This window comes from Nocardia stercoris (assembly GCF_003696265.1).
In the GTDB taxonomy this organism is placed as follows: Bacteria; Actinomycetota; Actinomycetes; order Mycobacteriales; family Mycobacteriaceae; genus Nocardia; species Nocardia stercoris.
Genome location: NZ_RFFH01000001.1, coordinates 57,672 through 114,096, shown reverse-complemented (window position 1 = coordinate 114,096; position 56,425 = coordinate 57,672). Strand labels below are relative to the sequence as shown.

The window sequence follows — 56,425 nt, the reverse complement described above, 5'->3', positions numbered from 1 at the left end:
ATGCGGAAGCATTCACGACACTGGCCCGAATCCGTTTGTCGAATCGGGCCAATAGTGAATAACGGTCAATCGCAAGGTCCGGCGCGGAATTGTGCGCAACATACTGCGACTTCGGGCCGATACCGGAGGTGTATCCACCGTTTCCCGATTTTCAGGAGCGTCCCATGTACGGCATCGCAGTCGCGGCCACTTGCCTCACTTCCTTCCTGATCGGCGCCGTGCTGAGCATGCGCGACGCCCGCGCCGACCTGTTCGTCCACCGGCCCGTGATCCTCGCGTCCCGGCCGGACGAGCCGCCGCTGCGACGCCGGTAGCGAACAGACGTGCCGGATGGAACCATCCGGTGCTGTACTGCTGAGGACCGAGCCGCGATGTCGCGGCTGAGATCGCCCGCACGCTTCGCCGCGCGGCGCAGACTCCGAAAGCAGGACGCGATGGTCGTCGAATACCTCCGCTACCGCATACCCACCGAACGGTCCGCCGCGTTCGAGGCGGCATATTCCCGTGCGGCACAACAGCTATCGGCCGCACCCGAGTGCGTGGACTACGAACTGCACCGCTCGGTGAAAGAACCCGAGAACTACATTCTCCGCATCACCTGGACCTCGGCCGAAGACCACCCGAAGAAGTTCCGCGGCGGGCCGCACTTCCCCGCCTTCCTCGCCGAGATCGAGCCCTACATCCCGAATCTCGTCGAGATGGACCACTACGACCCGACCCCGGTCCACGGATCCGGCGGAGCGGTTCCCACGCTCTACGACTGGGCCGGCGGACACGCGGCGTTCGACAAGCTGACCGACGCCTTCTACCGCGAGGTCCGCAAGGACGAGCTGATCGGCCCACTCTTCGCGCACATGGACCCCGACCACCCGCACTTCGTGGCCATGTGGCTGGGCGAGGTGTTCGGCGGACCGGCCGCCTACAGCAGCGAGCGCGGCGACTACCGGCACATGGTCAGCGCCCACCTGGGCAAACACATCAGCGAGGCACAGCGCCGGCGGTGGGTGAATCTGCTCATGGATGCCGCCGACGAGGTGGGGCTGCCGAGCGACCCGGAGTTCCGGGCCGCGTTCGCCTCCTATATCGAGTGGGGTACGCGTTTGGCGGAGATCAACTCCCAGCCGGGGCGCGAGGCCTACGACGGGGAGATCCCGCACTGGGGTTGGGGCGTGAAGCTGCCCTACCGCGGCTGAACCTCGGCGGGTGTGGCCGCCTAGGGGCGTGGATCGGGCCAGTAGGCGCGCCAGTCGGCGGGCGCGAGCGCGGCCCGCTCGCCGCGTGCGGCTTCGGCGGCGTCCTCGGCGGCCCGGATATCGGTGGCGAAGGACAGTGCGGCCTGGCGCAGACGTTCTTCGGCACTGCCCGGACCACCCAGCCGGACGATCGAAAGCGCTTCGGGGACAAGGTCTTCCGGCAGACCTGCGGCCTCGCTGCGGCTGCGGATCTTCTCGGCCAGGGCCAGCGCGGGCTGCGCCATGGCGATACCGTCCAGGCAGGAGCGCCGCGCCTTCTCGGTGGATTTGCGTGCGGCCCAGGCCTTCTCCTGCGCCGCGATCTTCTCGGCGACCGGCAGCCCGGCGTCCAACGGCTCGTCGTGCAGGTGCGGGCTGCGGTGGACCAGCTTCGCCACCAATGTGGCGGCCACGTCGTCGACGGTGAATTCGCCTGCGGCCTCGGCGATCCGGGAATGGAACAGCACCTGCAGCAGCAGATCGCCGAGCTCTTCCTTGATCGTCTCGGCATCCTCGGCCTGGATCGCGTCGAGCAGCTCGTAGGTCTCCTCCAGCAGGTACGGGCGCAACGAATCGTGGGTCTGGGTGATCTCCCAGCCACCGAACCGCCACAACCGGTCCATGATCGCGACCGCGTCGCCCAGGGTCGGGGAACGGTCTGCGCCCGAGGATGATTCGCCGGTCATCGAGCCTCGGTGACCGGCGAGCTCACGTCGACCATGCCCTGCGGCTTACCGTCGAGCGCCAGCAGGAAGTCGGCCACGAACTGCACCACCGCGACGTCGCGGACCCGGGCCGCACCGACACTGTCCTCCACGCGCGGCAGCGGCACCTGCACCACGCCGGTGGTGGGCCGGTAGTTCGCCGCCGGATACAACCGCTTGAGCCGCAACTGTTTCGAGTCCGGCAGCTGCATGGGCGAGATCTTCAGCGAGGTGCCGGTGACCGCCACCTCGGCCAGCCCGTACTCGCGGCACAGCAACCGCAGCTTGGCCACCGCGACCAGCCGGCCGACCTCCACCGGCAGCGGGCCGTACCGGTCGGTGAGCTCGTCGACCACGGAGTCCAGACCCGAATTATCCACCGCTGCAGCGAGTTTGCGGTACGCCTCCAGGCGCAGCCGCTCGCTGGAGATGTAGTCCGGCGGGATGTGCGCGTCGACCGGAAGATCGATCCGCACCTCCCGCACCTCTTCGTCGGTGACGATCGGGCGGCCGTCGGCGGCGGCGCGATAGGCCTCCACCGCCTCGCCCACCAGGCGCACGTAGAGATCGAAGCCGACCCCGGCGACGTGCCCGGACTGCTCGGCGCCCAGCACGTTTCCCGCACCGCGGATCTCGAGGTCCTTCATGGCCACCGCCATCCCGGCACCGAGATCGGAGTTCTGCGCGATGGTGGCCAGGCGGTCGTAGGCGGTCTCGGTGAGCGGCTTCTCCGCCGGATACAGGAAGTAGGCGTAGCCGCGCTCGCGGCTACGCCCGACCCGCCCGCGCAGCTGGTGCAACTGCGAAAGACCCAGGGCGTCGGCACGTTCCACGATCAGGGTGTTGGCATTGGAGATGTCGAGGCCGGTCTCGATGATGGTGGTACACATCAGCACGTCGTACTCGCGCTCCCAGAAGCCCTGCACGGTCTTCTCCAGCAGGTCCTCGTTCATCTGGCCGTGCGCCACCGCCACCCGCGCTTCGGGCACCAGATCGCGAATCTTCTTGGCCGCCTTGTCGATCGAGGACACCCGGTTGTGCACATAGAACACCTGGCCGTCGCGCAGCAGCTCGCGACGGATGGCGGCGGCCACCTGCTTGTCCTGATAGCCACCGACATAGGTGAGGATCGGGTGCCGTTCCTCGGGCGGGGTGAGGATGGTCGACATCTCGCGGATCCCGGCCAGGCTCATCTCCAGGGTGCGCGGGATCGGGGTGGCCGACATGGTCAGCATGTCGACGTGGGTGCGCAGCGCCTTGATGTGCTCCTTGTGCTCGACACCGAAGCGCTGCTCCTCGTCGATGATCACCAGGCCGAGGTCCTTCCAGCGGACGCCGGTCTGCAGCAGCCGGTGGGTGCCGACCACGATGTCGACGTCGCCGGTTGCCATGCCCTCCATGGTTTCCCGCGATTCGGCGGCATCGGTGAAGCGGGACAGGCCCTTGATCGTCACCGGGAAACCGGCCATTCGCTCCACGAACGTCTGCAGATGCTGTTGGGCCAGCAGCGTGGTGGGCACCAGCACCGCGACCTGCTTGCCGTCCTGCACCGCCTTGAACGCGGCACGCACCGCGATCTCGGTCTTGCCGTAGCCGACGTCACCGCAGATGACCCGGTCCATCGGGACCGCCTTCTGCATGTCGGCCTTGACCTCGGCGATGGCGGTGAGCTGGTCGGCGGTCTCGGTGAACGCGAACGCGTCCTCCATCTCCTGCTGCCAGGGGGTGTCGGGTCCGAACGCGTGCCCCGGCGCCGCCTGGCGGGCCGCGTACAGCTGCACCAGCTCGGTGGCGATCTCGCGAACGGCCTTGCGCGCCTTGCGTTTCGTGTTCGCCCAGTCGGAGCCGCCGAGCTTGGACAGACTCGGAAGTTCGCCACCTACGTAGCGCGACAACAAGTCCAGCGCGTCCATCGGCACGAACAGTCGGTCGCCGGGCTGGCCGCGCTTGCCGGGGGCGTACTCGATGACCAGGTATTCGCGCCGGGCGCCGCCCACGGTGCGCTCGATCATCTCCACGAACTTGCCGATGCCGTGCTGGTCGTGCACGACCAGGTCGCCGGCCTGCAGGGCCAGCGGGTCGACCTGGTTGCGGCGCCGCGCCGGGAGCTTCTTGCCCTCGCCGGGGGCGGTGACCCGGTTACCGGTGAGATCGGATTCGGCGATCACCACCAGTTTCGCGTCGTCGAACACCAGGCCGTCGTGCAGTGAACCGCACAGCACCCCGACCGTGCCCGGCTGCGGCTCGGCGCCCGGTTCCAGCGCGGCGGCCGGTACCTCGGCGTCGGCCAGACGCTCCAGGAAACGTTGCGCCGTACCGTGTCCCGCGACCACGATGACCGCCCGGCCACCGGTGGTGACCTGCGCGCGCAGCGACGCGAAGATCGTGGCGATCAGTTCCTCGGAACCGCGGGCGGCGGGCGCCGCCAGCACCGGCAGCACCACCTCGTCGGGATCACCGGATGCCAAGGGGCTCAACGTCCACCAGGGCAGGTCGTGGGCGTTCGCGTCGGCGTGCACCACGTCCAGACCACGGTAGGACGATGCGGCCAGGTCGAGGCCGTGCGCACCCAGCGGGGCGGTGGCGCCGAACGAGGCGGCGGTCCACGACGCCTCCAGGAACTCCTGCCCGGTGCGAACCAGATCCGCGGCGCGAGTGCGGACCTTCTCCGGATCACACAGCAGCACATGGGTTCCCGCGGGCAGCACCTCGGTGAGCAGTTGCAGTCCACCCGGCCGCAGCACCGGCAGCAGGGCTTCCATGCCGACCACCGGCACACCCGCGGCGAGCTTGTCCAGCATCTCGACCAGGGCCGCGTCGGCGGCATTGTCGGCGGCCACCGCGGCGGCGCGCTCCCGCAGCTCGTCGGTGAGCAGCAGCTCCCGGCAGGGTTGTGCCACAACAACATCCACGGTCACCTCGGACAGCGAACGCTGGTCGGCCACCGAGAACGGGCGGATCGAGGAGACCTCGTCGCCCCAGAACTCCACGCGCACCGGATGATCCGCCGTCGGCGGGAACAGGTCGAGAATGCCGCCGCGCACCGCGAATTCGCCGCGCTTGCCCACCATGTCGACTCGCTCGTAGGCGAATTCGACCAGCCGGGCAGCCAATTCGTCGAAATCCAGCTCGGTGCCGGGCCGCAGCACGATCGGCTCGATATCGCCGAGACCGGCGGCCATGGGCTGCATCAGTGAGCGAACGGTGGTGACCACCACCCGCAACGGCTCGGCGTGCAACGGATGATCGGGGTGGGCCAGGCGGCGCAACACCTCGAGCCGGCGGCCCACCGTGTCGGCGCTGGGCGAGAGCCGCTCGTGCGGGAGCGTCTCCCAGGACGGGAACAGCGCGACCCGGTCGCCCAGGATCTCGGTGAGCTCGGTGGTCAGATCGTCGGCCTCGCGGCCGCTGGCGGTGACCACTACCAGCGGACGCCCGCCCGCCACCGTGGCGGCGACGAACGGACGCACCGCCGACGGCGCCACCAGGCGCACGTCGGTCTTGTCGAGCAGGGTGCGCACCCGCTCCAGCGCGGCATCGGTACCGGCCACCGCGGCCAGACCCGCCAACGGCGGGCGAAGCGTGGACATCAGCAGACTCCCGGTCCGGATCGGCGACAACAGGGCCAGTCGAGTCTAGACGCGGGTACCGACAAGCCCCGCGACCGGCCGAAACCGCCCGCTACCGGACCCGGGGTCGATCAGGGCACGTAGCGGCGCAGCCGCCGGGCAGCGAACTCGCGGAAATACCCGACCTTCTCCGGGGGCACGATCGAGGGCAGCAGGAAGTACCACATGCGTTCCATGCGGACCGCCATCTGATCGATGCTGTCGGTGCCGACCGCGGTGATGTGCACACCGGCCACGATCTCCTGCAGCAGCATGCCGATGACGTCGGAGTCGAGGTCGGGATTCAGGTCGCCCTGGGCGATGGCCCGCTCGGAGAGCAGATGGTAGGTCTCACCCCAGGTCTTGGCGATATTGTCGCCGCCCGCGCCCTTGTAGTCGCCGATCTGGTGGGTCAGCTTGAGCATGGCGCCGACCATCGGGTCGTTCATGGTGAGGTCGGCGACCACGTAGGTGATGCCGATACACGCCTCGAGCGCGGGCACGCGGGGGTCGAAGAAACCCTGGCACGCGCTGACCAGTCGCTCCTGTCCCTGGTCGACCACCGCCCGGGCCAGCTCCTCCTTGGAGCCGAAGTGAAAGTACAAGGCCCCCTTGGTCACATTGGACTGCGCGATGATCTCGCTCAGGCTCGCATTTGCGTAGCCGAGACGCAGAAACACGTCAGCCGCGCCCGCGAGAACGGAATCGCGGGTGATCTCCGCACGCGCTTGCCTAGCCATCAGTTCCGCCTGTCATCAAACCAGCCATCCTGAAGTAGACCGACATTCCGAACCAGACCGATATCGCGGCTCGAACAGCACTCGAAGGTTGGGAGAACCGTACCATCCGACAGGGCGCCGCCCGCGAATTCGAGCATTCCGACCGGCCTCCCTCGCAATTAGTCGGTTAACTGTTCGCTTCCATCCCCTATCGCCCACCGGAGAGCAGGGCGAGAACGCCTAACTGTCGGCAGCACTGGACCATTCGGACGCCAGTTGCGGATCGGACTCCAGGTTCTGCAGCCCGTTCCAGCACAGGTTCACCAGGTGCGCGGCTACCACTTCCTTACTCGGCTGCCGCACGTCGAGCCACCACGCCGCCGCCGTCGCCACCATGCCGACCAGCGCCTGCGCGTACAGGGTCGCGAGCTCGGTATCGAGGCCGCGCCGATCGAAATCACCGGCCAGGATATGGGCCACCTGATTCACGGCCTCGTTGAGCAGACTCGAGTAGGTGCCCTCGGCGGCCGCCACCGGCTGGTCGCGCATCAGGATCCGGAACCCGTCGGTGCGCTCCTCCATATAGGTGAGCAGCGCGAGCGCCACCTGCTCCACCCGGACCCGTGAACGGTTGGTGGTGAGCGAGGAGTTGATCATGTCCAGCAGCGCGGACATCTCGCGGTCGACGACCACCGCGTAGAGCCCCTCCTTACCGCCGAAGTGCTCGTACACCACGGGCTTGGACACCTGGGCGCGGGCGGCGATCTCCTCGATCGACGTCGCCTCGTATCCCTTCTCGGCGAACAACGTTCGGCCGATCTCGATCAATTGCCGCCGCCGCTGGGTACCGGTCATCCGTAGCCGAGGGGGTCGTCCCGTCTCGCCCGCCGTCATCGCTGTGCCTCCCGGGAATCGTCGTCGATCGGATACAACTGTGGCAGACAACCCGGATCCCGGCGCATCCACGCCACCGGCAGGCACACGCAACCTCTGGTGGGGGACACTCCGTGGGCCGGATCGGCAAAGCAGTTCGACGTACGGGCCGCGGCATGCAAGGATCTGGGTGGGCATTGCCGAGACCGGCCGGTGATTCACGGAACCACCGGTAACACGATCCGCCGTAGTGTAATGGCAGCACCACTGATTTTGGTTCAGTTAGTTCAGGTTCGAGTCCTGGCGGCGGAGCTCCGGAGCAGGAGCGTTTAAGGTAGGCGGCGCAAGCAACCGCGTCGAGTAGAACGCGTGAAGGCAGAGCCGAGGAGACCCATGCCGCAGCAGACCGCCGTCGTCGTTCTCGCCGCAGGAGCCGGAACCAGGATGCGGTCGAAGACCCCGAAGGTGCTGCACGCGCTGGCGGGTCGCACGATGCTCGAGCACGCACTGCACGCGGCCAACGAGATCGACCCGACCCACCTGATCACCGTGGTCGGCCACGACCGCGCCGCAGTCGGTTCCGCGGCGGAAGCCGTTGCGGCGGAACTGGGCCGGACGGTCACCCTCGCGGTCCAGGACCAGCAGCTCGGCACCGGCCACGCCGTCCAGTGCGCGCTCACCGCCCTGCCCGCGGACTTCACCGGAGACCTGCTGGTCACCTCCGCCGACGTGCCGCTGCTCGACGGCCACACCCTCTCGGCCCTGCTGGACGAGCACCGCAGCTACCTGGAACGGTCCGCCGTCACCGTGCTGACCTTCGTGCCCGCCGACGCCAACGGCTACGGCCGCATCGTGCGCGACGCGGAGGGCAACGTCCTCGAGATCGTCGAGCACGCCGACGCCACACCCGAGCAGGCGGCGATCACCGAGGTCAACTCCGGTGTGTACGTCTTCGACGCCGCCGTGCTGCGGACCATGATCGGCCGCCTGACCACCGCCAACGCCCAGCACGAGCTATACCTGACCGACGTGCTCAAGCTGGCCCGCGAGGCCGGCCATCCGGTGCACGGCGCCCGCCTGATCGACGCCAACAAGGTGACCGGCGTCAACGACCGGGTGCAGATGGCGCAGGCCGCGCACACCCTCAACCGCTACATCCTGGAACGCCATATGCGCGCGGGCGTGACGGTCGTCGACCCGGCCAGCACCTGGATCGACGCCGGTGTGCAGATCGGGCGCGACGCGGTACTGCGGCCGGGCGTACAGCTGCTCGGGCAGACCGTGATCGGCGAGGACGCCGAGGTCGGCCCGGACAGCACCCTGACCGACGTCACCGTCGGCGACGGCGCGAAAGTGGTACGCACGCACGCCGACCGCGCCACCATCGGGGCGCGTGCCTCGATCGGGCCGTTCGCGTATCTGCGCCCCGGGAGCGTCGTCGGCGAGTCGGGCAAGGTCGGCACCTTCGTCGAAACCAAGAACGCCACGATCGGCGCCCACTCCAAAGTGCCGCACCTCACCTATGTGGGTGACGCCACCATCGGCGAACACAGCAACATCGGCGCTTCCAGCGTGTTCGTGAACTACGACGGCGTGACCAAGCACCACACGACGGTGGGTTCACACGTGCGGACCGGCAGTGACACCATGTTCATCGCACCGGTGACCGTGGGTGACGGCGCCTATACCGGTGCGGGTACTGTGCTGCGAAGAAGCGTTCCGGCCGGGGCACTGGCCTACACCGCCGGGGCGCAGCGAATCATCGAGGACTGGGTCGTCGCGAAGCGGCCCGGATCCGCGGCGGCAGCGGCGGCGATCGCAGCCGGTGAACGGGCGAGTCAGGCAACAGAGCAAAAGGATGGCGACCAAGAGTGACCGCGTTCTCCACCGATAACCAGAAGAACCTGATGCTGTTCTCGGGGCGCGCTCACCCCGAGCTGGCCGAGCAGGTCGCCAAAGAGCTGGATGTGAAGATCACACCCCAGACGGCGCGCGACTTCGCCAACGGCGAGATCTTCGTGCGGTTCGAGGAATCGGTCCGTGGCTCGGATGCCTTTGTGCTGCAAAGCTTTCCGGCGCCGCTGAACCAGTGGCTGATGGAACAGCTGATCATGATCGACGCGCTCAAGCGCGGATCGGCCAAGCGCATCACCGCCGTCCTGCCGTTCTACCCCTACGCCCGCCAGGACAAGAAGCACCGTGGCCGCGAGCCGATCTCGGCCCGCCTGGTCGCCGACATGCTCAAGACGGCCGGCGCCGACCGGATCATCACCGTCGACCTGCACACCGACCAGATCCAGGGCTTCTTCGACGGCCCGGTGGACCACATGCACGCGCTGGTCCAGCTGTCGGAGTACGTGCGCAACCACTACTCGACCGAGAACGTCACCGTCGTCTCCCCCGACGCCGGCCGCGTGAAGGTGGCGGAGAAGTGGGCGGACTCGCTGGGTGGCGCGCCGGTCGCGTTCATCCACAAGACCCGTGACCCGCTGGTCCCCAACCAGGTCAAGTCGCACCGCCCGGTCGGTGAGGTCGAGGGCCGCACCTGCATCCTGATCGACGACATGATCGACACCGGTGGCACCATCGCCGAGGCCGTGCGCGTGCTGCGCGAAGCCGGCGCCGGTGACGTCCTGATCGCCGCCACCCACGGCGTGCTCTCGGCCCCCGCGGCCGAGCGGCTGGCCGCCTGCGGCGCCAAGGAGGTCATCGTCACCAATACGCTGCCGATCACCGAGGACAAGAAGTTCCCGACGCTGACCGTGCTGTCGATCGCCCCGCTGCTGGCCCGCACCATCCGCGAGGTCTTCGAGAACGGCTCGGTGACCGGCCTGTTCAACGGTTCCGCCTAGCCGACCGTCGCCCCTACTCGCGTGGCCGTCCGCGCGCTCGCCCGACCAGCTCGGGTGGCGCGGGCGGCCACTGTGGTTTGCGGCTGTGACCCGGGCCCGGTTTCCCCTCCTTACGTAGGGCAGGTCAGGGCGGTAGCGTGAGAAGTGGTTCTCGACTGTTTGCCAACCGGCACGCGCAGAGAGGTGGACTGCCATGGCCGAGCGCTATGACGAAGCTGATCCTGCACCCGGCGGGATCTTGCCGGACGGGCAGGAACAGCTGATCGATGAGGTCTTCGACCTCGATGACGTCGATGCCGACCTCGACCTGGACCTCGGCGACGACGAACAGGCCGACGAGGTCCGCGCGTACGAGCGCTACATCCTGGACCCGCCCGCCGACCTGGTGATCCGCGACTACGAGAGCGAGGACAACGGCCCGCTCATGATCGACCGCGAACTCGATCAGGAGTGGACGCGGCGGCGCGGCCGGACCGAACTCGCGCACGAGGACGACCGCCCGGCCGAGGTGGCCGCCATGGAGATCACCGAGGGACCCGGCGATTGAGATCCCGACGATTCGAGATGTGCGGTTTCGCCGGTTATCTGGCGACGATCGCCCGGTCGTGCTAACCATTAGGGGCCTTCGGAAGCCCGCAGACCGATACCGATCGGAAAGGATGTGCCGTGGTTCCACACGCCGCCGATGACCCCGGCGCGAGTTGGAAATATCCCGGCCCGGCCGCTCCGGCCGGTACCGCCGTGGCCGACCGCCGCGACGAGGTCTGCTGGCGGCATCCGGGCCCGGACCCGCTGCCCAGCGAACCCCAGCCTGTCGCCCATCCCACCCCCGCCGTGGCCGCCGCCGTCGGCTCGGGCGTGTTCTCCGTGCTCGCGTTCGTATGCGCCGCGGTCACCGCGATCTCCTGCATCGTGCTGATCGGCCCGGTCGGCATCGTTCTGGGCATCGTCGGGCACGTCCGCGGTGAGCGACTGGGGAAATGGTCGGCCTTCGCGGCGACCGCCGCCACCGTGATCGCCGGTGCCGTCCTGTATTTCGTCGTGCCGGATCGGCGCGGCCATTCGGTAGCGCTGAGCTGACCTGTCCGAAGGACACGCCATGACTGGATTCACCGGTTTCCCGCTGGCCGGTCCGGATTTCTACGAGGACCTCGAGGCCGACAATTCGAAATCGTTCTGGACTGCGCACAAGTCGGTGTACGACGAGGCGGTGAAGGCGCCGATGCTGGCCCTGTGCGCGGAACTGGAAGCCGATTTCGGGCCGGCCAAACTGTTCCGGCCCTATCGTGATGTGCGCTTCTCGGCGGACAAGTCGCCGTACAAGAACCATCAGGGCGCGGTGGTCGCCACCGGTGCCGGCGCCGGATGGTACGTGCAGATCGGCGCGCCCGGCCTGTTCGTGGCGGGCGGGCTGTACGCGCCGGGACCGGCCCAGCTGGCGCGGCTACGCGACACCATCGCCGACGACGTCCGTGGGCCGGAGCTGGAGAACATCCTGGCCGCGGCCACCAAGGCCGGATTCACCCTGGGTGGCGAGCAGCTCAAGACCAGGCCCAAGGGCTACGACGCCGACCACCCACGGATCGAGCTGCTCCGGCACAAGGCGATCGTGCTGAGCAAGGAATTCGGCACCCCGGCCTGGCTGCCGACTCCCAAGGCGGCCAAGGAGATTCGGGCCGCCTGGGAGCAGCTGCGGCCGGCCGTGGACTGGCTGTCGGCCGTCGCCGGCGCCTGACCGGCGGCGGTTTCCCGGCCACCGGTCAACGGAACACGCTGCGCCGGAAGGAAACCCGGACTCAGCGACGAGCGGCCAAGAACAAGGCGAACCGGTTGTCCGGGTCCGTCCACACCCGTTCGACCGGGAATCCGGCGGCCTGCAGCTCGGCCGACAGTCCGTCGGTGCGGAATTTGGCCGAGATCTCGGTGCGCATCTCCTCGCCGGCCGCGAAGTCGACGGTCAGATCCAGGTCGGCGACCCGCACCGTCATGGCCCGGGTGGCGCGCAGGCGCATCTCGATCCACTCGTCGGCCGAATCCCACACGGCCACATGGTCGAACGCGGCCGGGTCGAAGTCGGCGCCCAGGCGCGAGTTCAGCACGTGCAGCACGTTGCGGTTGAATTCGGCGGTGACGCCGGCCGCGTCGTCGTAGGCGGGGACCAGGATCGCGGGATCGATCACCAGACCGGCACCCAGCAGCAGCTGCTCGCCCGGATCCAGGACCGAGTGCAGGTCGGCCAGGAATTCGGCGCGCTCGGCGGGGACCAGGTTGCCGATGGTGCCGCCCAGGAAGGCGACCAGCCGACGGCCACCCCGGGGCAGCGTGTGCAGGGTGTCGGTGAAGTCGCTGACCACGCCGTGCACGGCCAGCGCGGGATATTCGGCGGCCACGCGGTCGGCGGTCTCGCGCAGGAACGAGTCGGAGACATCCTGCGGGACATAGGTTTTCAACGGGCCCTCGGCGGTGAGCGCGTCCAGTAGCAGCCGGGTCTTGGTGGCCGAACCGGCGCCGAGCTCGATCAGCACCTCGGCCTGCGCGATCCGGGCGATCTCGCCGACCACCCGCTGCAGCAACGCCCGCTCGGTGCGGGTCGGGTAGTACTCGGGGAGTTCGGTGATCGCCTCGAACAGCTCGCTGCCGCGGGCATCGTAGAACCACTTGGGCGGCAAGCACTTCGGGTCCGCGGTCAGGCCCCGGCGGGCGTCCCCGCGCAGCGCCGCGGTCAGATCGGCCTCGGTGAGGTGGATGTCCAGTGTCGCTGCGGTCATGGGCGCGGCCTTTCGCGGTCTGCGGATACGTCGAGGTCGGAAACGGACAGGTCGGTGAGCGAGGCGGTGACCAGGCACCGGTCCCGGATCGGCTGCCAGCGGGGGTCGTCGTCGTAGGGCTCGGAGGATACGACCACGAACTCCTCGTCGACGAGCACGGACAGCGAGTGGTACCAGGCGGTCGCCCAGATCGTGTTGCCGTCGGACAGGAGGAAATTCAGCCGCGCGTCCGGGGCGTGCGCGAGCACCGCGCGCACCACATCCCGCAGCACCGTTGCGGGCGTGGCGGTTTCGCCGGACTGCGGCGCGGCCGACGCGGGCGCCTCCTGCCGCTGCTCGACACCGTCCGGCGCCGCCCACGACGGCGTAGGCGTAGCGACTCCCGTCGGGGACGGGCTCACCACCGCACCGGACAGATCGGTATCCGCCGGCGGCGGTAGGCTGTCCAACAACCCGCGAACGATCACCCACAGGGCGGCCGAATCCGTATGCGACTCGGCCTCGACCAGTGGCGGGGAACCGAATTCGGCGGCGACCGCCGGGAGCACCGTGGTCCAGCCCGGAACCGTGCCGTTGTGGCTGAAGGCCCAGCGGCCGTGCGTGAATGGGGCACACGCCGAACGCTCCACCGGCATCCCGGCCGTGGCGGACCGCACCGCCGCCAGTACCGCGGTCGACCACAGCTGCGGAAGTACCTCCGTGACAGCGGGATCGGACCAGATCGGCGACACATTGCGATACCGGCTCGCGACCAGCGGCACCGATCCGTGGCCGTCTTCCGCGGGCGCGTGGTGCTGGGCCCCGAGGGTGCGGGACTCCACCGCATCGACGTCCGCGGCGACCTGGCCGCGGATCCACCACGCGACACCGAAACCGTCGGCGTTCACCGTTCCGCCGCGCCGCATGTCGCGCGGCTCCCAGGACTGGTTGAACAGCGAGTGGTCACCGCGAGTGAGCAACTCCCCCACCGGTTCCGGGAGCCCCACGTACGCCAGGTGACGGCACATCAGTGTTCGTCCGCGCGCAGATCGCGGGCCAGCCGGAAACCGGCGAAGATCTGCCGCCGGATCGGGTGGTCCCAGTTGCGGAAGGTGCCCCGGCAGGCCACCTCGTCGGTGCCGAAGGAACCGCCGCGCAGCACCCGGTAGTCGCCGCCGAAGAAGACCTCGGAGTATTCGCGGTACGGGAAGGCCCGGAACCCCGGGTACGGGTCGAATCCCGAGGCCGTCCACTCCCAGACGTCACCGATCAGCTGGTGCACTCCCGCCGGGGACGCGCCCGCCGGGTAGGCGCCCACCTCGGCCGGTTCCAGATGGCGCTGACCGAGATTCGCGTGCCGCTCGTCCGGTGTGGTGTCGCCCCACGGGTAGCGCCGCGAGGTTCCGGTGGCCGGATCGAAGCGGGCGGCCTTCTCCCATTCGGCCTCGGTGGGCAGGCGCTTGCCCGCCCACCGAGCGAAGGCCTCCGCCTCGAACCAGCACACGTGCACCACCGGCTGCTGCGGGCGTACCGGCGTCATCACGCCGAAAACCCGCCGCCACCATTGGTTTCCGCTGTCGCGCTCCCAGAACTGCGGTGCCACCAGCCCGGCCTCGACGCGGTGCGCCCAGCCGCGCTCGGACCACAGTTCGGGGCGGTCGTAGCCGCCGTCGGCGATGAACTGCTGGTACCGGGCGTTGGTCACCGGGGTGGCCTCGATCGCGAAGCCGGGCACGTGCACCGGATGCGCCGGCCGCTCGTTGTCCAGGGCCCACGGATCGGTATCGGTGCCCATGACGAATTCGCCTGCGGGAACGACGATCTCGTCTGCGGTCGGGCCGCCCGGTGGCGGAGTCGTTGCGGTCAGCACGGCGGGGCCGGTGCGCAGCTGGTGGGTGGCCAGCATGGTCTCGTCGTGCTGCTGTTCGTGCTGGGCGATCATCCCGAACGCGAATCCGTCGGCGACCAGCGGCCGCCCGGTGAGCGGACTGGCGTCGAGCACGTCGAGGACCTTGTCGCGCACGGTGCCCACATAACCGCGCGCCTGCGCCGGATCCAGCAGCGGCAGCGTCGGCCGGTCCGCGCGGGCGTGTTTGAACGCGTCGTAGAGCTGGTCGATATCGGCCCGAACCGGTTCGCGCCCACCCACATCACGAACCAGCCACAACTCCTCTTGGTTACCGATATGGGCCAGATCCCAGACCAGCGGACTCATCAACCGCGAATGTTGAGCAACCAGTTCCGCCTCGTCCAGACAATCGGTCAGCACCGCGGTACGCGCGCGGGAACGGGCAAGTACCGTGGCGATCCGGTCACGCAACAATTCGGTTTCGTGGCGGTCGGCGGCATTCGGGGAAAGGGGCATCAGCAAACTCCGAAATCGGTGCGGGAAACAGCTGCGGATTCAGATGGCTCGGGAATATCCCGCAGCGGCGGCCGGCATCTGCCCGGCCCGGCAGCGCAGGGCAGCCCGGAGGATCTCGGCGCGCGCCGCCGGTGCGGTGGTGTGCGCGGCCGCCAGCTGCAACAGGCTCACCGCGGCCGACCGGATCTGCGGATCGGCCAGGCCGTCGCGGGCGGCGCCCCACCAGTCGGTGGCCGTCGGCGCGGCCAGCGCGGTCGCCTCGGCGACCACCGCCGGCGCCGACAGCAGTGCCGCCACCGTGTGCACCGGCGTCGTCCAGCCGTCGCCGGGTTGGGCGTCGATATAGCGCACCTCGAGGTGCCCGGTAGCCCGGACCGGCGGGAACAGCGTGGTGAGGTGGTAGTCCAGATCGGCCGCGGCCGGGCGGCGGCCGATCTCCTCGTCCAGCGCGCCGTCGATCCAGTCGGCGAATGTGGCCCCGGGCGGGGCGGCCCAGTCGCAACCCGGGCCCGGCGTGCGCCGCACGCACAACAGCGGTACGTCCAGCGCCCACCGGGCGTAGCCCGCGATCGGATCCGCCCACTGGGACACGGGCGGCCGGGCGCGCGCGTTGTCGAGCCGCAGCCAGGTGCGCATCCGCTGCGAGGCCCACGAACCGGGCGGCACACCGTAGAGGTCGGGAGAACAGGCGAAGGCGGCGAGCAGGGCCGGGCCCACCGCGTACAGGGCGGTCCAGCGGGCCGCGATCTCGGCGGGGTCGGCACCGGCGTCCACACTGACCTGGGTGGCCGCGGTATTGCACATCATCAGCGTGCCGAACGGGCCGATGCCGGCGAACCTCTCCTCCATCGCCCGGTATCGGGGCAGGTCGAGTATCCGGCGGGGCGGACGGTGCGGATCGGCGGCCGCGGCGTGCAGCCGGATGGATCCGGTGGCGAGCAGGTCGCGCAGCGCGGCGGTATCGGCTCGCAGGCGGGTGCAGAGTTCACCCGCACTGGCGAAGGGGGCGCTGGACAGTTCGACCTGTCCGCCGGGCTCGAGGGTGACCCGGCTGCCACCCGGTAACGGCAGGCCCGGGGAGCCGGGAGCGATGTTCTGCGGCGCGTACGGGCCCAGGGCGTCCACGAGTGCCGCGAGCTCGGGACGGTGACCCGGCGCCGACCACTCACCCTGGCTGGTGAGCCACTCCAGTTCGGCGCCGACCAGCGCGGGCGGGCCCTGTTTGAAGCAGACGCCGCCGACATAGGCCTCGGCCGCGGCCCGGGACGAGAACTCCACCCCCGCCTCGAGCCGGGAACGCTCCGTCGTGACTGCCATGACCACCTCCACTCCGCCGCGCCGCGCGAGGTCGCCCGCGGGCTCGAGGCCGGGCGCACCTGGTGGGGCCCGGCGTGGAAGCGATCGGGTCGCTTCCGTCATCTGAATCCAGAGTAGCCGGGCATACCGACAGAAAAACTGACCGAAAAGTGACCGATGCGAGCCGGGGGCGGCCGCATCGTTATATCCGCGCAGGTAGACGCGCCGAGCGAGCCGACCGGCCGGTTCGTGGACCTTCCCAGTGGTGGAAGGCCTACACCCGGCTGTCGATCGGGTAGCGATCCCCCAGGCCGGAGCGGTCGTCGTGGAAGCAGGCCGCGACGAGGTCGTCGGCGAGCGTGATCAGATCGGCCCGGCCCTCCACCGCGGCGGCCCAGTCCGGCGGCAGCGCGGACAGTCCGTGCCGAGCGCCCAGCAGGTTGCCGGTCACCGCGCCGGTCGAGTCCGAATCACCGGAATGGTTGACGGACAACAACAGTGCACCCCGGACATCGCCGGTGTGTTCGGCGTGCAACGCGCAGAAGACCGCCACCGCCAGGCATTCCTCGGCGACCCAGCCGGCGCCGACCTGCTCGACCCAGGCCGCGGTGGCGGTCCCGGCGGCGTCGGCCGACTCGACCGCCCAGCGCAACGCCGCACCGACCTCACCACTGCCGGGCACGCAGTCGATTCGGGTGATGGTGTCGCGCACGGCATCTCGCAGCGGGCGACCGGACACGCTCTCGTCGATCAAGGCGGCGAACGCCCCCGCCGCCACGTATCCGGTGGGATGCCCGTGCGTCAGCTGCGCCGCCCGGGCCGCCAGCCCGAACGCCACCTCCGGACCGGCGCCGACCAGGCCGAACGGCGCGGACCGCATCACGGTCCCGCACCCCTTGGAGTCGGAGTTCACCGCGCCGTGCTCGCCGAGCGGCCGCGGCGGCTGGTACTCACGTGCCTGGCGGCGCAGCCCGGTGATGCAGGCGTTCCCCGGGGACCGCATCGCGTACAGGTAGTCCAGGCCGGCGAGCCACCCGTCGGGATGTGTTGCGGGACCGTCGTTCTGCTGGGTGTCGAGCCAGCGCAGGTACGCGCGCCGCAGCACCGGGACCGGGTCCGCGCCGACCGGTGTCCGCAGCAGGCCCTCGGCGGTGAACATGGTCATCTGGGTGTCGTCGGTGATGTGCTGGGGTCCCGGATCATGTTGCGGCAGTAGGTCGGTCACCCCGGCGAATCCGTATCGGGCCCGAATCTGTTCCAGCTGAAGGAATTCGATCGGCCACCCCAGCGCATCACCGATCGCGCCCCCGACGAGTGCGCCCCGAATCCGGTCGGACAGTGTTTCGTTCGCCTGCATATCCAGATACTTCCATCGAATCCCCGCCACGGGGTGTCCGTTCGCGCCGACGCCGGTGAGCCCCGGCAGCTCCCGACGAGGTCTACACTCCCCGATGTCGCACGAATCGTCGAACCCTTTCCCCGAACGAGGACATCTGATGACCGATTCGAGTTCTTTCGTCGTCGAACGCTCGGTGACGATCGCCGCCCCGGAATCCCGGATTCGCCCGCTGGTCGAGAACTTTCATTCCTGGCGCGACTGGTCGCCGTGGGAGGACCTGGATCCGGCGATGCAACGCACCTATTCGGGCCCGGATTCGGGTGTGGGTGCCCGGTATGCGTGGGAGGGCAATCGTAAGGCCGGCGCCGGCGCGATGACGATCACCGGGACCGAGCCCGGCCGGGTCGACATCGACCTGAATTTCCGTAAGCCGTTCAAGGCCGACAACAAGGTGGAATTCCGTTTCACCCCAGCGGATTCGGGCACCACGGTCAGCTGGAGCATGTCGGGCCGCAAGAACCTGCTGATGCGGGTCCTCGCGCCGATCTTCGACACGGACAAGGTCGTCGGAAAGGACTACGAGCGCGGGCTGGCCGGCCTGAAAAGGCTGGCCGAGCAGGTGAACTGACCGGGTTCAGTGCAGCTGGTTCTGCGCGGCTTCCAGACCGACGCGCAGCAGCAGTTCGACGGCGTCGGCGGTCTGCTCGACGATCACCGGCACTTCCTTGCGCTCGGGTGCGGCGAAGGGCTTCAGCACGAAGTCCGCGGGGTCCTGGCGGCCGGGCGGCCGGCCGATCCCGAACCGCACCCGCAGGTAGTCCTTGGTGGTCAGCGCGCTGGAGATGGAACGCAGACCGTTGTGCCCGCCCTCGCCGCCGCCCTGCTTGAGGCGGACGGCACCGAAGGGCAGATCGAGTTCGTCGTGGACGACGATGACCTCGGTGGCCGGGATCGAGAAGAACTTGGCCAGGGCCGCGACCGGGCGCCCGGACAGATTCATGTAGGTGCGCGGCTTGGCCAGCAGCACCTTGCGGCCGTCGAGCCGGGCTTCCAGCAGATCGGCGCCCGACTTCTTGTGCACGGTGAACCGGCCGCCGACGCGCTCGGCGAGCGCGTCGGCGACCAGGAAACCGACGTTGTGCCGGGTGCGCTCGTATTCGGGGCCGGGATTACCCAGTCCCACCACGAGCGCCGGCCCGGCCTCCGATGAGGTCATCGAAAACCGTTGGGAGCGGCTCTTACTCGGCGCTCTCGGCGGCGGCCTCTTCGGCCTCGCCCTCGGCGGCCTCCGGCTCGGCCTCGGCGGCCGGCGCGGCGATGATGTTCACGATCAGCTGCTCCGGGTCGCCGGCCAGGGTGACACCCTTGGGCAGGGCGATGGCGCCGGCGGTGATCTGGGTGCCGGCCTCGGCGCCCTCGATCGAGATCTCGATGGACTCGGGCAGGTGCAGCGCCTCGGCCTCGATGGACAGGGTGGTGGACTCCTGGGTGACCAGGGTGCCGGCCGCGGCGTCGCCGACCAGGGCGACCACGACGTCGGCGGTGACGCGCTCGCCGCGCTTCACGATCAGCAGGTCGGCGTGCTCGATGTAGCGGCGGATCGGGTGCACGACCACGGACTTGGTCAGCGCCAGCTGCTGCTGACCCTCGATGTTCAGGCTCAGCACGGCGTTGGTGCCGTGCTCACGCAGGATGGCGGCGAAGGCCTGCGCGTTCACCGACAGGTGCTTGGGGGCCTCGCCGTGGCCGTACAGCACGGCGGGAACGTTGCCCGAACGGCGGGTACGACGCGCCGCGCCCTTGCCGAATTCGGTACGGACGGTGGCTTCGAGAAGGCTGGCGTCGGACATGAAGGAACTCCTACGGCTGCGGTCGGCTGCTTACTGGCCGGAATCGCGCGGGCGGCTCGAAGCTGCTCGCGACCCCGGCAATGGGTCAACTCGTCGGGCGAGAAACCGAACGAGGACGGCCGGAAGCCGAGCCGCGTCGATTACGGTGAGCACTTTCGTGCCTCACCCTCGCCGAGACAACCCGAAAACAATAGCACGCTCACGAACATGCCCTGCACAGGGTTGTTCGCGGCGATATTTCCGCGTCGTCAGGCGGCGCGGAACGATGCGGAACGATTTCGAGTAGCTGTGAACATACGCCTGCCCGGACCGGGCCGCGATACCGGCCATCAGGTCGTCGGTCGCCTGGCGTACCGCGGCGCGATCGGCGGCCGGGAACCGGCGCGGGCGGCCGATGACGATCCGGACGCGGGCGAATCGGAGTCCGCGACGCCCGCGCGGGTTCACCCGGTCGGTGCCGGACAGCACCACGGGCAGCACGGGGGCGCCGGTTTCCATCGCGACCCGGATCACGCCGGTGCGGCCGCGATAGAGCCGGCCGTCCGGGGAGCGGGTGCCTTCGGGATAGATGGCCCAGGCGCCGCCGCCTTCCAGGATGCGGACGGCGGCGTCCAGGGCGTCACCGGCGGCCGCGCCACCGGTTCGGTCGACGGCGACCTGGCCGGTCGCGGTCATCACCCAGCGCTCGATCCGGCCGCGCAGGCCCGAGCCCGCGAAGTATTCGCCCTTGGCCAGGAAGGTGAGGCGGCGCGGGAAGACCAGGCAGAGGTAGAGGGAGTCGATTTCGGAGAGGTGGTTGGCGGCGACGATGACCGGCCCGGTCGCCGGTACATGCTCGAGCCCTTCGACCCGTGGGCGGCCCAAGAGCCGCAGGATCGGGCCCACCAGAACGTATTTCAACAGCCAGTACCACATGAGACCCTCCCGATCCGGTTGCGTAGACATTGTCTACACGAGGGCGTAGACAATGTCTACCCGTTCGCGCGGCGCCGACCGCGCCCACGGGTCACGCGATCGACCGGCCACAATGGGCGCCATGACCGATGACGGGCCGCTGCAGGAGCGACTGGTGGACGCGGGCGTCGCACTGCTCGAACAGGCCGGGGCGGGTCAGCTCGGCCTGCGCGCGATCGCCCGCGAGGCCGGCGTCTCGCACGGCGCGCCACGCCGCTGGTTCCCCACCCACCGCTCACTGCTCGCCGCGATCGCCGCCCGCGGAATCGCCGATCTCACAACACGATTCGCGGCACATACCGAATCCGACCCGCACGCCCGGCTGCTCGCCACCGCGGCCGACTACGTCGCCTTCGCGACCGAACGGCCGGAGATGTTCGCGCTCATGTTCCGCCACGACCTGCTCGAGGGCTCCGGCCGCAACCTGCGCGAGAACGCCCGGCCGCTGTACCGCACCTGGGCCGCGCTCGTCGCCGCCTGCGTGCCCGACCCCACCGGCAGCCGCGCGGTCGGCCTCTGGGCCAACCTGCACGGCATCGCCACCCTGGTCGCGAACCGCACGTTCGAGCCGATCGTGCCCGAAACCGACACCGAAACCCTGGTCGCCGCAGCGGTTTCCCGGTACCTGTCCGAAACGACCGCATAACCCGCGGCACCCGCGGCGACTATCGGCCGATCGATCGCCACCGCGCCGCGCCGGCACCACTCACGCCGGTCCGTCCCGGTCGGCGGCCGCCCAGCGGGCAGCCGCACGGCGCAGCGAACGTGCGTCGCCGTACCCGAGCCGGGAGGCGAGCTGCTGCGTGTTCGCCGTCGAGCGGCGGGCACCCTCGTGCAGCTCGCGGCGGGCCCGCGCGAGCTCCTCGCGCCAGGTCGTGCCCTCCTCGGCGAGGCGGCGCTGCAGGCTGCGGCCGCTCAGGTGCATACGGCGCGCGACCTCGTCGATCCCGACCGATTCCCGGCCCAGCATCGGGACCAGTACGTCGTGCAGCCGTGCGGTCCAGGTGGTGACCACCGGCCGGGTGGGCAGGCTCGCCGCGTAACCGGCGAGAATCTCGGCCAGCGCCGAATCGGCTGTGCGCATGGGTAATTCGAGATCGGCGTTGCGGAAGGTCACCCGATCGGTCGCGGTACCGAAGTCGACGTCGCGGGTGCCGACCAGTTCGGCGAAATCGTCGTGCCGGCGCGGGGCCCGCTGCCGAAAACCCACCCGGACCGGATGCACCGGCCGGCCGGTGGCGTGCTGGGCGCGCGTGAACAACCGGGTGACCGCCGACTGGATCGCCAGCTCCCGGCTGCGACCCTCCCCGGACAGCAGCACCACGTCGAAGCTGCACTCCTGCTCGGTCTGTTCGGCGGGCACGAAACGGAAGTTCGTGGTCAGCGCGCCGATGTGGCGCCCGAGCTGGCGGAAACCGTCACCGATGGTGGGTGCCGTGGTGAACAGATAGTCGTGCAGGCCCAACTGGCCCGGGTAATAGGTGTGGGCGGCGCGCAGCGCCAGCAGCGGATCACCGCACTCGTGCTCGACCAGTTCCCACAACTTCAGGTAGCCGTCACTGGGGACCATGGCGGTCGGGTCGGTGATCGGCAGGTCGGCGAGCCCGGCCTGCCGGGCCAGCTCCCGGCGCCGCTCCTCGGTGAGCGGCGCGGCGGCCAGCACGTACCTGGGCAACATCACCACATCCACCGCGTCCACGCCGGACATTGTGCCTGCGAACCGACCGGCCGGCAGCGTTGCGGGAAATCGGCCCGCGTACCTCAGGGACGTGGGTGCCGGGCCGCTCACGTACCCTGGACCGGTTGACGAGCTGCGAAGAGGAGCCCTTCCCGTGAATTCCCCCGTTGCCGGTGCGGCCACATCCGCGCGGTTGGCCGAAGAAGTGGCGCGGCGGCGGACGTTCGCGGTGATCTCCCACCCCGACGCCGGTAAATCGACGCTCACCGAGGCGCTCGCGCTGCACGCGAAGATGATCTCCGAGGCCGGCGCCATCCATGGCAAGGCCGGGCGCAAGTCCACCGTCTCGGACTGGATGGAGATGGAGAAGGCACGCGGTATCTCCGTCAGCTCCACCGCGCTGCAGTTCGAATACGGCGAGTGCGTGATCAACCTGGTCGACACCCCCGGTCACTCCGACTTCTCCGAGGACACCTATCGGGTGCTGACCGCCGTCGACGCGGCCGTCATGCTCATCGACGCCGCCAAGGGCCTGGAACCGCAGACGCTCAAGCTGTTCCAGGTCGCCCGCGACCGCGGCATCCCGGTCATCACCGTGATCAACAAGTGGGACCGGCCGGGCCGCGCGCCGCTCGAACTGCTCGACGAGATCCTCGACCGGATCGGCCTCACCCCCACCCCGCTGTTCCTGCCGGTCGGCATCGCGGGCGACTTCCGCGGTCTGCTGCGCCGCGGCGAAGAGGGCGCGGCCACCGAATACATCCACTTCACCCGCACCGCCGGTGGCGCCACCATCGCGCCCGAGGAGCATTACACCGCCGAGCAGGCGCTCGAGCGGGAAGGCGAGGCGTGGGAGACCGCGGCCGAGGAGAGCGAACTGCTCTCCGCCGCCGGTCAGGACCACGACCAGGAGATGTTCCTGGCCGGCCAGACCTCACCGGTCATCTACGCCTCGGCGATGCTGAACTTCGGCGTGAAGCAGATCCTCGACACCCTGATCGAGCTGGCACCCGCGCCGCGCGCCCGCAAGACCGTCGGCGGCGGCGAACGCGAGACCACCGAACCGTTCAGCGCCGTCATCTTCAAGGTGCAGGCCGGTATGGACACCGCGCATCGCGACCGGCTGGCCTTCATGCGGATCGTGTCCGGTGAGTTCGAGCGCGGCATGGTGGTCACGCACGCGCAGACCGGGCGGCCGTTCGCCACCAAATACGCGCTGACCGTGTTCGGCCGGGAGCGTTCGACCGTCGACACCGCCTATCCCGGCGACGTGGTCGGCCTGGTCAACGCCACCGCGCTCGCGCCCGGGCACACGCTGTTCGTGGACAAGAAGGTGGAGTTCCCGCCGATCCCGTCGTTCGCGCCCGAGCATTTCGCGACGCTGCGGGCCAAGACCGCCGACAAGTACAAGCAGTTCCGTAAGGCGATCGACCAGCTCGACTCCGAGGGTGTGGTCCAGGTGCTGCGCAACGACGTCCGCGGTGACGCGTCGCCGGTGCTGGCGGCGGTCGGTCCCATGCAGTTCGAGGTGGTCACCGCCCGGATGCAGGGCGAATACAACGTCGAGACCCAGCTCGACCACCTGCCGTTCCAGCTGGCCCGCCGCACCGACGCCGAGTCGGCGGCGGAACTGGCGCGGCAGCGCGGGGTCGAGGTCTTCACCCGCACCGACGGCGCGATCCTGGCCCTGTTCAGCGACAAGTGGCGGCTGCAGTACATCCAGAAGGAACTGCCGAAGCTGACGCTGGAACCGCTGGTCGCCGGCGCCGAGTAGCGCCCGCGGGTGGTGCGACCGCCCGTCAGCCGAGGGTCATCTCCTCGTCGCGGCCGTCGGGTGCGGCCGCGACCTCCATGCCGTCGGTGGGCGGTGGGGCCGGTTCCTGGCCGATCAGCCCCCAGCGGCTCGAGGTCAGCCGCAGGCTTGGCAGATCCGACATGGACAGCACGACCTCGTAGGTGCGCTCGTACCCGGTGTGCGCGATCCGCCACTGCCCGTCGTCGCAGCGCACGTAGCGGTCGGAATAGAACGCGGCGCCGCGCAACAGCATGTTGTGGGCGGGGATGAGGACGGTGTCGGCCAGGTACCAGGTGCCGGTCGCGGTGTCACCGGTGACATCGATCTCGGGATGGTCACAGCGATGTTCGGTGATCACGTTGGGGCCCAACGTATTACGCATGAATGCGAGGAACGCGTCGCGAGACTCGAATTGCAGGTATTCGCTGTAGGTGGCCGTGGCCTCCGGAATCATGGTTTCGGCGAACTCGTCCCAGGACTTGGTGTCGAGCGCGCGCAGATACCGGAACTTCAGCCTGTTGATCGCGAGCACATCCGCGCTCAGGTCCCGAGCATCCATACTTCGAGCATGGCACCGGATTCACCGGGTTCGGGCAATTGCCCGAAGATGGGTATCGAATCGCTACCCGGCTCAAGCGAGGGTGAAACAGGTCCGGCAGAAATCGTCCCCGAACTCGGTCAAACGCAGGCTCTTGCGGACGATCTTCGGCACGCGACCGGCCTGTTTGAGCGCGGTCTCCACGATCGGCTGCACCTCGAGCACCATGTAGCGGCTCAACACCACCGGGTCGTCGGAGGTGGTGAGCAGCCCGAGCCGGTTGAGGTTGATCAGATACAGCCGGGCCCGGTCGGGATAGCGGACGCCGGCCTGCTCGGGAACCGAGGTGAGGTCGCCGGCGACCAGCTCGGAACCGATGCCCAGCGGCCGGTTGGTCCGCACGTCGACCGCCGGCTGCGGGCCGTTGAGCGACATGAACCGCAGGATGCGGGCCTCGTCGGGGGCGATCTGGTCCAAGATCCGGTCGTAGGCCGGATGGACCTCCTCGGTGAAGTACACGTCGGCCGAACGGGCCAGCAGTGTGTCGCCGCGCAACCGCAGATCCTCGACACTGGCCGACCGGATCAGCGGCGCGGCGGGACCCCCGGGCTGCGCACCACCGGTGCCGGTCGGGACGTAACTGACGATCTCGCGCACCGAACCCTCGGTCACGCCGAGCACACTGCGGGCGATCGACTGCAGCGCGGCACCGGTGCGTTCGGCGATATCGGCCGACGACTCACCGTCGAGCGCGGCTTGCGCGACCTGTTTGGTCACCTCGTAGCCGGTGCCGACGGCCCACTGACCGCTGCGCACGGCGGTACCGACGGCCAGACCGGCCGCCCGGAAGGCGCCTCGGATCAGCCGTGCCTCGTTACTGATCTGGCGCGTCTCGACATCGGAGCTGCGCTCGACGGCGCGCGAACCGGGTCGGACCAAATCGTGCACGGCCCTGTCGTCTGCCACGTCTACTCCGTTTTCGCGAGGTGAACGAACCGCTCACCGAATTTGCTGCCGGCGCCGGTCTTCCAGGTTCCCCGACCGAACCCGCAAGCCATGCGAAAGGCTACCGCGTTGCTTGTCCACTCTCGCGTGAACCCGCCCTCCAACGCCGCCTGCAGTCGTGATCCCGGCTATTGTTACGACCCTTGACGACCCACGCGAACGTACGGGCCGCGAGTGTGACCGATGTCTCGCGACGCGCGGTAATGTGAGGCAGGGATCGTCCTGAACTGGACCCGGTTCCGTACTTACCAGTAAGGTCCCCCGTGCCGACGGGGTTACTGCGGGTGAGTGGCGGTGAAGGCGGCGGTCACCGGTGACAGGGTCGGCAGGAGGGTCTCGTGCTAGAGAGCTTGTTTCATATTCACCCGACCCTGTGGCTCGAACTGACGACTATCCCGTTGTTCACGGGGATCATCGGCTACATCACGAACTGGACCGGCATCCTGATGCTGTTCCAGCCGATCCGTTTTCACGGATTCCGGGCTCCCGGCCTCGTGTCCGTGTTCCCCTACCTGCCCAAGCAGATCCAGGTGCTGCCGCTGCTGCAGTACGACGGCCGAATGGGCTGGCAGGGCATTGTTCCCTCGCGCGCGGACAAGATGGCGTCCATCGCCGTCGACAAAGGCTTGGCGAAACTCGGCAGCGTCGCGGATTTCTATCGCGAACTCGAGCCGGATGCGCTCGCCGAACATCTGACCGTGATCGCGCAATCACAGATTCGCGAGATCGTGGAGGAGATCGCGCGTCGCGAACATCCGCAACTCTGGTACAACCTGCCGAACCCGGTCCGGGAAATGGTTTTCGATCGGGTACGTCAGCAACTTCCGGAAGTACTGCGGGAACTGACCGAAGAACTCGGGGCGAACATCGAACAACTACTCGATGTGAAGTCGATGGTGATCCGCTACTTCCAGTCGCGACCGCAGCTGTTGAACACCGTCTTCCAAGTTCTCGGTGCCAAAGAACTCCGGTTCATGCAGAACTTCGGTTTCTACTTCGGCGCGCCGATGGGTCTGGTGCTGGTCGCGATACTGCATCTGACCGGGTGGTCGCCGCTGGTGGTGCTGCCGGTCGGTGGCGTGATCATCGGCTGGGTGGTCAACTGGATCGGCCTCAACATGATCTTCGCGCCCGCCTACCCGAAGTGGTGGTGCCCGTGGCGGCAGGGACTGCTGATCAAGCGGCAGCCCGAGATCACCGACGGCTACGCCGAGCTGGTGGCCAGCGAGATCATGACCGTCGCCAATATCGGCGACGAACTGCTCAACGGCCCGCGCTCGGACCGCACGCTGCAGATGCTCGAGGACACCATGCGACCGGCCACCGACCGGGCACTCGGCCCGGCGCGCGGTGCGCTGAAGTTCGTGATCGGCAACTCCGGGTACGAGACGCTGAAGGACACCTTCGCCGAGGAGGCCAAGGCCCGGGTACCGGCCGCGTTCAACGATCCCGACTTCAACGCGCAACAGAGCAAGCAGGTCAGCGAGTACATCGCCCGTCAGATGCGGGCGCTGCCGCCACCGGAGTTCGTGGAGATGCTTCGCTCGGCGATCAAGCAAGATGAATGGCTTTTGTTTGTCCATGGCGGTGTGCTCGGGCTCATAGCGGGTTACGCTCACTTACTGTTGTTTGGAACAGGAGTAGCACCACTGTGAGTGACCCGACCGGCCCGGCTTCGAACGGCGAGCAAACCCCCAGCTCCACACCCTCCCGCCGCACGATCTACCGGCCGGTCACGGGCCGCACCACCCGCAGGCTCACCAACCCGATCCGCGTGACCAGCGGAATCGTCCGCGTCGCCGTCACCGCGATGGCCTCCGGGGCCACCTGGGGCGTGGGAACCGCGGTCGAGGTCGGCAGCACCGTGGTGCGCGGCAGCAACGCGGGCCTACCCACCGGCGCGATCCTCGATGCCGCCCGCGACGTGGTCCGCGAATCACTGCTGCGGGCACTGAGCAGCCCCGAGCCCGAGGCCACCGAGGACGCCGGGCTGCGCGAGCGCGGCGCCGACCTGCTGCGCCGCTCGGCCAATGTGCACTCCATCGACGGCGACCACCCCGCCTACGCCCGGATCCTGGGCGAACTCGCGCCCGACGAGGCGAGGGTGCTGCGCCTGCTCTACCTCGACGGTCCGCAGCCGGCGCTGGGTATTCGCACCGGGCGGCGGCTGACGCCGGGCGCGCAGCGCTACGAGACCGGGCTGAACCTGATCGGCGAGGAGGCGGCCCTACGCCACCCCGAACGGGTCGACCACTACCTGACCAACCTGCGACGGCTGGGACTGCTGGAGTTCAACCAAGAAGCACTGGGCAATCCGGCGCGGTACCAGCTGCTGGAGTCGTCGGTGCGAAAGCGGTTGGAGCGGGCCGGGTTCGGGACCCGGGTGTACTACCGCAGCATCGAATTGACCGGGTTCGGCACCGATTTCGTGCGCACCTGCCTGCCGGTGCCGCCGGTCGGCAAGGCGCAGTAGCCGCCTCGGCCCGGCTACCCGGCCGCGATCTCGGCGAGTTCCATCCAGCGTTCCTCGGTTGCTTCCTTTTCGGCGACAACCTGTTTCAGCTCCGCACCCAGGCCCACCAGCTTGTCCGGGTCGCTGGCGGCTTCGGCGAGCTTGTCGTGCAGTTGCTTCTCGCGCTGGTCGAGCTTCTCGATGGCACGTTCCAGGCGGCCGAGTTCCTTGCGCGCGGCCCGCTGGGCGGCGGCGTCGGTCGTGGGCGCGGTGGCGGCGGGCTTGGTGTCGGCGCGGCTCTTCCCGGCTTCGATGGTGGCCCGGCGTTCCAGGTACTCGTCGATCCCGCGCGGCAGGTTGGTGAGCTTGCCGTCACCGAACAGGGCCCAGGTGGAGTCGCAGATGCGCTCGATCAGGTAGCGGTCGTGGCTGATCACGACCAGGGTGCCGGCCCAGTTGTCGAGCAGGTCCTCGAGCTGCTGCAGGGTATCGATGTCGAGGTCGTTGGTGGGCTCGTCGAGCAGCAGCACGTTCGGTTCGGCCATCAGGATGCGGGTGAGCTGCAACCGGCGGCGCTCACCACCGGACAGGTCGCCGACCGGGGTGCGCTGGCGGGCGGGGGTGAACCCGAGCCGCTCGGCCAGCTGACCGGCGGAGATCTCCTTGTCGCCCAGCATGATTCGCGAAGCGACCTGCTGAACGGCTTCCAGCACCCGCAGATCCTTGGGCAGATCGTCGAGTTCCTGCCGCAGCCAGCCGATCTGAACGGTCTGACCCTGGATTCGCTTGCCGGAGGCCGGTTCCAGCTCTCCGGCCAGGGTGCGCAGCAGGGTGGTCTTGCCGGAACCGTTGACGCCGACCAGACCGACACGCTCGCCCGGCGCCAGCCGCCAGGTCAGGTCGTGCACGAGTTCGCGGCCGTCCGGGGTGGCCAGCGACGCGTTCTCCAGCTCGATCACCACGCGCCCCAGGCGCTTTCGCGCGAACGCGGCCAGCGAGACGCTGTCGCGCGGCGGCGGCACGTCGGCGATCAGGGCCTCGGCGGCCTCGATCCGGTAGCGCGGCTTGGAGGTTCGGGCCTTCGCGCCGCGGCGCAGCCAAGCGAGTTCCTTGCGGGCCAGGTTGGCGCGCCGGGCCTCGCTGGCGTCGGCCTGGCGGGCGCGCTCGGCGCGGGCGAAGATCCAGTCGCCGTAACCCCCCTCGTAGCTCTCGACCCGACCGCCCACGACCTCCCAGGTGTTCGTGGCGACGGTGTCGAGGAACCAGCGGTCGTGGGTGACGACGACCAGCGCGCTGCGGCGTTCGACCAGGTGCCGGGCCAGCCACTGCACGCCCTCGACGTCGAGGTGGTTGGTGGGCTCGTCGAGTACGAGCAGGTCGAGGTCGCGGACCAGCGCGGCGGCCAGCGCGACCCGGCGGCGTTCGCCACCGGAGAGGTTGTCGACCGAGGTGTCCATGCCGAGGCCGGAGATGCCGATGCCTTCGATGACGCTGCGGATGCGCGGGTCGGAGGCCCATTGGTGTTCGGCCACCTCGTGGGTCATGTGGTCGTCGGCCAGCCCGGCCAGCACCACCGAACCGACGGTGGATCCGGCGGGCAGCACCCCACGCTGGGTGACCACGGCCATGCGCAGGCCGCCGACGTGACTGACCCGGCCGCTGTCGGGCTGCTCGATCCCGGTCAGCACCTCCAGCAGTGTGGTCTTGCCACCGCCGTTGAGCCCGACGACCCCGATCCGCTCCCCCTCCTGGACGCCGAGCGAGACGTTGTCCAGCAACGGCTTGATGCCGAAGCTCTTGTGGACCTGCTCCAGGTTGATCAGATTGGCCATGGGTTGCGCTGCCCGTCCCTCTCGACTCGAACTATCGATATTCTCATGGTCGGCGTTTTCGCCCGCCACGGGCGCCACGGTCACGACGGTCACAGCCGGCCGAGGTCAGGACCCACACCCGGCCGGCATCGGGACGTGGATCGCGGGCCGCCTCGGAGCTCAGGGTCCGCTGATCACCCGGGCGCCCGGAACCGGGCCGGTGGCGGTCCGGACCAGCCGGCACACGCCCGCACCGGACAGCTCGGCCGAGACCGCGAGGGCGGTGTCGGCGTCCGTGCACAGGAATGCGCAGGTGGGTCCGGAGCCGGAGACGATGCCGGCCAGTGCGCCGGCTTCGACGCCCGCGCGCAGGGTGCGGCGGAGTTCCGGTTTCAGCGACAGCGCGGCCGCCTGCAAGTCGTTGCCCAGCAAGGGGGCCAGTAGGTGTGGGTCCCCGGAAGCCAAGGCCTGCAACAGGTCTTGTGGTTCGCCCAGCCGGGGCGGGGAACCGGCTTCGCGCAGCCGGTCCAGTTCCTTGAACACCGCGGGTGTGGACAGGCCGCCCTTGGCCAGCGCCAGTACCCAGTGGAAGGTGTTGCGGGACAACACCGGTAGGAGTTTCTCACCCCGGCCGCGGCCCAGGGCGGTGCCGCCGTGCAGCGCGAACGGGACGTCGCTGCCGAGTTCGGCTGCGTGCGTGGCCAGTTCGTCGCGGGTCAGGCCGAGGTCCCAGAGTTCGTTGAGGCCGATCAGCGCGGCGGCGGCGTCGGCGCTGCCGCCGGCCATGCCGCCCGCGACCGGAATGCCCTTGCGGAGCGTGATCTCGACCAGCGGCGCCCGCCCGGCCAGGTGCCCGAGCCGGACCGCGGCCTGCCACACCAGATTGGTTCGGCCGGTGGGTACCTCGTCGGCTCCTTCACCGCTGACCTTCACCGTCAGCGACGACGACGGCGACAGTTCGACCTCGTCGGTGAGCGAGAGGGCCTGGAACACGGTGGTCAGTTCGTGGTATCCGTCGGCACGTAGCTCACCGACTCCAAGGTGGAGATTCACCTTCGAGGGCGCCCGCACGACAACGGGACTGGGCACAACAGAGAGCACGGCCACCAAGCCTAGTCCAGAACCTGTGTGAACCGGCCATCTACTCGGACCGGCCCGATGCCGCCGGCCCCGCGCGACCCCTTGCCACAGATACCCTTGGGGGGTATGTTCGGTGAGGCGGACGCACCAGGCGGACGCAGCGCCGACATCGAGGAGGCCATCATGGCTACCAGCACCTACACCGTTACCGGCATGACCTGCGGGCACTGCGCGTCCTCGGTCAGCACCGAGATCGGCCGGATCTCGGGCGTCACCGACGTCGCAGTGGACGTTGCCAGCGGCCGGGTCGAGGTCACCTCGGAGGCACCGCTCGCCGACGCCGACGTCGCCGCCGCGGTCGACGAAGCCGGCTACGCCCTCGCCTCGGCCTGACCCGGCCGACGGGTGATCGGCAAGGAGGACCGGATGGATACGGCGGTGGCGGCACACGCCCTCGAACTCGAGATCGGCGGCATGACCTGCGCGTCGTGCGCGGCCCGGATCGAGAAGAAGCTGAACCGGATCGACGGGGTCACCGCCACGGTGAACTACGCCACCGAGAAGGCCGCCGTCCGCTATCCGGCCTCCGTCACCCCCGGCCAGCTGATCGAACAGGTCGTCGCGGCCGGTTACACCGCGCAGCTGCCGGCCGCGGCGCCCCGGCGGTCCCCCGCCGCCGCGCTGCGCCGGCAGCTGCTGTTCTGCCTGGTCCTGGCGATTCCGGTGGTTCTGGTGTCGATGATCCCGACCCTGCAGTTCGACAACTGGCAGTGGCCGGCCCTGGCACTGACCGCGCCGGTCGTGCTGCGCGGCGGCGCGAGCTTCCACAGGGCGGCCTGGGTCAATGCCCGGCACGGCACCGCCACCATGGACACCTTGATCTCCCTGGGCAGCCTGGCCGCGCTGGGCTGGTCGGTGTACGCGATGTTCTTCGGAACCGCCGGCATGACCGGCATGAAACACAGCTTCAGCCTGACCATCGCGCACACCGACGCGACCGGCACCCTCTATCTCGAGGTGGCGGTGGTGCTGATCACCGCGATCCTGGCGGGCCGATACTTCGAGACCTGCGCCAAGGAACGGGCCGGTTCGGCCCTGCGCGCCCTGCTGGAGCTCGGCGCCAAGGACGTGGCCGTGCTGCGTCCCGGCGCCGAGGGACAGCGGTCCGAAGTTCGGGTTCCGATCGCGCAGTTGCGGGTCGGCGACGAGTTCGTCGTGCGGCCCGGCGAGCAGGTGGCCACCGACGGCATTGTCACCGAAGGCAATTCAGCACTGGACCAGAGCCTGTTGACCGGTGAGCCCGTCCCGGTCGAGGTCACGGTCGGCGACGCGGTCGTCGGGGCCACGGTGAATGCCGGCGGCCTGCTGGTGGTGCGCGCGACCGGCGTCGGCGCCGACACCCAGCTCGCCCGGATGGCGGCCCTGGTGGAGACCGCGCAGCAGGGCAAGGCTCCGGTCCAGGCACTGGCCGACCGGGTCGCGGCGGTATTCGTGCCGATCGTGCTGGTGATCGCCGTGCTGACCCTGCTCGTACAGTTCGGGCTCGGCGCCGGGCTCACCACGGCGGCCGGTGCGGCGATGGCCGTGCTGATCATCGCCTGCCCCTGCGCGCTGGGGCTGGCCACGCCGACGGCCCTGCTGGTCGGCACCGGCCGTGGCGCCCAGCTCGGCATCCTGATCAAGGGCCCACAGGTACTGGAGTCCACCCGACGGATCGACACCGTGGTGCTGGACAAGACCGGCACGGTGACCACCGGAACCATGACTCTGCTGGAGACGATTCCGGCCGCGGGGGTGGACCCGGCGGAACTGCTCGCGGTGGCGGGCGGGATCGAACACGGCTCGGAACATCCGATCGCCCGCGCGATCGTCGCAGGCGCCGAACGGGATTCGCGCCCGACAGCTTCGGCTCACGTTCCCGCGACGCCGGACCCGGATCCGGCCGCACCGGATTACGAACGCCCCCTGTCGGATTCGGATGTCCTCGGCAGTGCGCCAGCGTGGGCGCCGGAACCGGTGCGGGACTTCCGCAATCACGGTGGGCGTGGTGTGAGCGGCCGCGTCGGGGCCCGCGAGGTGCTCGCCGGTCGCACCGAGCTGCTCGCCGAGCACGGCATCGCGGTGCCGGATGCGTTGGAGCGGGCCAAGTCCGAGACCGAACGCCTGGGCCGCACCGCGGTCCTGGTCGCGTGGGACGGAGTCGCGCAGGGTCTGCTGGTTGTCGCCGATGCGGTGAAACCGACCAGCGCCGAAGCGGTTTCGCAGCTGCGAGGGCTGGGACTGACCCCGGTGCTGCTGACCGGCGACAATCGGGCGGCGGCGACCGCGGTGGCCGCGCAGGTCGGGATCGACGAGGTGATCGCCGAGGTGCTGCCCAGCGACAAGCTGGACGTGGTGCGCCGGTTACAGGGCGAGGGCCGGGTGGTGGCCATGGTCGGAGACGGCGTCAACGACGCGGCCGCGCTGGCCCGGGCCGACCTCGGCATGGCCATGGGTACCGGCACGGACGTGGCGATCGAGGCGGCCGACATCACGCTGGTCCGCGGTGACCTGCGTACGGTCGCGGTCGCGATCCGGCTGTCGCGCGCGACGCTGCGCACCATCAAGGGCAACCTGTTCTGGGCCTTCGGCTACAACGTGGCAGCCATCCCGTTGGCGGCTACCGGACTGCTCAATCCCATGTTGGCCGGTGCAGCCATGGCTCTGTCCAGTGTCTTTGTGGTGAGCAACAGCCTGCGGCTACGTCGCTTCCGCTGAGCCGGTCCGCATAAATTCAACGAAGGCACAACATAGCAACCTCTCAGCAAACTAGCCTGGAGATGGGCCCTAACCCGTCCCCAGGTTGGAGGCAGCGATGGACACACATCGTGCTGAATTCACCGGAACCCTCGTCCGCCGGCTCCGCGTCCTGGGCGCCGCCGTCGCCGCCCTGGCCGCCCTCGGCCCGGCAATGTCCTGCACCCCGCTCGTCCACGCCGACTCCGACCTCGGCGGAGGTTGCGTGATCACGGCCGACAACCCCGCCGCGACCCTGGATGCACTGCGCTTCCACTGCACCCCCGACCAGCAGGCCACCCTCTACCGCGACGCGCCCGTCGGCGACGTGCCCGCCGGCGCCACCAGTGGCTGGGTGATCAGCCCCGCCGACATGCAGTGGTGGGCGCCGCTGTTGTGGATCGGCAAGACCTTCAGGACCGGGCCCGACGGCGGCACCTTGGTCAACCGCCTCACACCCTTGGGCATCGAAGGCTGGCCCGGCCTGATCCACCGCGGCGCCTCCCTCCGCGACCGGCAGCCGGCCTGGATCATCGACTACACCCCCATCACGGCCCCCCAGATCGTCGACGAGATCCGCGAAGTCGCCCCGGGCGTCTGGTTCGGCTATTCCCTCCGCCAGGACCCGGGCGGCGCCGCCACCCTACTGTCGTACGCCTTGACGTAGACCCGCCCGAACCGGCAGGTTCGATGCACTAGATCTCGGGCCGATAGTGTTGCGCGTCAGTCGGTTTCGGCCAGCCGCACAAAGGCCGCGGTATCCAGCGTCTCCCCCCGCGCAGCCGGATCGATCCCCGCCAGCCGAAGACGTCGTTCGGCCTCAGCAGCCGACCCCGCCCACCCGGAGAGCGCGGCGCGCAACGTCTTTCGGCGCTGCGCGAACGCCGCGTCCACCACCTCGAACACGCGCCGCCGGTGCTCTTCCGTAGCGGGCCACGGTGATTCGGCGAACCTGTCGATGCGCACCAGACCGGACTCGATCTGCGGGGCGGGCCAGAAGACCTGGCGGCCGATGGATCCCGCGCGTTTGACCGCGCCGAAGTAGCCGGCCTTCACGCTCGGCACACCGTAGATCCGCCCGCCCGGGGTGGCCGAGAGCCGGTCGGCGACCTCGGCCTGCACCATCACCAGCGTGGTACGGATGGACGGGAGTTCGGCGAGCAGGTGCAGCAGCACCGGGACCGCCACGTTGTAGGGCAGGTTCGCAACCAGCGCGGTCGGCCTCGCGGGCAGGTCGGCGGCCCGCACCCGCAGCGCGTCGGCGCCGACCACGGTGAGCCGGTCCGCGAGTTCCGGTGCCCGGTCGGCGACCGTATCCGGCAGGTGGGCAGCCAGATTCGGGTCGATCTCGACCGCCACCACCGAGTCGACGACATCGAGCAGCGCGAGGGTCAGCGAGCCCAGGCCGGGGCCGACCTCGAGCACCACGTCGTCGCGCCCGACACCGGCGGCCGCCACGATCCGCCGGACGGTGTTCGCGTCGTGCACGAAGTTCTGGCCGAGCTGCTTGGTCGGCCGCACGCCGAAACGTTCCGCCAGCACCCGCACTTCGGCCGGTCCCAGCAACGCAGCCTGGCCTCTACCAGCGACAACAGATTCGGACACGCCCGTCAGCTTAAGGCCTGCGCTCGAACGGCTGTCACACCGGACCGGTCCCGCGCCTCACGAAACCGGGGGTGTGGACAGCACCCGAGCGGTCCACTCGTCGATGGCGGCCCACATCTCGGGCGACAGGTGCACATGCTCACCCGTCCCGGTCACGAGCCGGAAATCGTTGCCCCCGGTCGCCAGCTGACCGGCCAGCACCAGGTGCAGCGGCGAGGGCACGGTGACGTCCGCGAGGTTGGCCAGTTCCAGGATCGGCGCGTCGTAGCCCGTGACCGGAACGGCGGCGTATTCGGTCAGCGCGGCACGGAAAGCCGGGTCGGACAACGGCTTCGACAGCAGTTGGCCCACGTCGAGACCGGCTACCCGGGTGGCCATCCCGTCCAGGCACAGCCCGCCCACGTCGTCGAGCACGGCCCGCCCGGTCGGGCTCAGATAGCTGTCGAGGTCGAGTTCCGGGTGCGTGGCCCGCAACCCGGCGAGCGCGCCGGCGGTGAAGACGGTCACCCCGTCACTGATGTTGACGTGGAAGTCCGGCCCACCGAGCGCCGGCAGCAGCACGTCGAAGTGGGATTCCGGGTCGATCGTGACCGTGCCGCGGAAGTCGAGCTCGGGTGCGTCGGTGCGCTGCACCCACGAGGTAGCCAACGCCACCTGCCCGCCCTGGGACTGTCCCATGACGGCCCAGGTCCGGGACAGTTCCGGGTGCAGCAGGCGCGCGGCGCGCACCAGGTCGATGGTGGCCGTGCCCTCGCTGCGGATCTCGAGGTAGGGGTGCGGGCCGGTCGCGTAGTCGCCGAGGCCGATGTAGTCCGGTGCGAGCACCGCGAATCCGTGGGCGAGGAAGTAGCGGAACATCTCGTCGCCGCGGACGGCTTCGCTTTCGAACGGCATCTTGGCCGGGTCGGCCTGCCCGCCGCAGCCGGGCCCGAATCCGGAGGTGCCGTGGTCCCAGGCCAGGATCGGCCAGCCGCCGGCGGGCGCGGGCCCGGGCGGCACGACCAGCGCGCCGCTGGCGGGCACGGCGGAACCGTCGGAATTGCGGGTCCAGTAGTCGATTCGTTCGCCACCGGAGACGGTGTGCCAGCCGTCGGGTTCGGCGGTGCTGGCGATGACCGTGCCGGGCGCGCCGGCGCCGTCGGGAATCGGTGCGGCCGTTACTGTTCCGGCCGCTGCCAGGACCGCGGCACTGGCCAGGAGCGCGGCGGCCCCCAGGTTTCGACGCCTGCGTAGCGAACGCATCTCGACTCTCCGATCAGTCACGAGGCGTGTGGAATCCGTCAAGTATGCGGCGGGAAAGAGTAGTTTCCGCCGTATTGGTGTTCGGTGTAGCAAGCCCGAGACCGTCGGGGCGAACTCGGCCGGAACCACCGTTGCAATCTTTTGTAACCTGTTCTACTTTCGAGTCTCCGGAACCAATGAGAGGCGGGTCACATGCAGCAACGACACGACGGGCGGCGGGTCATCGTCACCGGGGCAGGCTCGGGCATCGGCCAGGGCATCGTGCTCCGCATGCTCGCGGAAGGCGCCCGGGTCGTGGCCGCCGACATCGTCGAGGCCGGTCTGAAGGAAACCGTCGCCGCCGCGGGAGACCACGCCGACCGGCTCAGCACGGTCGTCGTCGACATCTCCGACGAGACCTCGGTGGCCGCCGCCCTCACCGCCGCCCGCGAATACCTCGGCGGCCTGGACGTTCTGGTCAACGCGGCCGGCATCATGAAGACCGCGCGCACCCACGAGATGAGCCTGGCCGACTGGAACCGGATCATCGGCATCAACCTGACCGGCACCTTCCTCATGATCCGGGAATCGCTGCCGACCCTGCTGGAGTCCGAGACCCCGGTGATCGTCAACTTCTCCTCCACCTCGGCGTTCCTGTCCCACCCGTACATGGCCGCGTACTCCGCGACCAAGGGCGGTATCAACGCCATGACCCATTCGCTGGCACTGGAATACGTGAAGCAGGGGCTGCGCGCGGTCAATATCGTGCCCGGCGGCATCACCTCCGGCATCACCACCCAGCTGGACGTGCCGGAGAACGCGGACTGGGATCTGTTCAGCCGGCTCTCGGGCCGCCTGAACGGTGGCGCCCTGGGCACCCCGGCCGATATCGCGGGCGTCGTGGCCATGGTCGCCTCCGAGGACGGCAAGTACATGACCGGCACCGAATTGCGGGTCGACGGCGGCGCTCTGATGTGACGACCGCGGCGATCCGCCGCGACCGATCGACAGCCGGATCCCGTTGGGGTCCGGCTGTTCTCGTCTCAGCCGATGCCGAGCCGGCTGGTACAGGCCGGCCACGCGCCCCAGCCCTGCCGGGCCTGCGTGATCGACGCGATCGCGATCTGCTCCTCCCGGGTCGCCAGATCGGCGCGCGGCGCGTACCTCGTCCCACCCTGCCGTTCCCAGGTGTTCTGGTCGAACTGCACACCGCCATAGAACCCGTTGCCGGTGTTGATCGCCCAGTTGCCGCCCGACTCACAGCTGGCCAGCGCGTCCCAGGTCGCGCCGTTCTGGACCGGTGGCACCTCGGTCCCCGGCTTGGCGCCCTTGCGAACGGTTTTCGCCGTCGCCGGCTCCACCACGGTGCTGGACACCTGCGTCTTGTCCGCCTCGACCCCGTTGACGATGGACACCGCGAAGGTCACGTCCTGCACGCCGGGCTTGCCCGCGTCCTCCACGACCGAGCGGCTCATGTTCATGTCGACGTCCTCGATGACGTTCTCCGGCGGATCCAACGGCATCCGCTCGACCCGATTGACCACGATCTTGCGGGTGACGGTCACCGTCATTCCGTCGGTCAGCGCGGTGTCGGCGGGCGGATCCACGGAGTCCTGATTGATCAGCGGCACACCGCGCACGGCCAGCAGTTCACCCACGGTCGGCGCGGCCAGCCGCACGGTCTCCGCTTCCTCCCCGTTGTCGGACAGCTGCACGGTGCGGGGATTGGTGATCGACATCGCCGCGTCGTGCAACGGCAGCGGGGTGGGCCGGGCCGGGGAGACGAACACGTCCGAGGGCATCTTCAGCTGCGCGAGCGCCTCGGCGACGGTGGCCGCGGTGACCCACACCTTGCTGGCCTTGCCGTCGACGGTCAGGGCCACCTGCCGGGCCCGGTTCAGCGTGATGGTGCCGCCGTCGGGCACCGAACTGCCGCCGGACGGCGTAACCTCGTCGCGGTCGGCGAGCCGGTAGCCGGCGTCCTTCAGCACACCTTTGGTGTCGCCGGCCACGCTCTTGACGACCGACGCCTTCCCGTCGACCACGACGGTGACGGTCTTGCTGTTCCCGATCGCGATCGCCGCCCCCACGATCAGCGTCAGCAGCATCAGGCCGATCGCCGCGTAGAGCAGCGGTGACCGGGACGCGTTGATCCGCTGGATCGTGATCATGGGGTGGTCGAACATGGTCACAATACGATAACGACGCGGTCAGGCGCTGACAACAGCAGACCGCACAGCAGCGGGTTTACGCATAACGAACACATCTCGAGTCGGCCGGGGACAACGTCGAGGTGAGCATAGTGAAGGAACACTGGGCGCGCACTCGGACGCCATTGTCGAATATCGGCCACACTCGACGGATTACCGCATCTACCAAGCGATTCCGGTGTCGATCGGCGCTAGATACCGTAGATCCGTTCCGCGTTCGCCGTCACCGTCGCCGCCAGCTCCGCCGGATCCTCACCGCGGATCTCCGCCAGCGCGCGCACGGTATAGGGCAGGCAGTACGACTCGTTGGGCGCGCCCCGATACGGGTGCGGGGTCAGATAGGGCGCGTCGGTTTCCACCAGGATCTGCCCGGCCGGCACCAGCTTCGCCGCCTCCCGCAACTCGATCGCGTTCTTGAAGCTGACCGTCCCCGAGAAACTGAGCACATAGCCCTCGGCCACGCAGGCCAGCGCCATGTTCGCGTCCGAGGAGAAGCAGTGGAAGATCACCGTGTCCGGCGCGCCCTCGTCCAGCAGCACGGCGAGCAGGTCGTGATCGGCCTCCCGGTTGTGGATCATGAGCGGCTTGCGCAGGCGCTTGGCCAGGTCGATGTGCCAGCGGAAACCCTCGACCTGCTCCTCGACCGTCGCACAGCCGTCGAGCTTGCCGGGCCAGTAGTAGTCCAGGCCCGTCTCGCCGACCGCGACCACCCGCGGATCGGCGGCCAGCTTCTCCAGCTCGGTACGGGCGGCGTCGTCGAGCGCGTTCGCGCGGGTCGGGTGCAGGGCGACCGCGGCGTACACCCGCTCGTCCCAGTGCGCGGCCTCGACCGCGAACCGGGCGGCCACCAGATCGTCGGCGACCGTGACGATGCGGCCCACACCCACCGCCGCCGCACGATCGACCAAGGCCCGCACGGACTCCGGATCGGTGGCACCGCAGGCGTCCACATGGGTGTGCGCGTCGACCAGCGGGGACAGCGGTTCGGGCGCGGGCGGCGCGGGACGGTTGGTCGGCATGACTCCCCTGGATATGGCGTGAGCGGGCAAGGTACCGCAGATTAGAGTAGTGGGACCATGAGCGAGCGCAGCTTCTACATCACCACGGCCATTGCCTATCCGAACGGCGCGCCGCACATCGGGCATGCGTACGAATACATCTCCACCGACGCGCTGGCCCGGTTCAAGCGGCTCGACGACTTCGACGTGTACTTCATGACCGGCACCGACGAGCACGGCCAGAAGGTGCAGCAGGCCGCCAAGGCGGCCGGCGTCCCCGAGCAGGAGTACGCGCGGGGCAACTCCGATGTCTTCGAGCGCATGGACAAGGCGCTCGACATCTCCTACGACCGGTTCATCCGCACCACCGACGAGGACCATCACGCCGCGTCGATCGCGCTCTGGGAGCGGATGACCGAGGCCGGCGACATCTATCTCGACACCTACTCCGGCTGGTACTCGGTGCGCGACGAGGCGTTCTACACCGACGAGGAGACCACGGTCCTCGCGGACGGCACCCGCATCTCCACCGAGACCAAGACGCCGGTGGAGTGGACCGAGGAGTCGAACTTCTTCTTCCGGCTGTCCAAATACCAGGACCGGCTGCTGGAGCTGTACGAGACGCAGCCCGACTTCATCCTGCCCGCCACCCGGCGCAACGAGATCGTCAGCTACGTCAAGGCGGGGCTGAAGGATCTGTCGATCTCGCGGACCACCTTCGACTGGGGTGTCCCGGTCCCCGGCCACCCCGAGCACGTGATGTACGTGTGGGTGGACGCGCTCACCAACTACCTCACCGGCGCCGGCTTCCCCGACACCGACTCGGAGCGGTTCCGCAAGCTGTGGCCCGCCGACGTGCACATCATCGGCAAGGACATCACCCGGTTCCACACCGTGTACTGGCCCGCGTTCCTGATGTCGGCCGGTATCGAACTGCCGAAACGGGTATTCGTGCACGGCTTCTTGTTCAACAAGGGCGAGAAGATGTCGAAGTCGGTGGGCAACACCGTGTCTCCGCTGGACCTGGTCGAACAGTACGGCCTGGACGCGGTGCGCTTCTTCCTGCTGCGTGAGATCTCCTACGGCCAGGACGGTTCCTACAGCCACGACGCGATCGTGGGCCGGATCAACGCCGACCTCGCCAACGAGTACGGCAACCTGGTGCAGCGCAGCCTGAAGATGGTGGCACGCGACTTCGCTTCCGCCGTACCGGTTCCCGGCGAGTTCACCGCCGACGACCGCGAACTGCTGGATCGCGCGAACGGCCTGCTGGAACGCTGCCGCACCGAATTCGACGCCCAGCAGCCGCATTTGGCGCTGGAAGCGATCTGGCTGACGCTCGGCGAGACCAACAAGTACTTCTCCGCGCAGGCGCCGTGGGCGCTGGCCAAGGCCGGCGAGACCGAGCGCGAAGGCACGGTGCTGTACGTGACGCTCGAGGTGCTGCGGATCGTGTCGATCCTGGTGCAGCCGGTGATGCCGGGCGCCGCGGGCCGCATCCTCGACCTGCTCGGCCAGTCCGGCCGCGGCTTCGCCGACATCGCCACCCCGATCGCGGGGGGCACCTCGCTGCCGGAGCCCGAGGTGGTGTTCCCGAAGTTTGTCGAGCCGAAGAGCTGACCTACGACCGACAGCGGCCCGTGTCCTGATGACACGGGCCGCTGTCGTTCACGACGGCCTACCTACTCCGGCCCACCCTCGTTGCGCGCGGCGAGGACCGCGTCGTACAACTCCCGTCGCGACGCACCCGACTCCGCGGCGACCTGCGCACACGCGTCCTTGAGCCGATCACCCGCCGCAACCAGCTCCTCGACCCGGCCGACCAGATCCGCCGGGTCCGCCGACACCGGCTCGGCCCCCGCCAGCACCACGCTGATCTCCCCGCGCGCGCCCTCGACCGCCCACTCCGCGAGCTCGCCTAGCGTCCCGCGCACGACTTCCTCATAGGTCTTGGTCAGTTCCCGGCACACCGCCGCCCGCCGATCCGCGCCCAGCACCGCGACCGCGTCGGCCAGGCAGTCCGCCAGCCGATGCGGCGCCTCGAAGAACACCACGGCCCGCGGCTCGGCCGCCAGGGTCCGCAACCATTCCCGCCGCTGACCGCCCTTGCGCGGCGCGAACCCGTCGAAACAGAACCGCTCCATCGGCAGCCCGGACAGCGCCAGCGCGGTGGTCACCGCCGACGGGCCCGGCAGGCAGGTGATCGGCAGTCCGCGTTCCACGCACGCGGCGACCATCCGGTATCCCGGGTCACTGACCGACGGCATCCCCGCATCGGTCACCAACAGCACGGTGCGGCCGGCCTCGATCTCGTCGAGCAGCATCGGGATCCGCGCGGTCTCCACATGGTCGTAGAAGCTGACCACTCGTCCGGTGATCTCCACCTCCAGCGCCTTGGCCAGCGACCGGGTGCGGCGAGTATCTTCCGCGGCAACGATTTCCGCCGTGGCCAGCGCGTCCCGCAACCGTCGGGAGGCATCGCCGATCTCGCCCAGCGGGGTCGCGGCGAGCACCAGCTTGCCCGCTGTTTCGTTCATCGCTCACCCTCGGACGCCATCTCACAACATTCCCACAGTGCCCAGCCGGGGTGCACATTCCGGGGTAGGCCCTAGACTCAGCCCGTGATCCAGCTCTCCCAGTCGCCGTCACCGAACGCCTCCGAGGCGGACTCGCCGGACGGCGGGGGTCCCGCGGTGACCAGCCCGGCACCGCGCCGGCCGCTACCCGACTTCGGTCCCACCGATCGGCTGCGCGGCTGGCTGGTCACCCTGATGCTCACGGGGTTCGCCGCGCTCAACCGCTTCTGGTATCTGCAGTCCCCCACCGACGGCGGGACACCGGTGTTCGACGAGAAGCACTACGCACCGCAGGCCTGGCAGGTGGTGACCGGGGGCGGAATCGAGGACAACCCGGCGTACGGCCTGATCGTGCACCCCCCGGTCGGCAAGCAGATGATCGCGCTGGGCGAGGCGATGTTCGGGTACACCCCGCTGGGCTGGCGGTTCACCGCCGCGCTGTCGGGCACGCTGCTCGTGCTGCTGACCATCCGGATCACCCGCCGCCTGTCGCGGTCCACCCTGGTCGGCGCGCTGGCCGGCATTCTGCTGATCTGCGACGGCATGACGTTCGTGTCCTCCCGGCTCGGGATGCTCGACATCTTCCAGGCGCTGTTCGTGCTGGGCGCCTTCGGCTGCCTGATCGTCGACCGGGACGTGGTGCGCGAACGGCTGGCCCGCGCCGACGCCGCGGGACGGATCGGGCTGAGCCCCTACGGCCCGCGGCTCGGGTTCCGCTGGTGGCGGTTCGGTGCCGGCCTGCTGCTGGGCCTGACCCTGGGCACGAAGTGGTCGGGGCTGTATTACATCGCCTTCTTCGGGCTCATGTCGGTGGCGTTCGACGTGTTCGCCCGTCGGGCCTACGGTGTGGAAAAGCCGATCGCCGGCGCGCTGTGGCGGGACACGATTCCCGCGCTGGGCTCGCTGGTCCTGATCCCGGTCGGCACCTATCTGGCCAGCTGGTCGATGTGGTTCGCCAGCGAGGACGGCTACGACCGCTACTCGGTCGGCAACAGTTTCGCCGGCAAGAACCCGCCCGGCACCGACGGCCCGTTCGCCTGGGTGCCGGACGCGCTGCGCTCACTGTGGCACTACCAGGGCGAGACGCTGGCCTTCCACGAGAGCCTCACCAACTCCAACGGCAACCACCATCCGTGGGAGTCGAAGCCGTGGTCGTGGCCGATGGGCCTGCGGCCGATGCTGTACTACTACGCCGACTCGTCGGCGGGCTGCGGCCAGTCCAGCTGTGTGAAGGCGGTCATGCTGATCGGCACGCCGGCGATCTGGTGGCTGGCGCTGCCGATGCTGGCGTGGGCGCTGTGGCGCGCGTGCACCCGGCCGGACTGGCGGTACGCGGCGGTGCTGGTCGGCTACGGCGCCGGCTTCCTGCCCTGGTTCGCGACCCTGGACCGGCAGATGTACTACTTCTACGCGGTGCCGATGGCGCCGTTCCTGGTGATGGGCATTGCGCTGGTGCTGGGCGACATCCTGCGCTCGGGTCCGGTGTTGCGCACCGAGCAGGGGCTGCGGTTCCTGCCCGCCGGGTTCGAACGGCAGCGGCTCAATCTGATGCTGGTCTGCCTGTACACGGCGGTGGTGGTGGCCAACTTCGTCTATCTGTGGCCGATCCTGAACGGGAATCCGATCACGCCGCAGGACTGGCACGACCACCTGTGGCTGCCGAGCTGGCGCTGACCCCCGAATTCAGTCGGCGAGCGCGGCGCGCAGGAAGTTCAGCGCGGCGGTGTCGTCGAGGCCGAGCCGGCGGATGACAGCTACGTATTCGGTGGCCGCCCGCCCGGCGGCGTCGCGGGTGGGGTCGCCGGAGGAGGCGATGAACGAGCCGAGCCGGCCGCGGGTCTGCAGCACACCGTCCTGTTCGAGTTCCCGGTAGGCGCGGGCGACGGTGTTGGGGGCGAGCCCGAGCTGGGCGGCCAGCGCCCGCACGGTCGGGATCTTGGTCCCGGCCGCCAGTTCACCGGTGCGCACCCGGGCCACGATGGCCTGACGTAACTGCTCGTAGGGAGGCACCGTCGAGTAGTGGTCGACCGGTAGATCCAGCATTACGCCGCCTATACCTCGGCACGGGCCAGCGGGCACGACAGGCAGCGCGGGCCGCCACGTCCGGACCCGATCTCGGATCCCGGAATGGTCAGCACCTCGATGCCCGCGTCCTGCAGGCGCGCATTGGTGTTCTCGTTACGTTCGTAGGCCACCACCACGCCGGGCGCCAGTGCCAGCGTGTTGTTTCCGTCGTCCCATTGTTCCCGTTCGGCTATGGCCGCGTCGAGACCCGTGTCGATGACGCGGAGTTTGCCGATGCCCATGGCCGCCGCGGCGGCGGCACCGAAGTCGTCGGGGCCGGTCATCTCGACCGCGGCGGCCGGCGCACCGGGCCCGGAACCACCGCCGACCCGCCGAATTGTGAAGGCCGTCAACGAGTCTCGCATCATCGGGTACATCACCATGGCGTCGACGTCGACCATCGTGCACACGGTGTCCAGGTGCATGGTGGCGCGGTTCTGCGCGATCGGCACCACCAGCACGGTGTGCGCCAGATCATCGGTGAGCAGGCTGCGGGCCAGCGCCTCCGCGCCGGCCGGGGTGGTCCGCTCCCCCACTCCCACCGCGACCACACCGGGCGCCAGCAGCAGCACGTCGCCGCCCTCGATCGGCGCGGCATGCGATTCGTAGGCGCGGCGCACACCCAGGAACCGGGGGTGGAAGGCGTAGATGAGGTCGGTCAGCGAGGTCTCGCGTGCCCGCGCCGGCAGGGCCAGCGAGGTGATCGCCACCTTGGGGCCGACCCAGAACGACGAGTCCCGGGTGAACAGCAGATTGGGCAGCGGCTCGATCACGAAATCGGTGCCGTGGTGCATCCGGCGCACCAGCGAGGTGCCGTCGGGTGCGAACGGTAACTCGTCGAAAGTCATTCCGGCGGTGAGGATATAGGCCAGTTCGGGGGCGGGGATACCCCGCAGGTGGGCCTTGAGCTGTTCGGCGAGACCGTAACCGAGCCGGCGGGCGTCCACCGCCGCGGCGATACCGGTACTGCGCCCGGCGCCGCTGACCGCCAGCGTCTCGGTGAGCAGCGTCTCCAGCAGCAGCACCTCGACGCCGCGCCGGCGCAGCACCTCGGCGAAGGTGTCGTGTTCCTGTTGGGCCCGTTCCACCCAGGGAATGGCGTCGAACAGCAGCTGGTCGTTGTTGCGCGGGGTGAGCCGGCGCAGTTCGTCGCCGGGCCGGTGCAGCAGCACCGTGCCCAGTTCACCGACCTCGGAGGTCACGGAAAACGGTCGCGCCGACGGCACAGCCAGGTGTTCCATGATTAGACCGTAGTGGGCGGGGGCGTGGTTGGCACGCAAATCCCCCCGCACACCGTCCCGGCGTCCGGCCCGCCGACCTGAAGTAAGGTCGAGGAGAGGCCCGGCGCGGCGGCGGGCGAAGGGAGGCACCGGTGACCACGACACATCCGGCACCGTGGCAGGCGCGGGAGCTCACCCCGGGGCAGCTGTCCGAACGCAGCGGAGTCGCGGTGTCGGCGTTGCACTTCTACGAGCGCGAAGGGCTGATCACCAGCCGCCGCACCAGCGGCAACCAGCGCCGGTACAACCGCGAGACGCTGCGGCGGGTGGCGTTCATCCGCATCTCACAGCGAGTCGGTATCCCGCTCAACGAGATTCGCCGCGCGCTGGACACTCTCCCGGAAGGTCGCACTCCGAACCGGAAGGACTGGGAGCGGCTGTCCACGCTCTGGCACCGCGATCTCGACGAACGGATCGAACAGCTGGTTCGCTTGCGCGACAACCTTTCCGGGTGCATCGGCTGCGGCTGTCTGTCGCTGGGCAGCTGCCGGCTGGTGAATCCGCAGGACCGGCTCGGCAACCTCGGCCCGGGCGCCCGCACGCTGGATGTGAATCTCACTGCGGCACAGGAACAATCGAGCTACTGCTGCCCGAACGAAGGCTGAGCCGCACCAGCTACTTCGCCAGAACCGCCAGCATCCCGTCCACCGTCGCCGACCAGGTGTACTGCTCGGCGCGCGTGCGCGCCGCCGTCCGCCGCTCGGCCGCGGGCAGCGCGAGCACGTCGTTGACGGCCTGCGCGAAGGAGGCCGCGCTGTTCTTGGCCACCGCGCCGCAGTCCTGGGTGACCATGTCGGCGAGTGCCGAGGTCCGGCTGGCGACCACGGGGGTTCCGGCGGCCAGTGCCTCCAGCGCCGCCAGGCCGAAGGTCTCGTGCGGTCCGGGCGCGAGGGAGACGTCCGCGCTGGCCAGCAGGGTCGCCAGCTGGTCGCGGTCGTCGACGAAGCCGGTGAAATGCACTCGCGGCTGCCCGTCCGGCAGCGGGCCCATGGCCCGGGCCCGGCGTTCCAGCGCCTCGCGGCGCGGGCCGTCGCCCACCACGATCAGGCGGGCGTCGACACCGTTGCGCCGCAACGCGTCCACGGCCTCGACGCTGCGGTCGACTCGTTTCTCCACCGAGAGCCGCCCGCAATGGACGAGCAGCGGGTGCCGGGCGGCGCCGAGTTCGTCGCGCAGCCGGCTGTCGCGGCGCAGCGGGGAGAAGGTGTCGAGGTCCACGCCGAGCGGAACCAGCGCGACATTGGGCGCGTCGATGCGCTGGAACTCCTCGCGCGCGAATTCGGTGGTGCAGACGACCATGTCGTAGTCGGCGGCGGTGCGCCGGTTGGCGGCGTCGGCGCCGCGGCGGGCGAGCGGACCGGGCAGTACCTGGCCGAGCAGCCGGTCCAGCCGTTCGTGGGAGATCATCACGCTGGTGACGTCGCGGCGGCGGGCCCAGCGGCCCATGCCGCGCAGGGTGAGCCGGTCGGAGACCTCGATCGCGTCGGGCCGCAGCGCGGTCAGCACGTCGGCGACCCGGCGCGGGTCGGTCGCGCGGTAGCCGCCGGTCCACGGAATCCCCAAGGCGGGCACCGTGATCCGCACGACTCCGCCGGGCAGTATCTCTTCGTCGTGATGCTTACCGGGCACCACCAGCACTACTTCGTGGCCTTGCGCCACGTACCCGTCTCCCAGGTGGTGTAGCGCGGTCTTCACGCCCCCGGAGCGCGGGCCGTAGAAGTTCGCCAACTGAACAATCCGCACATGCCAGATCGTTGCCCGCCCCCCAGCCCACCAACCGAACAGACGGTGAACAGAAGGTGAACTAGAAATGACGGACTGAGTAACTATTCGTTCATGGACGGTTCACCAAATGGAAACTATCCGCGCGGCACCCGGGGCAACTCCAGATCCAGCGGAATCCGCCCGGCGGCCAGATGGGCCTCCACCTGCTCGGCCGGCATCGGGCGCGCGATCAAGAAGCCCTGCGCGCGATAGCAACCCAGCCCCACCAGGGTCCGGGCGGCGATCGCCGTCTCCACACCCTCACCGACCACACCCAGCCCGAACGAACCGGCCAGGCCGACAATGGACTTCACGATCGCCAGATCGTCGGTGCTGGCACCGAGCCGCTGCACGAAACCACGGTCGATCTTCACCGCGTCGACCGGCAGCGCCTTCAGATGCGACAGCGAGCTGTAGCCGGTCCCGAAGTCGTCGATCGCGATCTGGATACCCATCCGCTTGAGCCCGCGCAGCGTGACCTGGGTGCGGGTCAGGTCCTGCACGACGATGTGCTCGGTGATCTCCAGGCAGACCGAACTGCCGTCGATCCCGAAGCGGCGCAACGTGTCCTCCATGGACTCCACGAAGTCCAGGCTCACCAGCTGCACCGGCGACACATTGATCCGGATGACGACATCGTTGGCCAGTCCGCGCTGCCGCCAGTCGGAGAACTGGGCGCACGCGGTGCGGATCACCCAGCGACCCAGCTCACCGGCCAGGTTGGTCGCCTCCGCGACCCCGACGAACGCGCCCGGCGGCAGCAGGCCGCGGGTCGGATGCTGCCAGCGGACCAGCGCCTCCAGCGCCACCACCCGGCCGGTCCGCAGATCGACCTCGGGCTGATAGTGCAGGATCAGCGAACCGTCGGCGACCGCGCCGCGCAGGTTCAGCTCGACGTCGTCCTGCAGCTCGAACTGGGCGCGCATGGTGTCGGTGAACACCGCGATCCCGTTTCCGCCGCCGGACTTCGCCGCCAGCAGCGCGTGGTCGGCCCGGCGCAGCACGTCGGCGACGGTGGTCTCGCCCGGGACACCCAGCGCCACGCCGACACTGGCCGCGCGGCTCACCGACTCGTCCCCGACGGTCACCCGGCGGCCGATCAGTTCCTGGATGCGGGTCGCCTCGAGTTCGGCCTCCACCGAATCCATCGGTTTGGCCGGCACGATGACGAACTCGTCGCCGCCGAGCCGCGCGATCATGTCCACCGGGTCGCGGTGCTCGCGTAATCGGGTGGCCAGGGTGCGGATGAAATTGTCACCCGCGGTGTGGCCGAGGAAGTCGTTGAGCGCCTTGAGCCGGTCCAGATCGAGGAAGAAGGTGGCCACCGGCCCGGACTGTCCGGGCGCGAGCCGCTGCTCCATGTACTCGAGCAGTGCGCGCCGGTTGCCCAGTCCGGTCAGGTCGTCGTGGTTGGCGATGAATCGCAGCCGCTCCTCGGCCACCACGCGCGCCTGCAACTGGGCGAACAACGCCCCGATCGCCCGCAGCACGTTGATCTCGCGGGTACTCCACTCGCGGTCGCCGATCTTGACGAAACCGAGGAACCCGGTCGGACACACCGCGCGACAGCAACGGCACGCACGCCATCGACACCTGGTCGACGCCGCTGGCCTCACGAATGTTGTGCTGATAGTCGGCGCTGCCGAGGTCGGGGCGCACGATCAGCGGCTCGGTCCGGAACTCCAGCTCGGCGAACACCGAGTCCGCGCTCTCGAACGGGACGACCTGCAGCGGATCCGGCTTCGGGACGTCGTGCCGCTCGGGCCACTCGGCGACCAGGACCGACAGCCGCCGATCCCGGTCGGTGTGGCGCAGGTAGCTGAAGTCGACGTCGAAGTGCTCGACAAGCTGCTGCAGCACGCGTTCACTCGCCGCGACCATGGTCGTGGCGTCAACGCCCATCAACTCCGAGGCAACCGAGGTCACCAGCGAGTCGAGTGTCCGCCGAGGCAACCTATGTCTCCGATCTCACTGCGGGTACCCGCGCCCTACGTCGGCAGCCGCCTACTGCGAACCGAGGCGGTCGTCGCATGGCCGAGCCGGAGTACCAAGGCAATGATCTCATGTTCGGGCACCGCCAGCAGGTCCAGAAAACGGTTCTGAATCGACGTTAGTGTATCGGCGAACCCGGGGGAAACGGCATGCGCCTCCACCTTGTGTCTGGCATAGAGGAATACCGGCGAGACGGGTTGCACCGCGAGACCCCGCTCGCCGGCCTCGATCCACAGCCGTTCCAGGGCCGCGCCCGCCCGGGCGTAATCGCGCAGATCCGGTTCCGGACCGGCCGGAACGACGGTCACCGCCAGCACGGCAGAACTGGAGACGACCCGGTCGACGGTGTATTCGCCGAGCGCCACGCCGGCGTCGAGTTCGCGCAGCCGCGCCATGACGTCGGCCCGCTTGCCGATGCCGAATTTGGCCAGCTCGTCGGGCTTCAGTTCGAGGGTGCGCAGATCCAGGCCGGTCCGCAGGTCGTCGCCGGGCCAGCGCAGTTCGGCGAACATCTCCGCGTGCAGATTCGCGTCCAGGTAGCGGATGCGGTCGGACGCGCCGAGCAGTTCCGCGGCGGTCGCGATCGACGCCCGATCGGTGACCGCGTGGACCAGGCCGCCCTGCTCGGCCGCGGCGGCGGCCAGCGCGTCCAGGACGTCCGCGCCGATCGGCTCGCCGTCGAACAGGCGGCGGTTGGTGTGGCGGGCCAGCGCGCCCGGATACAGCCCGGCCAGTTCGGGATCGGTGCCGGGGGTCAGGCGCAGGGTCGCGGTCAGTCCGCCCGGCGTCTCCACATACTCGGCGTCGCCCAGCACGCCGCGCGCGGCGGCGGCGATGCGCGCGTTGTACAACGCGGCACCGACGGCCACGGCGCTGCCGCGCAGTTCGACATCCATGGCGGTACTCGCCGCCGGGTCCAAGTCGATCCGGACCTCGTCGTCGGTGGCGGTGATCTTCCAGGGCTGCACGTTGCCGCCGGAGGGCGCGCGCAGCGCGCAGGCCACCACCGCCTCGGCGGGCGTGTCGGCGTCGTTCGCCACCACCGGGCGGTCCTCGGCCGCGGCGGCCGACCAGTCCAGGTCGGCGACCAGCGGGGGTTCGGCGACGGCGTCCAGGCACTGTTCCAGGTCGACCCGGGTGCGGCCCGAGGGCAGCCGCCGGCCCAGGCCGAGCCGCCGGATCGCCGCGGCGACGCTGGCACCGCCGAGCTGCACGTCACCGCCGAGCTGCGGCCAGCTCGACAGCGTCTGGTCCACCTCGACCAGGCCGGCGGCGAAGTCCACGGACATGCCCGCGGGGTCGAGGATCCGGGCCACATAGGGCGCCTTGTCGCGGGTGGACAGGCCGCGCAGGTCGGCGCGGGTGGCGCCGTTGAGCAGGCCGTGGAACAGCGGGCGGCCGGGTTCCAGGTCGTAGCGTTCGATATCGAGCAGGCCGCGGTCGCTGGTTTCCATGAGCAGCGGGATCGCGTACTGCTGGGCGGCCTCGCGGACCGCCAGTTTGATGTCCATCGAGTCACATTCCTCGACCACGGCGGTCAGGCCGGTGAAGAACTCGTCGATATTGTCGTCGGTGATCCCGGCGGGATAGACGACGACCGGGAAGTAGGGGTCGAGTTCGGCGATCCGCCTGGCGGTGACGACCGCCTTGTTCAGGCCGAGGTCGAACAGGCCGGCCGGGACGCGGTTCAGGTTGGCGAGTTCGAGCTCGTCGAAGTCCGCGAGCCGCAGCTCGGCGCAGGTGCCCTCCTGAGCCAGGGTGTAGGCGATCGCGTGGCCGACGCTCTGTCCCACTACGCCGATCACCTGGGTGCCGAGTCGTTCCTGCTCGGCCTGGGACAGCTTGTTCCGGTTGCGGTCCAGCCGGATCGTGCGCATGGTGCGCGGGCCGGGGACGCCCACGAGCGCATTGCGCCACGGGTAGTAGGCCCAGCGATCGTCGGCGGCGGTCTCGCCGAGGTCGGGGGCGTCGAGGAGTCCGTCCCGCTCGATCCGCAGCTCGGCGCGCAGGTCGCGCACGTCGATGCCGGGGGTGTCGCGGAGTTCGGCGAGCGTCGCGGCGTCCGCGGCGTCCGCCGGGTCCAGCAGGACCGGCCGATACTGCTGTTCGGGGACGGACTCGGCGGTCATCCGACCCGCCAGGCTTCCGTGCCGGACGGCAGCACCTCGGCTGCCATGACGGTCTGCTCCGCTGCCATCAGCACTCCCTGAGCCGGATCCGATGTTTGCCTGCAGGTCGTAGTGTCCCACCAGAGCGGGATCGTGCGATAGCGGGCATCGGGGTAGGGCACGGCCGGAATCCCGGCGGCGGGAACGGCTCCGGTGGTGCGGTAGCGGGTCGCGGCGTGGTCGGACGCGGTCACCAGCGCGTACCGCGCGCCGAGCAGCCAGGCCGCGTGCACGATGCAGCGGGAGATCGCGGCGGCCAGCGCCGAGCGGTTGGGCACGTCGCGCGCGACCCAGACGGCCTTGACCTCGACGACGCCGCTGTCGATCCGGCCGGCGATCATCCGGCGAAGTTCCGGCTCACCGGGCTGTCCGGCCCACTCCTCGAGCGCGTGCGGCTGTTCGTGGTGTTCGTAGGCACCGATGGCGCGCAGGCCGGCAACGACTCGGCCGTCACTGTCGCAGGCCACGATGAACAGCGATGTCGACGAGCCGTTCCACATCCGGGTGTATTCGAGCGCGTCTTCCACACCGAAGTGGCGATATGCGTCCTGTGCGCCTTCCAAGTAGTCGAGCCACAGGTCGGGCCGGGTTTCCGGGGTCGCTGCCCGGAATGTGCAGCCGGACAGCGCGTCGCGAAAGTGCACATCGCCTTCTGTTGCGGTCACCGGCGCGATTCGGACCGTTTCGGCAGTCATAAAGAGTTCCCCACTCCGTTGCTGCGCAGACTTCTACGCAGATGCGGTGCGGCCTTCCGGCGCTGTGGAGCGCTCAGGTCGGGCCGCCTTGGCAGTATCCGTCATGCCGACTGTTATCCGACCGAAATTGATCGATTGCTCGGCAAATATCCCGAAACCTGTACGCAAAGTCTGAAATATCTGCAGCTCATCCTTTTTGTTGAAGAAGAGGCAGTACAGATCAGACACGACCGGTCGGTATTGATTCAGCTAAATTTACGCAAACACTCCCCGTCAGATCAGTATCGCAATCAGCAACTCGACATCGGTTGCGCTGCGCCAGATTTCGATCTCCTCGCGGTAGGCACGGGCGATGTCGGCCGACGCCACGGCGTCGTCCACCTGCGCCCACAGGTCTTCTACCGGATCTCGATAGTCTCCATTGGGGATGAAGCGTGCATAGACCGCTTTCGGTACGTGGATCAGCACGTCACCCACCGGCACTTCGGCGGGAGACGGATAGTCGTAGCCGACCACGACGTTGTAATTGCCGGCCGGGTCGGGAACATAGACGGAATAGATCGGCTGCGCCGGATCCGCATCGTCACGTTCACGCAGACGTTCGCGCAGGAATTCGACGAGATCACCGGTACTGACCTTGAAGCTGGGGCGCACTCGCGGAACGACGAGCCCACCGTAGACAGCTTCGTTCCGCACGACGATCGAGTAACTCATCGTGGCTGCACCGCCAGATAGAGCTCGATCTTGAAATTGTGCGGATAGCACTCGAAGTCACCGGTGAAGGTGCGTTTGATCAGATTGTGTTCCTCGGCATAGCCGATCTGAGTCCAGAGATCGGTCATGATCTGCGGAAAGTCGCCGACGGCGGAGAATTTCGCGTAGGTACCGCGCGGCAGCCGGGCCACCACGTGTCCCCGGGTCACCTGATCGAGGCGCTCACACTGATAGCCGACGATCTGGGTGTTGTAGGTGCCGAGGTCGGCCGAGTAGTCGGTGTAGGCGCTCGCCCAGTGGCCGCCCATCTCCTGGTGCAGCACCGCACTCCAGGCCGCGTCCAGATCGCGGTCGCACAGCTCGCCCAGCGCGCGCTTCGGGCTACGCACGGGAAGCCCGGCCACCCAGACCTCGTCCCGTTCGACGATCTCGAACCGCATCGAAACTCTCCGAAAAATCTCTCGTCAACCACGAACTCATACCGCAACCTGCTCGGTACACACCTTGGTGCAAACTCGTGGCTACATGTCTTGCATACTAGGCACAAGCACCCTCCTCACGCACCCCTTCGCTTCCGTCGGGCCGGTGACCAGGCGATTCGGTCCACCGCCCGACAGCTGCTAGAGTTTTTCCCGTTGGCCCGCAAGGGCCACGGGGCTATAGCGCAGTTGGTAGCGCGTCTCGTTCGCATCGAGAAGGTCAGGGGTTCGATTCCCCTTAGCTCCACAATTCCGGTAACGGCCCTGACCTCCATGGAGTTCGGGGCCGTTGTTCGTTTGCCGGTCCGCTCGGTACCGGCGCCGACGCTCGCGCCGACCAGGAGCACAGCAGGTCGAGTGCCCAGCTCACAGGATGTCACCCTGTCCGACATCACAACCCGGTATATGCCCACTCGCTTCCCGTAACGAACGACTATCTCGCTACACGTCACATGTGGGCCGGTGTCACCCTTGCGCTCACCGGGGTATCGCCGCCGGATCACGCGCCGTTACGTCGCCGCGACATGACCCACCCCACAGCTACCGGCCCGCACACTTTCCGCGCCAGGTCCACCTGCGCAATTTCTAGAACACGTTCCTGTTTCGAGGTACTGTCCGAAGAGTAGGACGCACCGTCACGGCCGGGCACCTGCCGCGCACCGCCGCGCAGAACGGTGGAAGATCAGGAGTGGACAGCTTTATGAAACGCGTTTTCGTCGTCGGCGTGAACATGACACCGTTCGTCAAGATCGGTTCCCGCGAGTGGACCTACCCGGAGATGGTCGCCGAGGCTGTGAACGGCGCGCTGAAGGACGCCGGCGTCACCTACGACCAGGTGCAGCGCGCGGCGGTCGGCTACGTCTTCCAGCCCTCGGCCGCCGGGCAGCGCGCCCTCTACGACATCGGCCTCACCGGCATCCCGATCGTCAACGTGAACAACAACTGCGCCACCGGTTCCACCGCGCTGATGTTCGCCCGCGAATGGGTCGCCGCGGGCATCACCGACGTGGCCCTCGCGGTCGGCTTCGAGCAGATGACCAAGGAGGCCATGGCCGGACCGGCCACCAAGCCCAAGGCCACCACGGTCGACGCGCACCTGAAGGTCAACAAGGAGCTCTTCGAGTTCTCCGCGGCGCCCATCACCACCCAGTTCTTCGGCAACGCCGCCATCGAGCACATGAAGCGCTACGGCACCACGCCCGAGCAGCTGGCGGCGGTCGCGGTCAAGAACCACGAGCACTCCACCCGGAACCCGTTCGCGCAGTTCCAGGATGCGTACACCCTCGAGCAGGTGCTCGGCGACAAGCCGGTGCACGGTCCGCTCACCCGCTCGCAGTGCTCCCCCATGTCCGACGGCGCGGCCGCGGCGGTCGTGGTCAGCGAGGACTTCGTCAAGGCGCACGGACTCGAGGGTCAGGCCGTCGAGATCCTCGCCCAGGAGCTGGCCACCGACGACGCCTCCGCCTTCGCCACCCGGTCCATGATCGACGTGGTGGGCAAGGGCATGACCCGCGCGGCGGCCTCGAAGGTGTTCGCGCGGGCGGGAATCGGCATCCATGACGTCGACGTGATCGAGCTGCACGACTGCTTCACCGTCAACGAGCTCATCACCTACGAGGGGCTCGGCATGTGCGGCGAAGGCGAATCCGGCGCCCTGGTCGAGTCCGGTGCCACCACCTACGGTGGCACCTGGGTGGTCAACCCGTCCGGCGGCCTGATCTCCAAGGGCCACCCGCTCGGCGCGACCGGTCTGGCCCAGTGCGCCGAATTGAACTGGCAGCTGCGCGGACTCGCCGGTGAGCGGCAGGTCGCGGGCGCCCGCACGGCACTGGCACACAATCTTGGCCTCGGCGGCGCGGTCGTCGTCACCCTGTACGCGGCGCCGACCGCGTGACCATCGGACGGAGTTGAGAATCCCATGACGACAATCGATCCCGACACCTTGCTCCGGCTGCCGGTGCACAACGGGCACGCGCTGGTGGCGGGGCTCAAGCGCCACCGCAACCGGCCGGTGCTCACCCTTGGCGACCAGATCCTCACCGGCGGTGAGGTTCTCGACGGCATGAGCCGCTACATCGACGCGTTCGCCGCGCACGGCGTCACCACCGGCACCCCGGTCGGTGTGCTGGCCCTCAACCGGCCCGAGGTGCTGTTCACCATCGGCGCGGGCCAGATCGTCGGCTCCCGCCGCACCGCCCTGCACCCGATCGGCGGACTGGACGACCACGCGTATGTCCTGACCGACGCGGGCATTTCGACCCTGATCCTGGACCCGGTGCCGGCGTTCGTCCAGCGCGCCCGCGAACTGGTCGACCTGGTGCCGACCCTGACCAAGATCCTGGTGCTGGGCCCGGTCCCGGACCAGCTCGCCGATGTCGGCGTGGACATCCTGGCCGTCGCGGACAGCTACGAACCGCGCCCGGTCGAGGCCACCGAACTGCTGCCCACCGACGTCATCTCCATCAGCTACACCGGCGGCACCACCGGTAAGCCGAAGGGCGTGATCGGCACCGCGCAGACGATGAACACCATGACGCAGGTGCAGCTTTCGGAATGGGAGTGGCCGCGCCACCCCAAGTTCCTGATCTGCACCCCGCTCTCGCACGCGGGGGCGGCGTTCTTCGTGCCCACCGTGCTGCTGGGCGGGCAGGCAGTGGTGTTGCCGCGCTTCGACGCCGGTGAGGTGCTGCGCGCCATCGAGGAGCACAAGATCTCGGCGACCATGCTGGTGCCGTCCATGATCTACGCGCTGCTGGACCACCCGGATTCGCACACCCGCGACCTGTCCTCGCTGGAGACCGTGTACTACGGCGCCTCCGCGATCGACCCGAATCGGTTGCAGGAGGCCATCGATCGCTTCGGTCCGATCTTCGCGCAATACTTCGGCCAGTCCGAGGCGCCGATGGCGATCAGCTACCTGGCCAAGGACGAACACGACAAGGAGCGGCTGGCATCCTGCGGTCGCCCGTCCACCGCGATCCGAGTG

The 56,425-nt window shown here is 69.1% G+C and carries 51 protein-coding genes, 2 tRNA genes and 1 pseudogene (1 of these 54 running past the window's edge); 23 read left to right on the top strand and 31 right to left on the bottom strand.

What is annotated here, in order from left to right; translation table 11 throughout:
- The first annotated feature begins 164 nt into the window (after positions 1 to 164).
- On the top strand, positions 165 to 314 hold the full coding sequence (locus EBN03_RS33935; RefSeq protein WP_158675498.1) for a hypothetical protein: 150 nt from the start codon (positions 165 to 167) through the stop codon (positions 312 to 314).
- 120 nt (positions 315 to 434) lie between these two features.
- Positions 435 to 1,193, top strand: a complete 759-nt coding sequence (locus EBN03_RS00405) for a group II truncated hemoglobin (RefSeq protein WP_122185845.1) — start codon at positions 435 to 437, stop codon at positions 1,191 to 1,193.
- A gap of 20 nt (positions 1,194 to 1,213) precedes the next feature.
- On the opposite strand, the gene EBN03_RS00400 is transcribed toward EBN03_RS00405, so the two are convergent.
- The 4 genes from EBN03_RS00400 to EBN03_RS00385 all read right to left on the bottom strand — a co-directional run bounded on the left by EBN03_RS00400 (position 1,214) and on the right by EBN03_RS00385 (position 7,118).
- A complete protein-coding gene (locus EBN03_RS00400) occupies positions 1,214 to 1,918 on the bottom strand; it encodes a MazG family protein (RefSeq protein WP_122185844.1) in 705 nt (234 codons plus the stop codon).
- Complete coding sequence (gene mfd / locus EBN03_RS00395) at positions 1,915 to 5,526, bottom strand: transcription-repair coupling factor (protein WP_122186663.1); 3,612 nt, start codon at positions 5,524 to 5,526, stop codon at positions 1,915 to 1,917. Before mfd ends, EBN03_RS00400 begins: the two co-directional genes overlap by 4 nt.
- Before the next feature lie 110 nt (positions 5,527 to 5,636).
- Entirely contained in the window at positions 5,637 to 6,284 is a 648-nt protein-coding gene (locus EBN03_RS00390) for a TetR/AcrR family transcriptional regulator (RefSeq protein ID WP_122185843.1), read from the bottom strand.
- Between the two features lie 219 nt (positions 6,285 to 6,503).
- Entirely contained in the window at positions 6,504 to 7,118 is a 615-nt protein-coding gene (locus EBN03_RS00385) for a TetR/AcrR family transcriptional regulator (RefSeq protein WP_122185842.1), read from the bottom strand.
- A gap of 259 nt (positions 7,119 to 7,377) precedes the next feature.
- Here EBN03_RS00385 and EBN03_RS00380 point away from each other — a divergent pair.
- The 6 genes from EBN03_RS00380 to EBN03_RS00355 all read left to right on the top strand — a co-directional run bounded on the left by EBN03_RS00380 (position 7,378) and on the right by EBN03_RS00355 (position 11,723).
- Positions 7,378 to 7,448, top strand: a tRNA-Gln gene (locus tag EBN03_RS00380).
- 81 nt (positions 7,449 to 7,529) lie between these two features.
- On the top strand, positions 7,530 to 9,011 hold the full coding sequence (gene glmU / locus EBN03_RS00375; RefSeq protein WP_122185841.1) for a bifunctional UDP-N-acetylglucosamine diphosphorylase/glucosamine-1-phosphate N-acetyltransferase GlmU: 1,482 nt from the start codon (positions 7,530 to 7,532) through the stop codon (positions 9,009 to 9,011).
- Positions 9,008 to 9,988, top strand: coding sequence for a ribose-phosphate diphosphokinase (locus EBN03_RS00370; RefSeq protein WP_122185840.1), 981 nt, complete (start codon positions 9,008 to 9,010; stop codon positions 9,986 to 9,988). Before glmU ends, EBN03_RS00370 begins: the two co-directional genes overlap by 4 nt.
- 193 nt (positions 9,989 to 10,181) lie before the next feature.
- Positions 10,182 to 10,535 carry a hypothetical protein gene (locus EBN03_RS00365; protein ID WP_122185839.1) on the top strand — a complete coding sequence of 118 codons (354 nt, stop codon included), beginning with the start codon at positions 10,182 to 10,184 and terminating at the stop codon, positions 10,533 to 10,535.
- A 119-nt stretch (positions 10,536 to 10,654) separates the two neighbouring features.
- Entirely contained in the window at positions 10,655 to 11,068 is a 414-nt protein-coding gene (locus EBN03_RS00360; RefSeq protein WP_122185838.1) for a hypothetical protein, read from the top strand.
- Positions 11,069 to 11,087: 19 nt separating this feature from the next.
- Complete coding sequence (locus EBN03_RS00355; RefSeq protein ID WP_122185837.1) at positions 11,088 to 11,723, top strand: DUF2461 domain-containing protein; 636 nt, start codon at positions 11,088 to 11,090, stop codon at positions 11,721 to 11,723.
- 61 nt (positions 11,724 to 11,784) lie between these two features.
- On the opposite strand, the gene egtD is transcribed toward EBN03_RS00355, so the two are convergent.
- The 5 genes from egtD to EBN03_RS00330 all read right to left on the bottom strand — a co-directional run bounded on the left by egtD (position 11,785) and on the right by EBN03_RS00330 (position 17,753).
- Entirely contained in the window at positions 11,785 to 12,756 is a 972-nt protein-coding gene (gene egtD / locus EBN03_RS00350) for an L-histidine N(alpha)-methyltransferase (RefSeq protein WP_122185836.1), read from the bottom strand.
- On the bottom strand, positions 12,753 to 13,742 hold the full coding sequence (locus EBN03_RS00345) for a class II glutamine amidotransferase domain-containing protein (protein WP_407671058.1): 990 nt from the start codon (positions 13,740 to 13,742) through the stop codon (positions 12,753 to 12,755). Before EBN03_RS00345 ends, egtD begins: the two co-directional genes overlap by 4 nt.
- Before the next feature lie 20 nt (positions 13,743 to 13,762).
- Entirely contained in the window at positions 13,763 to 15,100 is a 1,338-nt protein-coding gene (gene egtB, locus EBN03_RS00340; protein ID WP_122185834.1) for an ergothioneine biosynthesis protein EgtB, read from the bottom strand.
- A gap of 39 nt (positions 15,101 to 15,139) precedes the next feature.
- The gene (egtA, locus tag EBN03_RS00335) at positions 15,140 to 16,417 is read right to left on the bottom strand and encodes an ergothioneine biosynthesis glutamate--cysteine ligase EgtA (RefSeq protein ID WP_122186662.1); all 1,278 of its coding nucleotides are present in this window, start codon (positions 16,415 to 16,417) and stop codon (positions 15,140 to 15,142) included.
- Positions 16,418 to 16,670: 253 nt separating this feature from the next.
- Positions 16,671 to 17,753, bottom strand: coding sequence for an ADP-ribosylglycohydrolase family protein (locus EBN03_RS00330; RefSeq protein WP_122185833.1), 1,083 nt, complete (start codon positions 17,751 to 17,753; stop codon positions 16,671 to 16,673).
- 139 nt (positions 17,754 to 17,892) lie between these two features.
- Between EBN03_RS00330 and EBN03_RS00325 the strand changes: the two genes are divergently transcribed.
- Positions 17,893 to 18,363: an SRPBCC family protein gene (locus tag EBN03_RS00325; RefSeq protein WP_122185832.1), complete on the top strand. Its 471-nt coding sequence runs from the start codon at positions 17,893 to 17,895 to the stop codon at positions 18,361 to 18,363.
- 6 nt (positions 18,364 to 18,369) lie between these two features.
- On the opposite strand, the gene pth is transcribed toward EBN03_RS00325, so the two are convergent.
- From pth to EBN03_RS00310, 3 genes are all read right to left on the bottom strand, one after another.
- On the bottom strand, positions 18,370 to 18,951 hold the full coding sequence (pth, locus tag EBN03_RS00320; protein WP_122185831.1) for an aminoacyl-tRNA hydrolase: 582 nt from the start codon (positions 18,949 to 18,951) through the stop codon (positions 18,370 to 18,372).
- A gap of 22 nt (positions 18,952 to 18,973) precedes the next feature.
- Positions 18,974 to 19,585 carry a 50S ribosomal protein L25/general stress protein Ctc gene (locus EBN03_RS00315; protein WP_122185830.1) on the bottom strand — a complete coding sequence of 204 codons (612 nt, stop codon included), beginning with the start codon at positions 19,583 to 19,585 and terminating at the stop codon, positions 18,974 to 18,976.
- A gap of 162 nt (positions 19,586 to 19,747) precedes the next feature.
- Positions 19,748 to 20,530 (bottom strand): lysophospholipid acyltransferase family protein, encoded by a 783-nt coding sequence (locus tag EBN03_RS00310; protein ID WP_233608009.1) that lies wholly within the window; start codon positions 20,528 to 20,530, stop codon positions 19,748 to 19,750.
- A 91-nt stretch (positions 20,531 to 20,621) separates the two neighbouring features.
- On the opposite strand from EBN03_RS00310, the gene EBN03_RS00305 reads away from it, so the two are divergent.
- The gene (locus EBN03_RS00305) at positions 20,622 to 21,185 is read left to right on the top strand and encodes a TetR/AcrR family transcriptional regulator (RefSeq protein ID WP_122186661.1); all 564 of its coding nucleotides are present in this window, start codon (positions 20,622 to 20,624) and stop codon (positions 21,183 to 21,185) included.
- A gap of 60 nt (positions 21,186 to 21,245) precedes the next feature.
- Here the strand turns inward: EBN03_RS00305 and EBN03_RS00300 are convergent, their stop codons facing one another.
- Positions 21,246 to 22,238 carry an AraC family transcriptional regulator ligand-binding domain-containing protein gene (locus EBN03_RS00300; RefSeq protein ID WP_158675497.1) on the bottom strand — a complete coding sequence of 331 codons (993 nt, stop codon included), beginning with the start codon at positions 22,236 to 22,238 and terminating at the stop codon, positions 21,246 to 21,248.
- A 133-nt stretch (positions 22,239 to 22,371) separates the two neighbouring features.
- On the opposite strand from EBN03_RS00300, the gene EBN03_RS00295 reads away from it, so the two are divergent.
- Positions 22,372 to 23,991 (top strand): peptide chain release factor 3, encoded by a 1,620-nt coding sequence (locus EBN03_RS00295; protein ID WP_233608008.1) that lies wholly within the window; start codon positions 22,372 to 22,374, stop codon positions 23,989 to 23,991.
- Positions 23,992 to 24,016: 25 nt separating this feature from the next.
- Here EBN03_RS00295 and EBN03_RS00290 read toward each other — a convergent pair whose 3' ends face one another.
- Positions 24,017 to 24,571 (bottom strand): nuclear transport factor 2 family protein, encoded by a 555-nt coding sequence (locus EBN03_RS00290; RefSeq protein ID WP_233608007.1) that lies wholly within the window; start codon positions 24,569 to 24,571, stop codon positions 24,017 to 24,019.
- Between the two features lie 72 nt (positions 24,572 to 24,643).
- Complete coding sequence (locus tag EBN03_RS34800; RefSeq protein WP_122185827.1) at positions 24,644 to 25,516, bottom strand: Abi-alpha family protein; 873 nt, start codon at positions 25,514 to 25,516, stop codon at positions 24,644 to 24,646.
- Between the two features lie 377 nt (positions 25,517 to 25,893).
- Between EBN03_RS34800 and EBN03_RS00280 the strand changes: the two genes are divergently transcribed.
- Both EBN03_RS00280 and EBN03_RS00275 read left to right on the top strand, forming a co-directional pair.
- Positions 25,894 to 27,210 carry a hypothetical protein gene (locus EBN03_RS00280; protein ID WP_122185826.1) on the top strand — a complete coding sequence of 439 codons (1,317 nt, stop codon included), beginning with the start codon at positions 25,894 to 25,896 and terminating at the stop codon, positions 27,208 to 27,210.
- Positions 27,207 to 28,028, top strand: coding sequence for an Abi-alpha family protein (locus EBN03_RS00275; RefSeq protein ID WP_233608006.1), 822 nt, complete (start codon positions 27,207 to 27,209; stop codon positions 28,026 to 28,028). The genes EBN03_RS00280 and EBN03_RS00275 overlap by 4 nt, the downstream gene beginning before the upstream one ends.
- A 14-nt stretch (positions 28,029 to 28,042) precedes the next feature.
- On the opposite strand, the gene EBN03_RS00270 is transcribed toward EBN03_RS00275, so the two are convergent.
- Both EBN03_RS00270 and EBN03_RS00265 read right to left on the bottom strand, forming a co-directional pair.
- Positions 28,043 to 29,839, bottom strand: coding sequence for an ABC-F family ATP-binding cassette domain-containing protein (locus tag EBN03_RS00270; protein ID WP_122185825.1), 1,797 nt, complete (start codon positions 29,837 to 29,839; stop codon positions 28,043 to 28,045).
- Positions 29,840 to 29,998: 159 nt separating this feature from the next.
- Entirely contained in the window at positions 29,999 to 30,919 is a 921-nt protein-coding gene (locus EBN03_RS00265; protein ID WP_122186658.1) for a 4-(cytidine 5'-diphospho)-2-C-methyl-D-erythritol kinase, read from the bottom strand.
- Between the two features lie 162 nt (positions 30,920 to 31,081).
- Between EBN03_RS00265 and EBN03_RS00260 the strand changes: the two genes are divergently transcribed.
- The 3 genes from EBN03_RS00260 (at position 31,082) to EBN03_RS00250 (ending at position 34,340) form a co-directional block, all read left to right on the top strand.
- Positions 31,082 to 31,291, top strand: a complete 210-nt coding sequence (locus tag EBN03_RS00260; protein WP_122186657.1) for a heavy-metal-associated domain-containing protein — start codon at positions 31,082 to 31,084, stop codon at positions 31,289 to 31,291.
- Between the two features lie 33 nt (positions 31,292 to 31,324).
- A complete protein-coding gene (locus EBN03_RS00255) occupies positions 31,325 to 33,655 on the top strand; it encodes a heavy metal translocating P-type ATPase (RefSeq protein WP_122186656.1) in 2,331 nt (776 codons plus the stop codon).
- A gap of 97 nt (positions 33,656 to 33,752) precedes the next feature.
- The gene (locus EBN03_RS00250) at positions 33,753 to 34,340 is read left to right on the top strand and encodes a hypothetical protein (RefSeq protein ID WP_122185824.1); all 588 of its coding nucleotides are present in this window, start codon (positions 33,753 to 33,755) and stop codon (positions 34,338 to 34,340) included.
- A 56-nt stretch (positions 34,341 to 34,396) separates the two neighbouring features.
- On the opposite strand, the gene rsmA is transcribed toward EBN03_RS00250, so the two are convergent.
- On the bottom strand, positions 34,397 to 35,278 hold the full coding sequence (rsmA, locus tag EBN03_RS00245) for a 16S rRNA (adenine(1518)-N(6)/adenine(1519)-N(6))-dimethyltransferase RsmA (RefSeq protein WP_122185823.1): 882 nt from the start codon (positions 35,276 to 35,278) through the stop codon (positions 34,397 to 34,399).
- 57 nt (positions 35,279 to 35,335) lie between these two features.
- The gene (locus EBN03_RS00240; RefSeq protein ID WP_233608005.1) at positions 35,336 to 36,541 is read right to left on the bottom strand and encodes a lipase family protein; all 1,206 of its coding nucleotides are present in this window, start codon (positions 36,539 to 36,541) and stop codon (positions 35,336 to 35,338) included.
- A gap of 171 nt (positions 36,542 to 36,712) precedes the next feature.
- Between EBN03_RS00240 and EBN03_RS00235 the strand changes: the two genes are divergently transcribed.
- The gene (locus tag EBN03_RS00235) at positions 36,713 to 37,477 is read left to right on the top strand and encodes an SDR family NAD(P)-dependent oxidoreductase (protein ID WP_122185821.1); all 765 of its coding nucleotides are present in this window, start codon (positions 36,713 to 36,715) and stop codon (positions 37,475 to 37,477) included.
- Between the two features lie 65 nt (positions 37,478 to 37,542).
- On the opposite strand, the gene EBN03_RS00230 is transcribed toward EBN03_RS00235, so the two are convergent.
- Both EBN03_RS00230 and EBN03_RS00225 read right to left on the bottom strand, forming a co-directional pair.
- Complete coding sequence (locus EBN03_RS00230) at positions 37,543 to 38,670, bottom strand: resuscitation-promoting factor (protein ID WP_122186655.1); 1,128 nt, start codon at positions 38,668 to 38,670, stop codon at positions 37,543 to 37,545.
- A 230-nt stretch (positions 38,671 to 38,900) separates the two neighbouring features.
- The gene (locus tag EBN03_RS00225; RefSeq protein WP_122185820.1) at positions 38,901 to 39,728 is read right to left on the bottom strand and encodes a TatD family hydrolase; all 828 of its coding nucleotides are present in this window, start codon (positions 39,726 to 39,728) and stop codon (positions 38,901 to 38,903) included.
- A gap of 57 nt (positions 39,729 to 39,785) precedes the next feature.
- Between EBN03_RS00225 and metG the strand changes: the two genes are divergently transcribed.
- The gene (gene metG / locus EBN03_RS00220) at positions 39,786 to 41,327 is read left to right on the top strand and encodes a methionine--tRNA ligase (protein WP_122185819.1); all 1,542 of its coding nucleotides are present in this window, start codon (positions 39,786 to 39,788) and stop codon (positions 41,325 to 41,327) included.
- A 62-nt stretch (positions 41,328 to 41,389) separates the two neighbouring features.
- On the opposite strand, the gene rsmI is transcribed toward metG, so the two are convergent.
- Entirely contained in the window at positions 41,390 to 42,244 is an 855-nt protein-coding gene (gene rsmI / locus EBN03_RS00215) for a 16S rRNA (cytidine(1402)-2'-O)-methyltransferase (RefSeq protein WP_122185818.1), read from the bottom strand.
- 156 nt (positions 42,245 to 42,400) lie between these two features.
- Here rsmI and EBN03_RS00210 point away from each other — a divergent pair, with 156 nt between their 5' ends.
- On the top strand, positions 42,401 to 43,957 hold the full coding sequence (locus EBN03_RS00210) for a dolichyl-phosphate-mannose--protein mannosyltransferase (RefSeq protein ID WP_122186654.1): 1,557 nt from the start codon (positions 42,401 to 42,403) through the stop codon (positions 43,955 to 43,957).
- A 9-nt stretch (positions 43,958 to 43,966) separates the two neighbouring features.
- On the opposite strand, the gene EBN03_RS00205 is transcribed toward EBN03_RS00210, so the two are convergent.
- Entirely contained in the window at positions 43,967 to 44,326 is a 360-nt protein-coding gene (locus EBN03_RS00205) for a GntR family transcriptional regulator (RefSeq protein WP_122185817.1), read from the bottom strand.
- Between the two features lie 8 nt (positions 44,327 to 44,334).
- Entirely contained in the window at positions 44,335 to 45,588 is a 1,254-nt protein-coding gene (locus EBN03_RS00200) for an arginine deiminase (RefSeq protein WP_122185816.1), read from the bottom strand.
- A gap of 131 nt (positions 45,589 to 45,719) precedes the next feature.
- On the opposite strand from EBN03_RS00200, the gene soxR reads away from it, so the two are divergent.
- A complete protein-coding gene (gene soxR, locus EBN03_RS00195; RefSeq protein ID WP_122185815.1) occupies positions 45,720 to 46,232 on the top strand; it encodes a redox-sensitive transcriptional activator SoxR in 513 nt (170 codons plus the stop codon).
- Between the two features lie 10 nt (positions 46,233 to 46,242).
- On the opposite strand, the gene EBN03_RS00190 is transcribed toward soxR, so the two are convergent.
- From EBN03_RS00190 to EBN03_RS00165, 7 genes and pseudogenes are all read right to left on the bottom strand, one after another.
- Positions 46,243 to 47,370 carry a glycosyltransferase gene (locus EBN03_RS00190; RefSeq protein ID WP_122185814.1) on the bottom strand — a complete coding sequence of 376 codons (1,128 nt, stop codon included), beginning with the start codon at positions 47,368 to 47,370 and terminating at the stop codon, positions 46,243 to 46,245.
- A gap of 116 nt (positions 47,371 to 47,486) precedes the next feature.
- Positions 47,487 to 49,293: pseudogene (locus EBN03_RS00185) on the bottom strand (putative bifunctional diguanylate cyclase/phosphodiesterase).
- Between the two features lie 86 nt (positions 49,294 to 49,379).
- On the bottom strand, positions 49,380 to 51,512 hold the full coding sequence (locus EBN03_RS00180) for an Rv1355c family protein (RefSeq protein ID WP_122185813.1): 2,133 nt from the start codon (positions 51,510 to 51,512) through the stop codon (positions 49,380 to 49,382).
- Entirely contained in the window at positions 51,509 to 52,246 is a 738-nt protein-coding gene (locus tag EBN03_RS00175) for a hypothetical protein (RefSeq protein ID WP_122185812.1), read from the bottom strand. Before EBN03_RS00175 ends, EBN03_RS00180 begins: the two co-directional genes overlap by 4 nt.
- 33 nt (positions 52,247 to 52,279) lie before the next feature.
- The gene (locus EBN03_RS33565) at positions 52,280 to 52,474 is read right to left on the bottom strand and encodes a hypothetical protein (RefSeq protein ID WP_147471417.1); all 195 of its coding nucleotides are present in this window, start codon (positions 52,472 to 52,474) and stop codon (positions 52,280 to 52,282) included.
- 45 nt (positions 52,475 to 52,519) lie between these two features.
- Complete coding sequence (locus tag EBN03_RS00170; RefSeq protein ID WP_122185811.1) at positions 52,520 to 52,960, bottom strand: effector binding domain-containing protein; 441 nt, start codon at positions 52,958 to 52,960, stop codon at positions 52,520 to 52,522.
- Positions 52,957 to 53,400, bottom strand: a complete 444-nt coding sequence (locus EBN03_RS00165; protein WP_122185810.1) for a GyrI-like domain-containing protein — start codon at positions 53,398 to 53,400, stop codon at positions 52,957 to 52,959. Before EBN03_RS00165 ends, EBN03_RS00170 begins: the two co-directional genes overlap by 4 nt.
- Before the next feature lie 213 nt (positions 53,401 to 53,613).
- Here EBN03_RS00165 and EBN03_RS00160 point away from each other — a divergent pair.
- The 3 genes from EBN03_RS00160 to fadD8 form a co-directional block, all read left to right on the top strand.
- Positions 53,614 to 53,686, top strand: a tRNA-Ala gene (locus tag EBN03_RS00160).
- A 453-nt stretch (positions 53,687 to 54,139) separates the two neighbouring features.
- A complete protein-coding gene (locus tag EBN03_RS00155) occupies positions 54,140 to 55,333 on the top strand; it encodes a thiolase C-terminal domain-containing protein (RefSeq protein WP_122185809.1) in 1,194 nt (397 codons plus the stop codon).
- A 24-nt stretch (positions 55,334 to 55,357) separates the two neighbouring features.
- Positions 55,358 to 56,425 carry the 5' portion of a fatty-acid--CoA ligase FadD8 gene (gene fadD8 / locus EBN03_RS00150; protein WP_122185808.1) on the top strand. 540 nt of this gene lie beyond the right edge of the window, so only the first 1,068 of its 1,608 coding nucleotides appear in the window; it begins with the start codon at positions 55,358 to 55,360; the stop codon falls past the right edge of the window.

What these genes read in the sequence shown, in the direction of transcription:
- EBN03_RS33935 (WP_158675498.1), top strand. Translation starts at nt 165, where the DNA reads ATGTACGGCATCGCAGTCGCGGCCACTTGCCTCACTTCCTTCCTGATC.
- EBN03_RS00405 (WP_122185845.1), top strand. Translation starts at nt 435, where the DNA reads ATGGTCGTCGAATACCTCCGCTACCGCATACCCACCGAACGGTCCGCC.
- EBN03_RS00400 (WP_122185844.1), bottom strand. Translation starts at nt 1,918, where the DNA reads ATGACCGGCGAATCATCCTCGGGCGCAGACCGTTCCCCGACCCTGGGC.
- mfd (WP_122186663.1), bottom strand. Translation starts at nt 5,526, where the DNA reads ATGTCCACGCTTCGCCCGCCGTTGGCGGGTCTGGCCGCGGTGGCCGGT.
- EBN03_RS00390 (WP_122185843.1), bottom strand. Translation starts at nt 6,284, where the DNA reads ATGGCTAGGCAAGCGCGTGCGGAGATCACCCGCGATTCCGTTCTCGCG.
- EBN03_RS00385 (WP_122185842.1), bottom strand. Translation starts at nt 7,118, where the DNA reads ATGACCGGTACCCAGCGGCGGCGGCAATTGATCGAGATCGGCCGAACG.
- glmU (WP_122185841.1), top strand. Translation starts at nt 7,530, where the DNA reads ATGCCGCAGCAGACCGCCGTCGTCGTTCTCGCCGCAGGAGCCGGAACC.
- EBN03_RS00365 (WP_122185839.1), top strand. Translation starts at nt 10,182, where the DNA reads ATGGCCGAGCGCTATGACGAAGCTGATCCTGCACCCGGCGGGATCTTG.
- EBN03_RS00355 (WP_122185837.1), top strand. Translation starts at nt 11,088, where the DNA reads ATGACTGGATTCACCGGTTTCCCGCTGGCCGGTCCGGATTTCTACGAG.
- egtD (WP_122185836.1), bottom strand. Translation starts at nt 12,756, where the DNA reads ATGACCGCAGCGACACTGGACATCCACCTCACCGAGGCCGATCTGACC.
- egtB (WP_122185834.1), bottom strand. Translation starts at nt 15,100, where the DNA reads ATGCCCCTTTCCCCGAATGCCGCCGACCGCCACGAAACCGAATTGTTG.
- egtA (WP_122186662.1), bottom strand. Translation starts at nt 16,417, where the DNA reads ATGGCAGTCACGACGGAGCGTTCCCGGCTCGAGGCGGGGGTGGAGTTC.
- EBN03_RS00330 (WP_122185833.1), bottom strand. Translation starts at nt 17,753, where the DNA reads ATGCAGGCGAACGAAACACTGTCCGACCGGATTCGGGGCGCACTCGTC.
- EBN03_RS00325 (WP_122185832.1), top strand. Translation starts at nt 17,893, where the DNA reads ATGACCGATTCGAGTTCTTTCGTCGTCGAACGCTCGGTGACGATCGCC.
- pth (WP_122185831.1), bottom strand. Translation starts at nt 18,951, where the DNA reads ATGACCTCATCGGAGGCCGGGCCGGCGCTCGTGGTGGGACTGGGTAAT.
- EBN03_RS00315 (WP_122185830.1), bottom strand. Translation starts at nt 19,585, where the DNA reads ATGTCCGACGCCAGCCTTCTCGAAGCCACCGTCCGTACCGAATTCGGC.
- EBN03_RS00310 (WP_233608009.1), bottom strand. Translation starts at nt 20,530, where the DNA reads ATGTCTACGCAACCGGATCGGGAGGGTCTCATGTGGTACTGGCTGTTG.
- EBN03_RS00305 (WP_122186661.1), top strand. Translation starts at nt 20,622, where the DNA reads ATGACCGATGACGGGCCGCTGCAGGAGCGACTGGTGGACGCGGGCGTC.
- EBN03_RS00290 (WP_233608007.1), bottom strand. Translation starts at nt 24,571, where the DNA reads ATGGATGCTCGGGACCTGAGCGCGGATGTGCTCGCGATCAACAGGCTG.
- EBN03_RS00270 (WP_122185825.1), bottom strand. Translation starts at nt 29,839, where the DNA reads ATGGCCAATCTGATCAACCTGGAGCAGGTCCACAAGAGCTTCGGCATC.
- EBN03_RS00260 (WP_122186657.1), top strand. Translation starts at nt 31,082, where the DNA reads ATGGCTACCAGCACCTACACCGTTACCGGCATGACCTGCGGGCACTGC.
- EBN03_RS00255 (WP_122186656.1), top strand. Translation starts at nt 31,325, where the DNA reads ATGGATACGGCGGTGGCGGCACACGCCCTCGAACTCGAGATCGGCGGC.
- EBN03_RS00250 (WP_122185824.1), top strand. Translation starts at nt 33,753, where the DNA reads ATGGACACACATCGTGCTGAATTCACCGGAACCCTCGTCCGCCGGCTC.
- EBN03_RS00235 (WP_122185821.1), top strand. Translation starts at nt 36,713, where the DNA reads ATGCAGCAACGACACGACGGGCGGCGGGTCATCGTCACCGGGGCAGGC.
- EBN03_RS00230 (WP_122186655.1), bottom strand. Translation starts at nt 38,670, where the DNA reads ATGATCACGATCCAGCGGATCAACGCGTCCCGGTCACCGCTGCTCTAC.
- EBN03_RS00225 (WP_122185820.1), bottom strand. Translation starts at nt 39,728, where the DNA reads ATGCCGACCAACCGTCCCGCGCCGCCCGCGCCCGAACCGCTGTCCCCG.
- metG (WP_122185819.1), top strand. Translation starts at nt 39,786, where the DNA reads ATGAGCGAGCGCAGCTTCTACATCACCACGGCCATTGCCTATCCGAAC.
- rsmI (WP_122185818.1), bottom strand. Translation starts at nt 42,244, where the DNA reads ATGAACGAAACAGCGGGCAAGCTGGTGCTCGCCGCGACCCCGCTGGGC.
- EBN03_RS00205 (WP_122185817.1), bottom strand. Translation starts at nt 44,326, where the DNA reads ATGCTGGATCTACCGGTCGACCACTACTCGACGGTGCCTCCCTACGAG.
- EBN03_RS00200 (WP_122185816.1), bottom strand. Translation starts at nt 45,588, where the DNA reads ATGGAACACCTGGCTGTGCCGTCGGCGCGACCGTTTTCCGTGACCTCC.
- EBN03_RS00180 (WP_122185813.1), bottom strand. Translation starts at nt 51,512, where the DNA reads ATGACCGCCGAGTCCGTCCCCGAACAGCAGTATCGGCCGGTCCTGCTG.
- EBN03_RS00175 (WP_122185812.1), bottom strand. Translation starts at nt 52,246, where the DNA reads ATGACTGCCGAAACGGTCCGAATCGCGCCGGTGACCGCAACAGAAGGC.
- EBN03_RS00170 (WP_122185811.1), bottom strand. Translation starts at nt 52,960, where the DNA reads ATGAGTTACTCGATCGTCGTGCGGAACGAAGCTGTCTACGGTGGGCTC.
- EBN03_RS00165 (WP_122185810.1), bottom strand. Translation starts at nt 53,400, where the DNA reads ATGCGGTTCGAGATCGTCGAACGGGACGAGGTCTGGGTGGCCGGGCTT.
- EBN03_RS00155 (WP_122185809.1), top strand. Translation starts at nt 54,140, where the DNA reads ATGAAACGCGTTTTCGTCGTCGGCGTGAACATGACACCGTTCGTCAAG.